48 protein-coding genes (2 of these 48 running past the window's edge) are annotated in these 56,897 nt (G+C 74.1%); 34 read left to right on the top strand and 14 right to left on the bottom strand.

All coding sequences use genetic code 11. The features are described from left to right. Positions 1-3,551, top strand: partial view of a beta-N-acetylglucosaminidase domain-containing protein gene (locus ACIQ9P_RS23095; RefSeq protein WP_402359156.1) — the 3' portion only. Its footprint begins 568 nt before the window's first position; only the last 3,551 of its 4,119 coding nucleotides appear in the window; its start codon lies beyond the left edge, outside the window; it ends in the stop codon at positions 3,549-3,551. A gap of 113 nt (positions 3,552-3,664) precedes the next feature. Here ACIQ9P_RS23095 and ACIQ9P_RS23090 read toward each other — a convergent pair whose 3' ends face one another. Continuing rightward, on the bottom strand, positions 3,665-4,309 hold the full coding sequence (locus tag ACIQ9P_RS23090; protein WP_340634232.1) for an HNH endonuclease: 645 nt from the start codon (positions 4,307-4,309) through the stop codon (positions 3,665-3,667). Between the two features lie 542 nt (positions 4,310-4,851). Between ACIQ9P_RS23090 and ACIQ9P_RS23085 the strand changes: the two genes are divergently transcribed. From ACIQ9P_RS23085 to ACIQ9P_RS23045, 9 genes are all read left to right on the top strand, one after another. After that, on the top strand, positions 4,852-5,970 hold the full coding sequence (locus tag ACIQ9P_RS23085; RefSeq protein ID WP_402359152.1) for a mechanosensitive ion channel family protein: 1,119 nt from the start codon (positions 4,852-4,854) through the stop codon (positions 5,968-5,970). A 394-nt stretch (positions 5,971-6,364) separates the two neighbouring features. Further along, positions 6,365-7,552 (top strand): ROK family transcriptional regulator, encoded by a 1,188-nt coding sequence (locus tag ACIQ9P_RS23080; protein WP_402359150.1) that lies wholly within the window; start codon positions 6,365-6,367, stop codon positions 7,550-7,552. A gap of 124 nt (positions 7,553-7,676) precedes the next feature. After that, on the top strand, positions 7,677-9,038 hold the full coding sequence (locus tag ACIQ9P_RS23075) for an ABC transporter substrate-binding protein (RefSeq protein ID WP_402359147.1): 1,362 nt from the start codon (positions 7,677-7,679) through the stop codon (positions 9,036-9,038). A gap of 37 nt (positions 9,039-9,075) precedes the next feature. Continuing rightward, positions 9,076-10,074, top strand: a complete 999-nt coding sequence (locus tag ACIQ9P_RS23070; RefSeq protein ID WP_402359144.1) for a carbohydrate ABC transporter permease — start codon at positions 9,076-9,078, stop codon at positions 10,072-10,074. A 21-nt stretch (positions 10,075-10,095) separates the two neighbouring features. Further along, the gene (locus tag ACIQ9P_RS23065) at positions 10,096-11,019 is read left to right on the top strand and encodes a carbohydrate ABC transporter permease (RefSeq protein WP_402359142.1); all 924 of its coding nucleotides are present in this window, start codon (positions 10,096-10,098) and stop codon (positions 11,017-11,019) included. Further along, positions 11,019-12,308, top strand: a complete 1,290-nt coding sequence (locus ACIQ9P_RS23060) for a 6-phospho-beta-glucosidase (protein WP_402359139.1) — start codon at positions 11,019-11,021, stop codon at positions 12,306-12,308. Before ACIQ9P_RS23065 ends, ACIQ9P_RS23060 begins: the two co-directional genes overlap by 1 nt. 196 nt (positions 12,309-12,504) lie before the next feature. Beyond that, positions 12,505-13,524: an N-acetylglucosamine kinase gene (locus ACIQ9P_RS23055; RefSeq protein WP_402359136.1), complete on the top strand. Its 1,020-nt coding sequence runs from the start codon at positions 12,505-12,507 to the stop codon at positions 13,522-13,524. Positions 13,525-13,751: 227 nt separating this feature from the next. Continuing rightward, a complete protein-coding gene (locus ACIQ9P_RS23050) occupies positions 13,752-14,336 on the top strand; it encodes a hypothetical protein (protein ID WP_402359133.1) in 585 nt (194 codons plus the stop codon). Between the two features lie 365 nt (positions 14,337-14,701). After that, positions 14,702-15,625 carry a GNAT family N-acetyltransferase gene (locus ACIQ9P_RS23045; RefSeq protein WP_402359130.1) on the top strand — a complete coding sequence of 308 codons (924 nt, stop codon included), beginning with the start codon at positions 14,702-14,704 and terminating at the stop codon, positions 15,623-15,625. 96 nt (positions 15,626-15,721) lie between these two features. Here the strand turns inward: ACIQ9P_RS23045 and ACIQ9P_RS23040 are convergent, their stop codons facing one another. Both ACIQ9P_RS23040 and ACIQ9P_RS23035 read right to left on the bottom strand, forming a co-directional pair. After that, positions 15,722-16,585 carry a hypothetical protein gene (locus ACIQ9P_RS23040; RefSeq protein ID WP_402359127.1) on the bottom strand — a complete coding sequence of 288 codons (864 nt, stop codon included), beginning with the start codon at positions 16,583-16,585 and terminating at the stop codon, positions 15,722-15,724. A gap of 39 nt (positions 16,586-16,624) precedes the next feature. Then, complete coding sequence (locus tag ACIQ9P_RS23035) at positions 16,625-17,197, bottom strand: papain-like cysteine protease family protein (protein WP_402359124.1); 573 nt, start codon at positions 17,195-17,197, stop codon at positions 16,625-16,627. A 213-nt stretch (positions 17,198-17,410) separates the two neighbouring features. On the opposite strand from ACIQ9P_RS23035, the gene ACIQ9P_RS23030 reads away from it, so the two are divergent. Continuing rightward, positions 17,411-18,163 (top strand): hypothetical protein, encoded by a 753-nt coding sequence (locus ACIQ9P_RS23030; protein ID WP_402359121.1) that lies wholly within the window; start codon positions 17,411-17,413, stop codon positions 18,161-18,163. Between the two features lie 58 nt (positions 18,164-18,221). Here the strand turns inward: ACIQ9P_RS23030 and ACIQ9P_RS23025 are convergent, their stop codons facing one another. Beyond that, positions 18,222-20,021, bottom strand: a complete 1,800-nt coding sequence (locus ACIQ9P_RS23025) for a glycoside hydrolase family 3 protein (protein ID WP_402359119.1) — start codon at positions 20,019-20,021, stop codon at positions 18,222-18,224. Continuing rightward, complete coding sequence (locus ACIQ9P_RS23020) at positions 20,018-20,758, bottom strand: tyrosine-protein phosphatase (protein ID WP_402359116.1); 741 nt, start codon at positions 20,756-20,758, stop codon at positions 20,018-20,020. Before ACIQ9P_RS23020 ends, ACIQ9P_RS23025 begins: the two co-directional genes overlap by 4 nt. Positions 20,759-20,972: 214 nt before the next feature. On the opposite strand from ACIQ9P_RS23020, the gene ACIQ9P_RS23015 reads away from it, so the two are divergent. Next, positions 20,973-21,800 carry a GntR family transcriptional regulator gene (locus tag ACIQ9P_RS23015; protein WP_402359113.1) on the top strand — a complete coding sequence of 276 codons (828 nt, stop codon included), beginning with the start codon at positions 20,973-20,975 and terminating at the stop codon, positions 21,798-21,800. Positions 21,801-21,810: 10 nt separating this feature from the next. Here ACIQ9P_RS23015 and ACIQ9P_RS23010 read toward each other — a convergent pair whose 3' ends face one another. After that, positions 21,811-22,557: a TetR family transcriptional regulator gene (locus ACIQ9P_RS23010; RefSeq protein WP_402359110.1), complete on the bottom strand. Its 747-nt coding sequence runs from the start codon at positions 22,555-22,557 to the stop codon at positions 21,811-21,813. 255 nt (positions 22,558-22,812) lie between these two features. Between ACIQ9P_RS23010 and ACIQ9P_RS23005 the strand changes: the two genes are divergently transcribed. The 9 genes from ACIQ9P_RS23005 (at position 22,813) to ACIQ9P_RS22965 (ending at position 30,840) form a co-directional block, all read left to right on the top strand. Next, a complete protein-coding gene (locus ACIQ9P_RS23005) occupies positions 22,813-24,381 on the top strand; it encodes an ABC transporter substrate-binding protein (RefSeq protein ID WP_402359108.1) in 1,569 nt (522 codons plus the stop codon). After that, positions 24,378-25,361, top strand: a complete 984-nt coding sequence (locus ACIQ9P_RS23000; RefSeq protein WP_402359105.1) for an ABC transporter permease — start codon at positions 24,378-24,380, stop codon at positions 25,359-25,361. The genes ACIQ9P_RS23005 and ACIQ9P_RS23000 overlap by 4 nt, the downstream gene beginning before the upstream one ends. Beyond that, positions 25,348-26,211 (top strand): ABC transporter permease, encoded by an 864-nt coding sequence (locus ACIQ9P_RS22995; RefSeq protein ID WP_402359102.1) that lies wholly within the window; start codon positions 25,348-25,350, stop codon positions 26,209-26,211. The genes ACIQ9P_RS23000 and ACIQ9P_RS22995 overlap by 14 nt, the downstream gene beginning before the upstream one ends. Then, positions 26,208-27,251, top strand: coding sequence for an ABC transporter ATP-binding protein (locus tag ACIQ9P_RS22990; protein ID WP_402359099.1), 1,044 nt, complete (start codon positions 26,208-26,210; stop codon positions 27,249-27,251). Before ACIQ9P_RS22995 ends, ACIQ9P_RS22990 begins: the two co-directional genes overlap by 4 nt. Further along, the gene (locus ACIQ9P_RS22985; protein ID WP_402359096.1) at positions 27,248-28,282 is read left to right on the top strand and encodes an ABC transporter ATP-binding protein; all 1,035 of its coding nucleotides are present in this window, start codon (positions 27,248-27,250) and stop codon (positions 28,280-28,282) included. The genes ACIQ9P_RS22990 and ACIQ9P_RS22985 overlap by 4 nt, the downstream gene beginning before the upstream one ends. Before the next feature lie 100 nt (positions 28,283-28,382). Continuing rightward, positions 28,383-29,513: a PucR family transcriptional regulator gene (locus tag ACIQ9P_RS22980; protein WP_402359093.1), complete on the top strand. Its 1,131-nt coding sequence runs from the start codon at positions 28,383-28,385 to the stop codon at positions 29,511-29,513. Positions 29,514-29,765: 252 nt separating this feature from the next. Beyond that, positions 29,766-30,179 (top strand): hypothetical protein, encoded by a 414-nt coding sequence (locus ACIQ9P_RS22975; RefSeq protein ID WP_402359090.1) that lies wholly within the window; start codon positions 29,766-29,768, stop codon positions 30,177-30,179. A 129-nt stretch (positions 30,180-30,308) separates the two neighbouring features. After that, positions 30,309-30,584, top strand: coding sequence for a hypothetical protein (locus ACIQ9P_RS22970; RefSeq protein WP_402359087.1), 276 nt, complete (start codon positions 30,309-30,311; stop codon positions 30,582-30,584). Further along, positions 30,577-30,840: a hypothetical protein gene (locus ACIQ9P_RS22965; protein WP_402359084.1), complete on the top strand. Its 264-nt coding sequence runs from the start codon at positions 30,577-30,579 to the stop codon at positions 30,838-30,840. The genes ACIQ9P_RS22970 and ACIQ9P_RS22965 overlap by 8 nt, the downstream gene beginning before the upstream one ends. Positions 30,841-30,863: 23 nt before the next feature. Here ACIQ9P_RS22965 and ACIQ9P_RS22960 read toward each other — a convergent pair whose 3' ends face one another. Both ACIQ9P_RS22960 and ACIQ9P_RS22955 read right to left on the bottom strand, forming a co-directional pair. Continuing rightward, positions 30,864-32,507 carry a 4Fe-4S binding protein gene (locus ACIQ9P_RS22960; protein WP_402359081.1) on the bottom strand — a complete coding sequence of 548 codons (1,644 nt, stop codon included), beginning with the start codon at positions 32,505-32,507 and terminating at the stop codon, positions 30,864-30,866. A 52-nt stretch (positions 32,508-32,559) separates the two neighbouring features. Then, the gene (locus ACIQ9P_RS22955) at positions 32,560-33,522 is read right to left on the bottom strand and encodes a diiron oxygenase (RefSeq protein WP_402359078.1); all 963 of its coding nucleotides are present in this window, start codon (positions 33,520-33,522) and stop codon (positions 32,560-32,562) included. Between the two features lie 231 nt (positions 33,523-33,753). On the opposite strand from ACIQ9P_RS22955, the gene ACIQ9P_RS22950 reads away from it, so the two are divergent. The 4 genes from ACIQ9P_RS22950 (at position 33,754) to ACIQ9P_RS22935 (ending at position 40,521) form a co-directional block, all read left to right on the top strand. Then, positions 33,754-36,339, top strand: coding sequence for a SpoIIE family protein phosphatase (locus ACIQ9P_RS22950; RefSeq protein ID WP_402359075.1), 2,586 nt, complete (start codon positions 33,754-33,756; stop codon positions 36,337-36,339). 62 nt (positions 36,340-36,401) lie between these two features. Beyond that, complete coding sequence (locus tag ACIQ9P_RS22945) at positions 36,402-37,547, top strand: PucR family transcriptional regulator (RefSeq protein WP_402359072.1); 1,146 nt, start codon at positions 36,402-36,404, stop codon at positions 37,545-37,547. Between the two features lie 230 nt (positions 37,548-37,777). Further along, entirely contained in the window at positions 37,778-38,944 is a 1,167-nt protein-coding gene (locus tag ACIQ9P_RS22940) for an alpha-hydroxy-acid oxidizing protein (protein ID WP_402359069.1), read from the top strand. Positions 38,945-39,180: 236 nt separating this feature from the next. Then, positions 39,181-40,521 (top strand): alpha/beta hydrolase fold domain-containing protein, encoded by a 1,341-nt coding sequence (locus ACIQ9P_RS22935; RefSeq protein WP_402359066.1) that lies wholly within the window; start codon positions 39,181-39,183, stop codon positions 40,519-40,521. Between the two features lie 159 nt (positions 40,522-40,680). On the opposite strand, the gene ACIQ9P_RS22930 is transcribed toward ACIQ9P_RS22935, so the two are convergent. Next, complete coding sequence (locus tag ACIQ9P_RS22930) at positions 40,681-41,490, bottom strand: alpha/beta fold hydrolase (protein WP_402359063.1); 810 nt, start codon at positions 41,488-41,490, stop codon at positions 40,681-40,683. Between the two features lie 199 nt (positions 41,491-41,689). On the opposite strand from ACIQ9P_RS22930, the gene ACIQ9P_RS22925 reads away from it, so the two are divergent. Continuing rightward, positions 41,690-41,926, top strand: a complete 237-nt coding sequence (locus tag ACIQ9P_RS22925; protein WP_402359060.1) for a chaplin — start codon at positions 41,690-41,692, stop codon at positions 41,924-41,926. An 88-nt stretch (positions 41,927-42,014) separates the two neighbouring features. Here the strand turns inward: ACIQ9P_RS22925 and ACIQ9P_RS22920 are convergent, their stop codons facing one another. Then, a complete protein-coding gene (locus tag ACIQ9P_RS22920) occupies positions 42,015-43,364 on the bottom strand; it encodes a glycoside hydrolase family 18 protein (protein ID WP_402359057.1) in 1,350 nt (449 codons plus the stop codon). Between the two features lie 277 nt (positions 43,365-43,641). Here ACIQ9P_RS22920 and ACIQ9P_RS22915 point away from each other — a divergent pair, with 277 nt between their 5' ends. After that, the gene (locus ACIQ9P_RS22915; RefSeq protein ID WP_402359054.1) at positions 43,642-44,115 is read left to right on the top strand and encodes a carboxymuconolactone decarboxylase family protein; all 474 of its coding nucleotides are present in this window, start codon (positions 43,642-43,644) and stop codon (positions 44,113-44,115) included. 109 nt (positions 44,116-44,224) lie between these two features. Then, complete coding sequence (locus ACIQ9P_RS22910; RefSeq protein ID WP_402359053.1) at positions 44,225-45,145, top strand: RNA polymerase sigma-70 factor; 921 nt, start codon at positions 44,225-44,227, stop codon at positions 45,143-45,145. A gap of 37 nt (positions 45,146-45,182) precedes the next feature. Here ACIQ9P_RS22910 and ACIQ9P_RS22905 read toward each other — a convergent pair whose 3' ends face one another. Further along, a complete protein-coding gene (locus ACIQ9P_RS22905) occupies positions 45,183-46,238 on the bottom strand; it encodes a sulfotransferase (RefSeq protein WP_402359051.1) in 1,056 nt (351 codons plus the stop codon). Positions 46,239-46,348: 110 nt separating this feature from the next. Further along, positions 46,349-48,247, bottom strand: coding sequence for an alkyl/aryl-sulfatase (locus ACIQ9P_RS22900; RefSeq protein WP_402359049.1), 1,899 nt, complete (start codon positions 48,245-48,247; stop codon positions 46,349-46,351). A 387-nt stretch (positions 48,248-48,634) separates the two neighbouring features. Here ACIQ9P_RS22900 and ACIQ9P_RS22895 point away from each other — a divergent pair, with 387 nt between their 5' ends. Beyond that, positions 48,635-49,042 carry a hypothetical protein gene (locus ACIQ9P_RS22895; protein ID WP_402359047.1) on the top strand — a complete coding sequence of 136 codons (408 nt, stop codon included), beginning with the start codon at positions 48,635-48,637 and terminating at the stop codon, positions 49,040-49,042. 44 nt (positions 49,043-49,086) lie between these two features. Here the strand turns inward: ACIQ9P_RS22895 and ACIQ9P_RS22890 are convergent, their stop codons facing one another. Then, entirely contained in the window at positions 49,087-50,178 is a 1,092-nt protein-coding gene (locus ACIQ9P_RS22890) for an Lrp/AsnC family transcriptional regulator (RefSeq protein ID WP_402359045.1), read from the bottom strand. Between the two features lie 149 nt (positions 50,179-50,327). Between ACIQ9P_RS22890 and ACIQ9P_RS22885 the strand changes: the two genes are divergently transcribed. Next, positions 50,328-51,512 carry a M20 family metallopeptidase gene (locus ACIQ9P_RS22885; RefSeq protein ID WP_402359043.1) on the top strand — a complete coding sequence of 395 codons (1,185 nt, stop codon included), beginning with the start codon at positions 50,328-50,330 and terminating at the stop codon, positions 51,510-51,512. 33 nt (positions 51,513-51,545) lie between these two features. Then, entirely contained in the window at positions 51,546-51,872 is a 327-nt protein-coding gene (locus ACIQ9P_RS22880; RefSeq protein ID WP_402359040.1) for a nuclear transport factor 2 family protein, read from the top strand. Between the two features lie 571 nt (positions 51,873-52,443). On the opposite strand, the gene ACIQ9P_RS22875 is transcribed toward ACIQ9P_RS22880, so the two are convergent. Then, on the bottom strand, positions 52,444-53,826 hold the full coding sequence (locus tag ACIQ9P_RS22875; RefSeq protein WP_402359037.1) for a sporulation protein: 1,383 nt from the start codon (positions 53,824-53,826) through the stop codon (positions 52,444-52,446). Between the two features lie 193 nt (positions 53,827-54,019). Here ACIQ9P_RS22875 and ACIQ9P_RS22870 point away from each other — a divergent pair, with 193 nt between their 5' ends. The 3 genes in view from ACIQ9P_RS22870 to ACIQ9P_RS22860 are tightly spaced (each overlapping or abutting the next) and all read left to right on the top strand, a layout consistent with a single transcriptional unit that may run on beyond the window. Continuing rightward, entirely contained in the window at positions 54,020-55,045 is a 1,026-nt protein-coding gene (locus ACIQ9P_RS22870; protein ID WP_402359034.1) for a dTDP-glucose 4,6-dehydratase, read from the top strand. Continuing rightward, complete coding sequence (locus ACIQ9P_RS22865; RefSeq protein WP_402359031.1) at positions 55,035-56,264, top strand: ATP-grasp domain-containing protein; 1,230 nt, start codon at positions 55,035-55,037, stop codon at positions 56,262-56,264. Before ACIQ9P_RS22870 ends, ACIQ9P_RS22865 begins: the two co-directional genes overlap by 11 nt. Next, positions 56,261-56,897, top strand: partial view of a DegT/DnrJ/EryC1/StrS family aminotransferase gene (locus ACIQ9P_RS22860; RefSeq protein ID WP_402359028.1) — the 5' portion only. Its footprint extends 497 nt past the window's final position; the window shows 637 of its 1,134 coding nt (coding positions 1-637); the start codon lies at positions 56,261-56,263; the stop codon falls past the right edge of the window. Before ACIQ9P_RS22865 ends, ACIQ9P_RS22860 begins: the two co-directional genes overlap by 4 nt.

Below are 56,897 nucleotides of genomic sequence, written 5' to 3'. Positions count from 1 at the left end.
CCGCGCTGCCGGAGCCGGAGCCGCCGAAGGCCGGTTCGCTGGTGGTGTACGTCGGCGGCCCCGCCGAGGGCGCGGGCGGTGACACGGACCGGATCCTGCGCGAGCTCACCGCGGCGGCCGGCGGCAAGGACACCGCCGCGCCCACCACCGCCGGACTGCCCTCCGGCGGACATGTGCTGGCGGCCGGTCAGCTGCCGGTGGCCGGCGGCGGCAGCTACGGCGCGGTCGTGCTGGCCGGCGCCGACGCGGCCGGCACCTTCTACGCCGCGCAGTCGCTGCGCCAGCTGCTGGCGGCCGTCCCCGCCGACCAGGGCCAGGTGCCCGGCGCGGCCGGCCTCGGCCTGCCCGGGATCGTGCTGCGCGACTGGCCGTCCGGCGCGCCGGTGCGCGGCACCGCCGAGGCGTTCTACGGCACCCCGTGGACGCAGCAGCAGCGGCTCGCCCAGCTGGACTTCCTCGGCCGGTCGAAGCAGAACTTCTACCTCTACGCACCGGGCGACGACCAGTACCGGCTGGCCCGCTGGCGGGACGCCTACCCGCGGGAGCGGGCCGAGGACCTGCGCGCGCTGGCCGCCCGGGCCGCGCTGGACCACGTCACCCTCGGGTACTCGCTCGACCCCGGGCAGTCCTTCTGCTTCAGTTCCGCGAAGGACACGGACGCGCTGGTCGCCAAGCTGGACGGGCTGCGCCGGCTCGGCTTCACCGCGTTCCAGCTGCAGTTCCTGGACGTGTCCTACGAGGAGTGGCACTGCTCCGAGGACCGGTCCAGGTACGGCACCGGCCCGATCGCGGCCGCGAAGGCGCAGGCGGAGCTGGTCACCAGGGTGCAGGACCGGCTGATCGCGCGGAACCCGGGCCTGGCGCCGCTGTCGGTCGTCCCGACCGAGTACCACCAGCAGGGCTCCAGCCCGTACCGGACGGCGCTGGCCACCGCGCTTCCGTCCGGTGTGCAGGTGGCCTGGAGCGGCGTCGGGGTGATCCCGGAGCGGATCACCGGCACCCAGCTCGTGGACACCTCCGGCCTGTACGGGCACCCGTTGGTCACCATGGACAACTACCCCGTCAACGACGCCACCCCGGACCGGCTCTTCCTCGGCGCCTACACCGGCCGGGACAGCGAGGTGGCGACCCGGTCGGCCGTCATGCTGACCGGGGCGATGCAGCAGCCGGTGGCGTCCCGGATCGCGCTCTCCACGGCCGGCGACTTCGCCTGGAACCCGTCCGCGTACAAGCCGGAGGACTCCTGGCGGGCGGCGCTGCGCTCGCTGGCCGGGCCGACCGGCGCGACGGCCACACCGACCGGGGAGACCCTGGCCGCGGTCACCGCGCTGGCCGGGAACAGCGTGTCGTCGCCACTGGCCAAGCAGGAGTCCGGCTATCTGCTGCCGCTGCTGGACCGGTTCTGGGCGACCGCCGAGCCGACCTCGGGGGCGGCCCCGGACCTGACGCGGCTGATCGAGTCGGCCGCTCCGCTGCGGGAGGCGTTCACCGCGATGGCCGTCGCCCAGCAGACCCTGGCCGCCTCCCCGGCCACCGCTCCGCTGGCCGCCGAGGCCGCGCCCTGGCTGGCGCCGCTGCGCGACTTCGGGCTGGCCGGGCAGTCCGCCCTCGACATGCTGGTGGCCCAGCGCGGCGGCGACGGCGGGGCCGCCTGGAAGGCCCGGGTCGAGCTGACCAAGCTGCGCGAGCAGCTCGGTCAGAGCCCGGCGACGGTCGGCGCGGGCGTGCTCGGCCCGTTCCTGGAACGCGCGCTGCAGGCGGCCGACACCTGGGCCGGGGTGCAGGGCGGCGGCATCACCGCGACCACCACCCTGGGCACCGCGCACGACCACCTGCCGGCGCTGATGGCCGACGGCGTCGCCGACACCTTCTACTGGAGCTCGGCGCCGCCGCAGCAGGGCGACTCGGTCGGCCTGGACCTCGGCGGCGGGCGCCCGGTCGGCAGCGTCACCGTGCTGATGGGCTCCTGGGGCAACGGCCCGGACGGGCAGAGCGCGCTGGACGACTACATCCGGGACGGCGTGCTGGAGTACTCCACCGGAGAGGGCGGCTGGAAGAAGCTGGCCGCGGTGAAGAACCAGAAGTCCGTCTCCGCCCAGGTGCCGGCCGGGACGGTGGTCCGGGCGGTACGGCTGCGGGCGACCGCCGCGCAGAAGACCGCGGTCGCGGTGCGCGAGTTCTCGGTGGCCGCGCCGGACGAGTTGCCGGCCAGCGTCTCCGGCGGCCCGGCCGCGCTGCCCGGCTCCTCGGCCGCCGCCGTGCTGGACGGCAACCCGGACACCGCCTACCGGGCGGCCACCGCGCCGACCGCGGAGGACGAGCCGCTGACGGTCGAGCTGGGCGCCGCCCGGCCGCTGGACCGGCTGACCGTGCTCACCGACCCGGGGGTGCGGGCCTCGGCCGCCGTCGCGGTGCGGCACCCGGACGGCACCTGGACCGAGATCGGCACCGTGCAGCCGGGGTGGAACGAGCTCGCGGCCGGCGGTCTGCCCGCCGACGCGTTCCGGCTGGCCTGGAAGCCGGGCGGGGAGCCGCCGGTGGTCAACCAAGTGATCCCCTGGTACGCGGACGCCCCGGCGGCCCGGCTGAGCCTGGCCGACGCCTCGGTGGACGCGGTGACCGGGGACGCCGTGCCGGTACAGGCCCGGGTCACCGTCGAGGCCGGCCGGCCGGAGGGCGTCACCGGCGAGCTGCGCACCGAGGTGCCGGCCGTCGCCAAGGGGCTGACCGTCGCGCCGGTGACCGGGGTGAGCGTGCCGCGTGGCGGCAAGGTCGGCGTGCCGCTGCTGGTCACCGCCGGGCCGGAGACGCCGTCCGGGACCTACCAGGTGCCGGTGGTGTTCGTGGCCGGCCAGACCACGGTCCGCCAGGTGCTCCGGGTGCATGTCGTGCCGCCGACCGGCGGCCCCGATCTGGCGATCACCGCGCAGGCCACCTCCTCGGGCGACGAGACCCCGAACTTCCCGGCCTCGGCGGTGGCCGACCAGGACCCGAAGAGCCGCTGGTCCTCGGCGGCGGCCGACGACGCCTGGGTGCAGCTGGAGCTGCCGAAGGCGACCCACCTGGGCTCGGCGGTGCTGCACTGGCAGGCCGCGTACGCCGCCGCGTACAAGGTCCAGTCCTCGGCGGACGGTCGCTCCTGGACCACGGTGGCGACCGTGGGGGACGGCCGGGGCGGCAACGAGACGGTGCGCTTCGACGCGCCGGACGCGAAGTTCCTGCGGATCCAGGGCGTGGCCAGGGCGACCAAGTACGGCTACTCGCTCTGGGGCGTCGAGCTGTACGCCGCCGCCCCGGTGGACGGCCAGGTGCCGCCGGTGACGCCTCCGGTCACCCCGCCGGTGACACCGCCCGTGACGCCGCCGACCGGGCAGCCGGGCGGCGGCCAGCAGTCGGGCGGCCAGGCCGGGGGCCCCGGCGGCGGGACGGCGACCACGCCGCCGGCCGTGCCCACGCCGTCGACCTCCCCGACCGGCCCGACCCCCGCCCCGACGGCCTCCGGCGGCGGTACCCCGAGCGGCAGCCCGACCGGCTCCCGGCCGAAGCCCTAGGGCGGGGCACACGGGGGGCAGACGGCGGGCCGCCGCGCTCCCCGGTGCGGGGTGCGCGGCGGCCCATGAGGCGTACCGGAATTCTGACGGGCAAGCCCTTGTGGAACGGACGGTCAGGCGGAGAGCGGTTCCGGCTGCTCACCGCGGCGGACGGGGGCGGGGTGACCGGCGTGGGCCCGGCCGAGCGGGACCGGGTGGGCCGGGTCGATATGGTCGTGGTGTTCGTACTCGCCCCACTGCGGGGCGCGCAGCTGGTCGTTCCCGCCGTACGGCTCCAGATAGGGCCGCCAGCGCGGGTCCTTGATCCCGGTGCCGATGATCCGCCAGGCCAGGCCGCTGGGCGGCGCGGGTGGTCGTTTCATCCGCCAGCCGAGCTCGGTGAGGTGGCGGTCGGCCTTGGTGTGGTTGCAGCGGCGACAGGCCGCCACCACGTTGTCCCAGCGGTGCTGGCCTCCCCGGCTGCGCGGGATGACGTGGTCGACGCTGGTGGCGGCGGCCCCGCAGTAGACACAACGACCGTGGTCGCGGGCGAACAGCGCCCGGCGGGTGAGCGGGACCGGCCCGCAGAACGGGACCCGGACGAAGCGGGTCAGACGGACGACGGACGGCGCCGGAAGGGCGCTGGTGGCGCTGTGCAGAGTGACCCCCGAGTCCTCCAGGCTGACCGCCTTGTGATTGAGGACGAGGATGAGTGCGCGGCGCATCGATACGACGCCGAGTGGCTCGTAGGACGCGTTGAGGACCAGGACATGCGGCACGGATGCCTCCTTGGACGCCTGCGGCGCGTGGCTCGCGCCGGGACGAGCGGTTCGATCACGCAACGGGTGCGTGATCCACCCCAGTGTCGCCTTACGCCTTTGTACGGCGCCACCACTCCTGTGTAACGGACCTGATGTGAACTCCGGGTGTGGGTTCTGTCATACCCGGTATGCCCGGGCGAAGCGCGGGTTGCACTCCGGTGCCGCTCCGGGGTGCCGCTGGGCCGAGCGGAGCAGCGCGAATCCCGGCGCGCGGGGGCGTTGACAGGGCGTCCGGGCGGTTGTGCGCGCCCTGTGGCGGACCCGTCCGGCCCGTCCGGCGTGTCAAGCCGTCGGCCGGGCGGCGGCTAGGGTAGGCGGACGGTCCGCAGGCCAGGGGCGTGCCAACCCGTGTGGGGCGCCGCGGCGGCGGACCGGGTCACGACCCCTGCAGGAAGGTCCCGCACGTGTTCCGCTCCGGTGTCGCCGGCCTCCTCGCCGACGCGTCCATCACGACGCCGGCCTTGACGCCCGCGCCGTCCCCGACTCCCACGGCCCCGGAGTTGCCGGACCTCAGAATCCCGACCAGCGCGCAGGAGGTCTCCGACACCACCCGACAGGCCGCCAGCTGGTTCGACTCGCACTGGCAGGACTGGCTGGCGAGCGGCGTCCGGATCGTCTTCATCATCGTGCTGGCCCTGGTGCTGCGGGCGATGGTGCGCAAGGTGATCACCCAGCTGATAACGCGGATGATCCGGCCGGGCGAGAACGAGGACGAGCCCAGCCGGCTGGGCGGGCTGCTGGCCAACACCGGCGTGGTCAACCCCGAGCGGCGCCAGCAGCGCGCCGAGGCGATCGGCTCGGTGATGCGCAGCGTCGCGTCGTTCTCGATCCTGGGCACGGCGGCGCTGATGGTGCTGTCCGCGCTCGGGGTGAACCTGGCGCCGCTGCTGGCGAGCGCCGGTGTGGCCGGTGTGGCGATCGGTTTCGGCGCCCGCAACCTGGTCACCGACTTCCTCTCCGGGGTCTTCATGATCATGGAGGACCAGTACGGCGTCGGCGACGAGATCGACACCGGGGTGGCCACCGGCACCGTGCTGGAGGTCGGCCTGCGGGTCACCAAGCTGCGCGGCGCGGGTGGCGAGATCTGGTACATCCGCAACGGCGAGGTGAAGCGCATCGCCAATATGAGCCAGGGCTGGTCGACCGCCTCGGTGGACGTCCAGGTCGGCTACAAGGAGGACCTGGAGCGGGTCGAGGCGCTGATCAAGGACACCGCGGAGGCGCTGGCCAAGGAGGCGCCGTTCGACGAGCTGGTCTGGGCCCCGTTCTCGGTGCTGGGCGTGGAGTCGGTCGCGGCGGACTCGGTGGTCCTGCGGATCGAGGCGCGGACCGCCCCCGGCAAGTCGCTGAGCGTCGCCCGGGCGCTGCGCCAGCGGCTGAAGGCGGTCTTCGACGAGGCCGGGATCAAGGTCAAGGAGGAGGTCGCGCCGGCCGTCGCCGCGGGCGCGGCCGCGGGCACGGCCGCCGCCATGGTCCTGGGCGCGGCCGCCGCGCCGGCCCCGGGGACCGACCCGGCCCCGCCGTCCGCGCTGGCCGACCCGTCCTCCGCGGGCTACAAGGCGGCGACGCCGATACCGGCTCCCGTCCGCCCGCCCGAGGACGGCACCAAGGCCCCCTGACCGCCGGCCACCACCCGCCCGGGCCCCGTCTCCCCGCCACGCGGAGACGGGGCCTTCGCCATGGGGCCGCCCTTCGGGCCGCCTCCCCGCCTCCCCGCCGTCCGCGCGGGACATCGGTCGGACCGACGTCCCGCGGGGTTCGCCGCGGGTTCGGGCGGGGGCGGGAGGGTGGGGCCGGCGGCTCCGGGTTCCTGGGGTGCGGCGGGCTGTGGAGGTGGGTGGGGCCGGGGTCCGGAGGCCGTCCGGTAACGAGTCGGCATCCTCCGTGCGAAGGGCCATTGACACTCCGCTGACGGGGCCCGTACGGTCCTGTCCCAAGCGACTGGAAAGTTTCCTAACAGTTCGCCCCTGGCCCGACCGGAATCCCGGCCGCCCCGAGGAGGAGGATCTTCGCGTGACCAGAAGCCGCACCAAGACCCCCCTCGCGGGCACCCCCAGCCTGCTGCGGGCCATCAACGACCGCGCCGCGCTCGAACTGCTGCTGGCGAACGGACCGCTGTCCCGCACCCAGATCGGCACCCTGACCGGGCTCTCCAAGCCCACCGCCTCCCAGCTGCTGGCCCGGCTGGAGACGGCCGGGCTGGTGCTGCCGGTGGGCACCACGGCCGGTGGCCCCGGCCCCAACGCGCAGCTGTACCAGGTGAATCCCGCGGCCGGGTACGTCGCCGGACTGGACGTCACCAACAGCCAGGTCCGGGTCGCGGTCGCCGACATCAGCGGCGCCACCCTCGCCGAGCACGTCGTCCCCACCAAGGGCTGGCAGGCCGCCGCGACCGTGCCCCGGGTGGCCGACGCGGTCGCCGGGGCGGTCCGCGCGGCCGGGCTGGCCGAGGACGCCCTGCACACCGTGGTGATCGGCGTCGGCGGCGCGCCCGACCCCGTCACCGGGAAGCTGCGGTACGCCTCGCACCTGCCCGGCTGGCACGCGCCCCGGCTGGTCGAAGGGCTGGCCGAGGCGATCGGCGCGCCGGTGACGATCGAGAACGACGTGAACCTCGCCGCCGTCGCGGAGCAGTCCGCCGGCGCGGCCGAGGGCTTCGAGGACTTCGTCCTGCTGTGGGCGGGCGAGGGCACCGGCGCCGCGATCGTGATCGCCGGCCGGCTGCACCGCGGCTTCACCGGCGGCGCCGGGGAGGTCGGCTACATGCCGGTGCCCGGCTCGCCGGTCCGCGACGTCCGTCGGCGCAACTCGGGCGGGTTCCAGGAACTGGTCGGCGCCCCCGCCGTCCGGGCCCTGGCCAAGGAGCACGGGATCACCGCGCCGACCGCCGAGGAGGCGGTCGCCCGGGCCCTCACCACCCCCGACCCGGGGGACGCCTTCCTCACCGCGCTGGCCGCCCGGCTGGCCGTCGGCCTGGCCGTGATCGTCGCCGTCGTGGACCCCCGGCTGGTGGTGCTCTCCGGCGGGGTCCCGACCGCCGGCGGCGAACGGCTGCGGGCCCTGGTCGAGGAGGAGCTGGCCCGGGTCTCGCCCGCCCGGCCCGAGGTCCGCGGCAGCACGCTGACCGGCTCCCCCGTCCTGATCGGCGCACTCGCCCGCGCGCTCGCCGCCGCCCGCGAGGCGGTCTTCTCGACCCACTGACCCCGACCCCCGACGAACCGACGCACGGCCCGCACCGCTCGACCCTGCACCCACCTCTCCCCATCCCGAACGCGGGACCCGAGGCAATGACGCCTGCCCGCGGCACCCCCAGGAGGACCTCGAAGTGCAATCCACCAGCTCCCCCGCCCGCAGAAGCCGCCGGACGCTCGCCGCCGTCACCGGCAGCGCCGTCCTCACCCTGCTCGCCACCGCCTGCACCGGCAGCAGCGACGGCGGTGGCGGCGACGACTCCGCCAGTGGCAAGGACGTCACGATCACCTTCTGGCACGGCTGGAGCCAGGACTCCGAGGTGAAGGCGATCAACGACAACATCGCCGCCTTCGAGAAGGCCCACCCCAACATCCACGTCAAGGCCGTCGGCAACATCGCCGACGACAAGGTCAACCAGGCGCTGCGGGCCGGCGGCGACGACGCCCCCGACGTGGTGTCCTCCTTCACCACCAACAACGTCGGCATGTTCTGTTCGACCAAGGCATTCGTCGACCTCAAGCCGCTGCTGGCCAAGGACGGCATCGACGCCGCCAAGACCTTCCCGGCCGCGATGCTCAACTACACGCAGTTCCAGGGCAACCAGTGCTCGCTGCCGCTGCTGGGCGACGCCTTCGGCCTGTACTACAACAAGAAGGCATTCGCCGACGCGGGCATCACCAACCCGCCGAAGACCTTCACCGAGTTCGCCGAGGTCGCCAACAAGCTCACCGTCCCCGACGGCGACGGTTACAAGCAGCTCGGCTTCATGCCGCTCTACCACGGCTACGAGTCGACCACCGAGCACTTCCTCGGCCAGTACGGCCCCACGTACTTCGACCCGGCCGGCAAGTCCACCGTCGCCACCGACCCGAAGGTCGCCGCGATGATGAAGTGGCAGAAGAGCATGGTCGACAAGCTCGGCGGCTACGACAAGCTGGAGAAGTACCGCGCCACCTTCGGCGAGGAGTTCAGCGCCAAGAACCCGTTCCACACCGGTCAGGTCGCGATGGCCATCGACGGTGAGTGGCGCACCGCCTCGCTCGCCACCGACAAGCCGGACTTCGACTGGGCGACCGCGCCGTTCCCGGTGCCGGACGACCAGCAGGACACCTACGGCCGCGGCTACCAGACCGGCACCATCGTCGGCATCGCCAGCACCAGCAAGAAGCAGGCCGCCGCCTGGGAGTTCGTGAAGTTCCTGACCACCGACACCGACGCGGTCGTCTCCTTCGCCAACGCGATCCACAACGTGCCGAGCACCTTCGCCGCGCTGGAGTCGCCGAAGCTGGTCGCCGACGAGAACTTCAAGACCTTCGTGAACATCGCCAAGCACGCCAGCTCCGGCACCACGCCGGCCGTGGTCAACGGCGGCGGCTACCTGGTCTCCGTGCAGAACCTCGGCTACGACTACGAGTCCGGCAAGCAGACCGACCTCACGGCCGGCCTCGCCGCCACCGCCAAGGAGATCGACGCCGCCATCGCCCAGGCCAAGTAGCGCACCCCCTCGCGCCCGGCCCGTCCTCGGAGCTCCCATGTCACTCGCGTCCGCCACCCGCAAGGGGGCCGGAGCGACCGCCCCGGCGGCGTCTCCCGTGCAGCAACTGCTGCGCCGGAAGCGCCGCCGGGCAGCGGCCCGCACCCTCGCCTTCCTCTCCCCCTGGCTGATCGGCTTCAGCGTCTTCTTCCTGTACCCGCTGATCTCGACGATCTACTTCTCGTTCACCAAGTACAACGGCTTCGGCTCGCCCACCTTCACCGGCCTGAAGAACTGGGACTACGTCTTCAACGACCTCCCGGCGTTCTGGCAGGGCATGCGCAACACCCTGTGGCTGGTCGTCGTCATGGTGAGCCTGCGAGTGGCGTTCGGTCTCGGCATCGGGCTGCTGATCACCAAGATCAAGTCCGGGGTCGGCTTCTTCCGTACCGTCTTCTACCTGCCGTACCTGGCCCCGCCGGTGGCCGCCACCGTCGCCTTCGCCTTCCTGCTCAACCCCGGCACCGGCCCGGTGAACCACTTCCTCGGCGAGATCGGGCTGCCGCAGCCCGGCTGGTTCGCCGACCCGAACTGGTCGAAGCCCGCGCTCACCCTGCTCGCCATGTGGGGCATCGGGGACCTGATGGTCATCTTCATGGCCTCCCTGCTGGACGTCCCGAAGGAGCAGTACGAGGCCGCCGAGCTCGACGGGGCCGGCCCGTTCCAGCGGTTCCGCTTCGTCACCCTGCCGAACATCTCGCCGATCATCATGTTCGCGGTGGTCACCGGCGTCATCCAGACCATGCAGTACTACACGCAGGCATTCGTCGCCGGGAGGGTCGCCGCGGGCAACGCGGGCAACTCCGGCCAGCAGTTCGAGCCGGGCTACCCGAACGGCTCCACCTGGACCCTGCCGCAGATGGTCTACAACCTCGGCTTCCAGCGCTTCAACTACGGCGCGGCCTGCGTCGTGGCCCTGGTGCTGTTCGTCATCTCGATGGCCGTGACCTCGGTGCTGATGCGTCGCAAGTCCGGCTTCATGGCCAGCGACGACTAGCGGCCCAGTGAGGACACGATCATGACTCTCAGCACGACCCTCCCCTCCGAAGCACCCGGGAAGCCGGCCGGCCGGGGCGCGACCCGCGGCCCCGTCACCGCCGCCGAGCGGACCGCCCGCCGGCGCGCGCTGCTCAACTGGGTGGCCGTCCACTCGCTGGCGATAGCCGCCGGCCTCTTCTTCCTGCTGCCGTTCGTCTTCGTCTTCCTGACCTCGGTGATGACCGACAGCCAGGCGCTCACCACCGACTACTGGCCCACCTCGTGGAACTGGGGCAACTATGGCAAGGTCTGGAACACCCCCGGCTTCCTCACCTGGTGGCGCAACACCCTGCTCTACGCGCTCGGCGGCACCCTGCTGACCATCGTCTCCAGCCTGCCGGTCGCCTACGCCCTCGCGAAGTTCCGCTTCCGCGGCCGCAACCTGGCGCTGATGGCGGTCATCTCGATGATGATGCTGCCGCCGCAGGTCACCATCATCCCGATGTACCTGTTCTGGGCGAAGCAGCTGGGCCTCGGCGGCTCGCTCTGGCCGCTGATCATCCCGATGGCCTTCGGCGACGCCTTCTCGATCTTCCTGCTGCGCCAGTTCCTGCTGACCATCCCGAACGAGTACATCGAGGCGGCCCGGATCGACGGCTGCGGCGAAGTGCGCACCCTGCTGCGGGTGGTGCTGCCGATGGCCAAGCCCGCCATCGCCGCCGTCGCGCTGTTCCAGTTCTTCTACTGCTGGAACGACTACTTCGGCCCGCAGATCTACGCCAGCAGCAACCACGACGCCTGGACCCTCTCCTACGGGCTGGAGTCCTTCAAGGGCGCCCACCACACCAACTGGAACCTCACCATGGCCGCCACGCTGCTGGTGATGGCCCCGGTGATCGTCCTCTTCTTCTTCGCACAGAAAGCCTTCATCGAAGGCGTGACACTGACAGGGGTCAAGGGCTGATGTCCGCACTCAAGCTGGCCATCATCGGCGGCGGTTCGACGTACACCCCGGAGCTGATCGACGGCTTCGCCCGGCTCCGCGACACCCTGCCGATCGGCGAACTCGTCCTCGTCGACCCGGCCGCCGACCGGCTGGAGCTGATCGGCGGACTCGCCCGGCGGATCTTCGCCAAGCAGGGCCACGGCGCGGTCGTCACCACGACCACCGACATCGAGGCCGGCGTCGCCGACGCCGACGCGGTGCTGCTCCAGCTGCGAGTCGGCGGACAGGCCGCCCGCGACAAGGACGAGACCTGGCCGCTGGAGTGCGGCTGCGTCGGCCAGGAGACCACCGGCGCGGGCGGCCTCGCCAAGGCGCTGCGCACCGTCCCGGTGGTGCTCGACATCGCCGAGAAGGTCCGGCGCGCCAACCCGGACGCCTGGATCGTCGACTTCACCAACCCGGTCGGCATCGTCACCCGCGCGCTGCGGGAGGCCGGTCACAAGGCCGTCGGCCTGTGCAACGTGGCGATCGGCTTCCAGCGCCGCTTCGCCAAGCACCTCGGCGTCGACCCGGAGCTGGTCCGGCTCGACCACGTCGGCCTCAACCACCTCAGCTGGGAGCGCGGCGTCACCCTGCTCGACGCGCCCGGCGCGGCCGGCGGCCGGGAGGTGCTGCCGGAGCTGCTGGCCGGCTTCGGCAAGGAGATCGCCGACGACATCCGGCTGCCGCAGCGGGTGGTCGAGCGCCTCGGCGTCGTGCCGTCCTACTACCTGCGCTACTTCTACCAGCACGACCTGGTGGTGGAGGAGCTGAAGGTCAAGGGCTCCCGGGCCGCCGAGGTCGCCGAGATCGAGCGGCAACTGCTGGAGCTGTACGCCGACCCGGCCCTCGACACCAAGCCGGAGCTGCTCGACCGGCGCGGCGGCGCGTTCTACTCGGAGGCGGCGGTGCAGCTCATCGCCGCGCTGCTGGGCACCGGCGGCGGGACCTCGGTGCAGGTGGTGAACACCCGCAACGACGGGGTGCTGCCGTTCCTGCCCGACGACGCCGTGATCGAGGTGCCGGCCGAGGTCGACGCGGCGGGCGTGCGCCCGCTGCCGCAGCGCCCGCTGGAGCCGCTCTACGCCGGCCTGGTCGCCGCCGTCACCTCGTACGAGCACCTGGCGCTGGACGCCGCCCTGCGCGGCGGTCGCGACCGGGTCTTCGACGCACTGCTCGCCCACCCGCTGGTCGGCCAGATCGAACTCGCCGACCGGCTCACGGACCGGCTGCTCGCCCACAACCGCGAGCACCTCGCCTGGGCCTGACCCGCCCGGCCTCCGCCCCGGTCCCGCCCCGGCGCCGGACCGGGCCACCGGCCCCCGGCCCGCACTCCGTGGGGGGAGTGCGGGCCGGGCCACCGGCGGCCCGCACGCCGACGCCCGGCGGACGCCGGAAGGAGAAGCCACCCCCGGCCGGGAAAGACCCCCGGCCGGGCCACGTACGACGAGCCGCGGGGACCCGATGACCCACCAACCCGAACCACACCTGTCCGGCGTCCTCGCCATCGACGCCGGCAACTCCAAGACCGACGTCGCCCTCGTCGGCGCCGACGGCAGTGTCCTCGGCTCCGCCCGGGGCGGCGGCTTCACACCGCAGAAGACCGGTGGCGCCGCCGCCGTGGCCGGCCTCGCCCCGCTGGTCGAGGAGGCCGCCGCGGCCGCCGGGCTGAGCGGCTGGACCGGCCCGCTGACCAGCCACGTCAGCGCCTGCCTGGCCAACGCCGACCTCCCGGTCGAGGAGGAGGCCCTGCGGGTGGCGCTGGAGTCCCACCCCTGGGGCGTCAGCAACACCGTGGTCAACGACACCTTCGGCCTGCTGCGGGCCGGCACCGACGGTCCGCGCGGCGTCGCCGTCGTCTGCGGCGCCGGCATCAACTGCGTCGGACTGCTGCCGGACGGCCGCACCGCCCGCTTCCCCGCCCTCGGCGAGCTCACCGGCGACTGGGGCGGCGGCTCCGGCCTGGCCCTCAGCAGCATGTGGCACGCCGTCCGCGCGGAGGACGGGCGCGGCGGGCCGACCGCGCTCGCGCCCGCGATCGCCGAGCACTTCGGCCTGCCCAGCGCCGGCGCCGTCGCCGAAGCCGTCCACCTCGGGCACCTGCCGTACGCCCGGCTGCACGAGATCGCGCGGGTCCTGTTCGCGGTCGCCGGCGAGGGCGACCGGACGGCGCTGGAGCTGATCGACCGGCAGGCCGACGAGATCACCCGGCTGGCGGTGGTCGCCCTGCGCCGCCTCGACCTGCTGGACGCGCCGACCCCGGTGGTGCTCGGCGGCGGGGTGCTGGCCTCCCGGCAGTCGCTGCTGCTGGACAACATCACGGCCCGCCTGGCCCGGGCCGCGCCGCTGGCCGAGCCGCGGGTCGTCGTCGCGCCGCCGGTGCTGGGCGCGGTCCTGCTCGGCCTGGACCACCTGAAGGCCGGGCCGCAGGCGCAGGAGCGCGCGCGGCGGGCCTACGACCCGGCGCACCCGGTGGCCGCGTAGCCTCCCGGCCGCCTCCGCCCCCTGTCCTCCGCCCCCGCCGGGCCCGCACGCCCGGCGGGGGCGGTCGCACACCCGGGGCCGGGCGGTCGTGCGTCCGGGACCTCGGGCCGGTCGTGCGTCCGGCGCGGGAACGGTGGGTGGCGGGCGCCCCGGAGCGGAACCGGTCGAACGGATTCCACGTGTACGCGGGTGTCTCGTCAGGCCACGTTCCTGGAAGACTCATCCCCATGACCGCGCCCCGTCGTCTCCTCCTCGCCGTGCTGCTCTGTTGCGCCGTCACCACCGGCCTCACCGCCTGCACCCCGATCGACGAGGACCCGACCCTGGCGATGTCCTCGGACGAGGTCGGCGACCCCGGCTACACCGAGGACGCCGACGACATCGAGGACGCCGGGGAGGACGGGTACGCCGACACCGAGGAGTACTGGTCGGCCCCCGGGGCCGACCTCGACCTGGCCGCCCCCGCGTCCTCCCCCGCCGCGTGCGCGACCGCGGCCGGGCACCGGGTGGTCCGGGTCCTGGAGGTCCGGGAGGGCCGGCTGAGCGTCCGCCCGGTGGCGCCCGGCTGCGACTCCGCCGCCGAACCGGCCGAGCTCGCCCTGGCCGCGCACGCCACCGCCACCCTGATCGACCTCCCGCACGACGAGCCGGCCAAGGAGGTGCAGCTGCCCGTCCTCCTCGACCACCTCGACACCTGTCTGTCCGGCGGCGAGCCCGAACTCCCCTACGCCTGCTACGGCGACACCTACGACCTGGTCGTGGACGCGCGCGGCCGGATCACCCGGATCCGGGAGCTGCGGGCGTCCTCCTGAGCCCCCGGAAGACGGGGCTTGACCTCAGGTGCGGTTGAGGTTGTCGGATGGGGGACGTGACCCGGACACCCGGACACCCGGTCTCCCGACCGGCGGGTGACGGATCGCGGCCGGTCGGAACCACGTGGTCGATGCCCAGTCAGCGGCGTGGTCCGGGCCGGCTCCCGGGGGCCGGCTCCGATCCTGCGATCGTGCCAGGAGGCGGCCCCCGGTTCCCCTTGTCCTCCTTGTCGTCCTTGTCGCCTCTGCCGTCCTTGTCGCCTCTGTCTTCCTTCGTCGCCCTGGCCGGTCCGGGCCGGGCCGGCGCGACCGGTGTGCCGGAAGCGGTCGACAGGAGCGGCGCGGGTGGCGCAGAGTCAGGACGCATGACCGATCTCGCCGGACTCCCGCCGCTCCCCGCCCGTTACCGGTCCGGACCGGCGGCCGTCGCCGACGCCCCCGCCCTCGCCCGGCTGGTCGCCGCCTGCGAGCGCGACCTGCTCGGCCGCGCCGAGAGCGCGCCGGGCGAGGTCGCCGCCGACCTCGCGCACCCCGGCCTCGACCCCGCCCGGGACTCCGTGCTGGTGCGGGACGGCCGCGGCGAGGTGGCCGGCTGGGCGTGGGTGCGCGGCGGGCGGCGGAGCCGGGTCGACGTCCACCCGGGGCACCGGGGTGCCGGCCTGGGCGGGTGGCTGCTCGACTGGACCGAGGCGCGGGCCCGGCGGGCGGGCGGGGAGCGGCTCGCCCAGGCGGTGGAGGACGGCGACCGGGGCGCCGTGGGGCTGCTGCGCTCGCGCGGCTACCTGCCGTTCGTCTCCCAGTGGCAGCTGGGGATCGCGCTGCCCGCCGCCCCGGTGGCGGCCGCGCCGCCGGGGGTCTCCGTGCGGCCGTTCCGTCCGGGCGACGAGCGGGCGGCGTACCGGGTGACCGAGGACGCGTTCGACGAGTGGCAGGTACGGCGCAGTCCCTACCAGGAGTGGGCACTGCGGACGGTCGGGCTGGAGTCGTTCGCGCCCGCGCTGTCGCGGGTGGCCTTCGCCGGCGGGGAGATGGTGGGCGCGGCGCTGGCACTCGACGTGCCGGACTGCGGCGAGGGCAACGTCGAACGGCTGGCCGTGCGGCGCGACCACCGGCACCGGGGGATCGCGCGGTTGCTGCTCGGCGAGGTGTTCGGCGCCCTGCACCGGCACGGCCGGGAGCGGTGCACGCTGTGGACGCACTCGGAGACGGGCGCGCTGCCGCTGTACGAGCGGCTGGGGATGACCGTCCGGCGCACCTCGTCGATGTACGGCAAGGCGCTCGGCGGCTGAGGACTGTCCGTGTCCGTCCACGGCCGCCTCCCCGGCCGGGCGGGCCGGGGAGGCGGTGCGGTGCTCAGGCAGTGCGGTGCCCGGGCAGTGCGGTGCTCAGGCGGCGCCGCGGCGGCGGCGCCGGAGCCGGCCGAGCGCGGCGGCCCCGCCCGCGAGCGCGAGGGCCGCGAGCGACCCGCCCGCGAGCAGGGGCGTGCGGGAGGACGGTTCGGCCGCCGGGCCGCCGGTCCCGTAGCCGCTGGACATGCCCCGGGTGTCGTAGTCGGAACCGGGCAGCTTGTCGGCGTAGCGGTCCTTGACCACCTTCTGGTAGTCGGCCAGCGACATCGCCGACCGGCCCCGGAGCCCTTCCCGGGCCTGGTCGTTGAGCGGCTCCACGGTGGTGAGCGTCAACCGGTACCAGCCGCGGATCTGGGGCTCGGTGAAGACCAGGGAGCCCGGGGTCGCGCTGCCCGCGTACCCGGCGTCGCTGTCGCCGTCCCGCACCCCCGCCAGGTGCCAGCCGCCGCCCTCGGTCGGGGCGAGCAGCACGGTGGCGGTGCGGTCGTTGACCGCGGCGCCGAGCGAGGAGACCAGGTTGCTCAGCCTGACCGCCGAGGTCGGCACCGGCAGCGCCGTGCCCGCGGCGAACTCCGGGGTGATCTCGTGCACCGCGAGCGGGTCGTTGAGGGTGAACGCGGGCAGGCCCGCGCACGGGTCCGGCGCGTCGGGGATCGTCACCGCGGAGCCGGCCCCGCCGTCGGGCCCGGCGGCGGGCAGCGGGGTGGCGAGGAAACGGCAGACGGCGTCGTGGACGCCGGCCGACCGCACCAGGTCCAGTGCGGCCTGGAAGTCGGGGATGTCGGCCGCCCGGGCCGGGCCGGCCGCGGACAGCAGCACGGACGCGCCCAGCGCCGCGACCAGGGACAGCCGGGAGAACCGGGTGGTCCTCCGGCCGACGGGCTGGATTCGGTCACTCATGTGTCGTCACTCCTTCTCGGTCTTCTCGGTCTTCTCGGACTAGCGGGAGATGCCGGTACGGGAGTGGGTCCAGCGGAACGAGCTGTTGTTGACGTAGTCGTTGTAGTTCCACCAGGTGTAGGTGGTGGTGTCCGGCCACGGGTCGCCGACGGCGATGGTGTTGTTCGAGGTGTCGAAGCCGTAGACGACGTTCATGTGGCCGCCGCCGGACTTCCAGCCGATCCGGGCGCCGATCGGCCGGGCGGCCTTGACGTCGCTGGTGACCTCGGCGAACGAGGCCGCGCGGACGAGACCGGTGCCGGGGTTGGCCATGCCCAGGTCGTACCAGGCGTTGGCCATGTCCTCCAGCCTGGCGGGCTGGTTGTCGCAGCTCGGGCCGCCGGCGTACGACGAGGCGCGCTTGCAGAAGTCCGCCTGGGTGCTGCCGTATCCCTGGAACTTGGCGATGGTGAGCCCGGAGGCCGACCAGCACCACTGGGTCTTCTCCTGCTTCAGCATGGTGATCTGGTCGTAGCCGGCTTCCGCCCTGGCCGTACCGCCCGCGGCCAGGAGGACCGCCGAGGCCGCGAGGGCCAGCGCCGGTCCGGTGACGGTGTACCTGAATCTCCTCATGTTCCTGCCTTCCCATGGGGCGTGGGATGCCCAGCGCCATGACAGCGCGGACCGCCGCCGTTCACCGGACGGCTCGTCGGAGGCAGGGCCGAAGAGGTGGTTAGCCGTATAAGATCCGGATGGCCGGAAACATTCGTAGCCGGAGGGCCCTTGGGGCGCGTGGACACCACGGCGCCGGGCGACCCGTCGACAACTCCCGGAGCCACCAGGGCCATGCACCGATCCCCCCGCCGGACCCGCGCCGCCACGGCCGCCCGTGCCGCCGGTACTGCCGCTGCCGCGGTGCTGCTGCTCACCGGCTGCACCGCCGGGAACCCGGCCGCCCCGTCCGCCGCGACCACCCCGGCCGCCGCCTCCACCGCGAGGCCCGAGGTCGACCCGGCCGCGGCCGCGGCGAGGGCGAGCAGGGAGCCCTATGCCGTCTCGGTCCGGTCGACGGTCGGGATCGGCGCAGAGGTGCTGATGGAGATCACGGCACGGCAGAACCTCAACTCCGCCTTCAGCGGCCGGCAGGAGCGCCGCACCGGCATCACCGTGTCGGAGATCCTCGTCACCACCGACGCCGAGTACCACCGCACCGGCGGAGCGGCGGGCACCTGGACCAGGAGCTCGCTGCGCTTCAACGGCACCTCGGAGTACGACCTAGCGGGCTACGCCCCGGTGCTGCTCTCCCTGGGGCCGGACGCACGCAAGGGCGTGGAGACCCGTGACGGCGTCCTGGTCCACCACCTCGCCGGCCATCTGGACCTCGACCGGCTGGGCCAGGTCTCCGCCGAGGCGCGCTCCGACGCGGAGTACGACGGCATCACGGGCGTCGACCTCGACCAGTGGATCGACGTCGACGGCCGGACCCGCTACGCCGAGAAGCGCTGGACCCACGACGGCACGGTGATGGTGGTCACGATGGCGTTCAGCGACTACGGCCCGCCGGAGGTCTTCGACTCCCCTATCCCGGCCGGGGTCTGACACGGCGGCACCGCCGGACAGGAGTCCCGTCCGGCGGTGCCGCGTGGCGCCCGTCCGGTCAGCCGGCGCTGCCGCGCGGGGCGGTCGGGTGGCCGAAGCGGAACAGCGGGTCCGCGGTGTCGAACGGGACGTCCTCCCGGGCGGCGTCGACGGCCGCGTCGGAGCGCGGGAGGTCGAAGGGGAGGGTGCCGGTCATCGCCGCGCGGCCGAGCACGGCGTCCAGCACGATGTCGTCGGCGGCGCCGAACTCGCCCACCAGCAGCGCCGCGTGGGGTGCCAGCGGAGTGAGGACGGCGGGGCGCTCCAGCTGCGCGACCAGCGCCGTGGGCAGCGCGCGGGCAAGCTCCGCCAGCCGGGCCGCCTCGGCCGGCTCGAACTCCAGCGAGCCGGAGTGGAACGCCTGCTCCAGCAGCCCTTCGCGCTTCTCGTAGGGCGTGGCGAGGCGGACCACCGCGAGCTCGGCGTCCTCGGGCCGGTCGACGACGGTGCCGTAGCGGGCGGCCACGGCCGGGTCGACGCCCTCGACGTAGAGGCGGGTGCCGGTGAGCGGGCGGCCGGCCAGGTGGACCAGCGAGCGGGCCTGGACCTCGCGGCCCAGCACCCGCCCCTCGGGCGCGCCGACCAGGGCGACGGCGGCCTCGACGTCCACGTACGGGTCGTCGAACAGGCCGAGGCGGAACTTGTCGCGCAGGATGCGGCGGACGGACTCGTCGAGACGGGCCTCGGTGACGGCGCCGGATCGGACCACGCCGAGGATCAGCTCCGGGTCGGTCTCGCCGCCGAGCTGGTCGGCCCCGGCGTGCAGGGTCAGCGCCACCTGCTCCGGCACGGACAGCTCCTCCACGCCCCAGTGGCGCGGCGGCAGGCTGACGATGCCGGGGACGTCCATGCCGGTGATGGCGTTGAAGTCGGTGCAGACCACACCGTCGAAGCCGTACTTCCCGCGCAGCAGGCCGGTGATGACGTCGTGGTTGAAGTTGGCGCCGACCTCGGCCAGTCCGCTGCCGGAGGGGATCGCGTAGGCGGGCATGATCTGCGCGGTGCCGGCCTCGAACGCGGCCTCGAAGGGGCGCAGGTGCCGGTCGAGGGCGCCACCCGGGTAGACCAGCCGCCGGCCGGCCGCGAAGTGCGAGTCCTCGCCCTTGAACTGCGGTCCGCCGCCGGGGAAGTGCTTGGTCATGCAGGCGACGCTGTCCGGGCCGATCCGCCCGCCCTGGAGGCCGCGGATGTAGGCGGCGATGATCCGGGAGGCGCGGTCCGGGTCCTCGCCGAAGGTGCCGCTGATCCGGGCCCAGCGCGGTTCGGTCGCGAGGTCGGCCATCGGGTGGATGGCGACCCGGATGCCGACGGCCCGCAGTTCGCGGCCGATCAGCGCGGCGTACTCCTCGACGAGTCCCGGGTCGTCGGTGGCGGCCAGCCCGATCGGCTCGGGGCCGGTGGAGAAGCCGCCGCCGGTGAAGGCGGTGGCCGGGTTGGCGGTGAAGCCGTGCCGGGGGTCGGAGGCGAGGGTGACCGGGATGCCGAGGCGGGCGGCGGCGGCGAGGTCCTGGACGTGGTTGTTCCACTCGGCCATGGCCCGGGCGTCGGGGACGGCCATCATGCCGAAGGCGGTGAGACCGTGTTCGGTGATGAGGTGCTCGCCGGAGGGGAAGGGGCCCTGGTTGCCGGGGAGCATCCGGCCGTGGAGCATCTGGGCGGCCTTCTCCTCCACCGTCATCCGGGCCAGGAGGTCCTCGACGCGCTCCTCGACGGGCAGCCGCGGGTCCTCGTAGGGCTCCATGGTGCCGTTGTGGTTGAGGTCGCGGAACGGCGTGCCGTCGTCGTGCCGCAGCAGCGGCGGGCGGCTCACGGTGCTCACGCCGTCACCCCGGCGGCGGCCTTGGCGCGGAAGGCCGCGACGGTCCCGGCGTCCACGCCGCAGTGGGCGAGGAAGCCCTCGGTGCCGCCGTAGCGGGTGCCGATCAGCTCCAGGAAGGTGGCCATCGCGCCGGCCGGGGCCTCCAGCAGCGGACGGGGCACGACCAGGTTGCCGGTCGTGTAGTCGTTCAGCGCGGCCCGGTTGCGCTCGGCCAGGCCCTCGAAGATCTGGGTGAGCGCGGCGCCGGTGCGGGCGTAGTCGGCGACGATCTCCTCGGCGGGCACGCCGAGCAGGTCGAGCAGCAGGGCGGTCAGGAAGCCGGTGCGGTCCTTGCCCGCGGCGCAGTGCAGCAGCACGCCGCCGGGGCGGGCGGCGGCCTCGACCGCGAGCCTGACGGCTTCCGGGGCGGACTCGGCCATCAGCAGGTAGAAGGCGCCGAGGTCGGCGTCGGTGACCATCGCCTGCATGGCCGCCTCCAGTTCCGCGGTGGTGGGCTGGATGCGGGCGGCGACCACCTCGACGCCGTCGGCCGCCGAGACCGCCCAGTCCTCGTCCTGCGCCTCGCCGTCGCCGCGCAGGTCGACGATCGTGCGGACGCCGGCGGTGCGCAGCTGGGCGGAGATGTCGGCAGTGTCGCGGGGGAACGGCTGGGCGGAGCGGTACAGGGCACCGGGGCGGATCCAGCGGCCGGCGGGGTCGGCGAGGGTGGCGGGGTCGCGGAAGTTGACCAGGGTCATGGTGGGGGCCTTTCGGTGGGGGCGGGCTGGGGAGCCGGGACGGTCCGGGCGGGACTGTCCCGGAGGCACGGAACGATCGGGGAGAACGGGACATCTAGATGTCTAGATGTCTAGATGTCTACCTGGAGGATCGGGGCCGGGGCAAGCGACGCCGGGGTGAACTTCCGGACAAGCCCGGACGGGAGCCGCCCTGCGGCTCCGTAGGATCGGGCGCGTGGCAACGCACCGAAGCGACACCCCGCTGTACCGCCGGCTGGCCCGGCAGCTCCAGGAGCGCATCGACGCCGGAACGTACCCGGCGGGCTCCCGGCTGCCCAGCGAGCCGGAGCTGAGCGCCGACTTCGGCGTCAACCGGCTGACCGTCCGGCAGGCGGTGGCGGAGCTGGAGCGGGCCGCGGTGCTGGAGATCCGCCGGGGCGTGGGGACCTTCGTCCGCCCGCCGTCGGTCCGGGTCTCGATCGCCGTCGACCCGCGCAGCCAGCGGTTCGACCTCGGCAGCGTGCACCGCGCCCTGCCGCTCGGGACCGAGCCGCCGAACGGGGTGGCGGGAACCGTCGAGGGCGACGGCGAGACCGTGGTGGCGGCGCCGACCGTCGGCGGCTCCGCCGAGGACGACGAGGCGGCCCGGCAGCTGGGCCGCGCCACCGGGGAGCTGTCCCGGGTGGACACGGTGATCCGGATCGGCGGCCGGCCCCGGGTGGCGAACAGCTATTGGGTGCCGACCCGGCCGCTGCCGGCCGAACTGCTGCGGCCCGGGCGGCCGGGGAACATGGTGCCCGCCCTGGCCGGGGCGGCCGGGGTGGAGCTGGAGTACGACTGGCGGGCGTTCGGCGCGATCGGCGCGGACCTCGCGGACGCGGAGCTGCTCGGGGTGCCGCCGGGCACCCCGCTGCTGGTCCGCGAGGGCGTCAGCTGCACGCCGGACGGCACGCCCGCGCTGTACGTGCGGCGGCGGATCGACGGCAGCAGCGCGCGGTTCGTGCTGCACTACCGCGAGCCGGGCGGGACGGACGGCGCGGACGGGTCCGGGCCCGCGCGGTAGCCGGGCGCGCTCACCCGGCGGCCCCGGGCGGGGCGGGGGCGGCTTCCGGCTCCGACACCGGCTCCACTCCGGGCTCCGGCTCCGCACCCGACAGAGGGCCCGGCACCCGTACCGGCACCGACACCGAGGCGGCCTCCGCCCCCTGGTCCGGCTCCGAGAGCGACCCCAGCAGCAGTCGGAACGCCACCGCCCAGTCCCGCAGCGGCCGCCCTTCCTCGCCGTCGACCACGTGCCGCCGGGTCAGCCCCGCCAGCAGCGCCGCCAGGGCCTGCGGCCGCAGATCGGCGACCGGGTCCACGCCCAGCCGCTCGGCCGCGATCGCCGCCGAGCGCTGCGCGAACGTGTCGATCATGATCAGCGCGAAGTCGTGCACGCTGCGGATCCCGATGAACCGGCGCCGCAGCGCCCGCCGCCGCACGGTGTGCTCGGCCGACTCCTCCAACTGCCCGTCGGTGACGGCCCCGGCGTGCTCGAAAGCCTCCCAGATCCCGAGCCCGGGCGGCGCGGCGGCGAAGGCGTCCAGGATCGCGAGCCCGAAGTCCATGCCGAAGAGCAGGGCCTCCTTGCACTCGTAGTACCGGAAGAAGGTGCGGTGGGCGACGTCCGCGCGCCGACAGATCTGGTCCACCGTGGTGCTCTCGAAGCCCTGCTCCTCGAAGAGGTCGAGCCCCGCCGTCCGGATCGCCTGTCTGGTCCGCGCCCGCTTGCGGTCGCGCAGTCCGGGCTCCGCCGCGGTGTCCGTCCCCTGCCCCTGCATCCTGCCCGCTCCTCGTCAACTGGTCTGCCGCACGCGGCCGTAGTCGTACCGAATCACGCCCGGAGCGGCCGCTCAAGCCGAGCGCGAACTCGTCGTCAGCTCGTCATGTGAAGTTTGCACAACTGCCAATTGGCAGTTGTGCCACTTCCAAAAGCTGGGCTTCGACGGCGACCGGTCCGGTCGGGACCGCCCGTTCCTCCCCCGCTCTCCCCGCCTTCCCCCCTCCCCCGCCCCCACCGAACCCCACGAGGAACCATGAAGCGGCACAAGCACGTTCTGGCATCCGCGGTCTGCACGGCGGCCCTCGCCCTCACCGCCGTCGCCTGCTCCGCCTCCGACGACACCCTGGCCGGCGGCGGCGCGACCGGCTCCGCGCCCAAGGACGACGGGCCCGCCGTCGACGGCGGCACCCTGAGAATCGGCCTCGACCGGCCGTTCGCCAAGCTCGACCCGGCCGACGGCGGACTCGCCTCGATGCCGCTGATGATCCTGACCAACGCGCTCTACGACCCGCTGATGGTCAACGGCGACAACGGCGCCGTCCAGCCCCACCTGGCCAAGTCCTTCACCCCGAACGCCGACGCCACCGCCTGGACGCTGGAGCTGCCCGAGGGCGTCACCTTCAGCGACGGCAAGCCGCTGGACGCGCAGGCCGTCGTCGACCACGTCAACCGGCTCGCCAAGCCCGAGGCCAAGTGCGGCTGCGCCGTCGACGCCGCCACCATCGGCGCCATGACGGTGAACTCCCCGACCTCCGTCGGCTTCGCCCTCAAGGCCGCCAACGCCGCCTTCCCCAACCTGTTCACCCGCTCCCTCGGCTACATCTCCGAGGCGCCCGCCGCCGCCGACAGCCCCGCCGTCGGCTCCGGCCCGTACACGGTGGAGAGCGTGCAGCCCGGCGTCTCGGCGACCCTGGTGCGCAACCCCGCCTACCGGGGGCCCAAGGGCCACGCCGAAAAGCTGGTCTACAAGGTGCTGCCGGACACCGACAGCCGCTACCAGTCGCTGCGCTCCGGCGACGCCGACCTCGCCTGGACCGAGACCCCCGCGCAGTACAAGCAGGCCGCCGGCGACGGGCTGCGCGCCGCGACCGGCCCCGGCTCGACCTCCACCGTGCTGTTCAACACCAAGGCCGCCCCCTTCGACGACCCGAAGGTCCGCAAGGCGCTCCAGTACGCCGTGGACCGCGCCGCCGTCGAGCGGGTCGTCCACCTCGACCAGGGCAAGGTCTCGGACGGCCCGATCGGCTCCGCCTCGCCCTACCGGGGCGGCGCCGACCCCGGCTACCCCGCGCACGACGCCGCCAGGGCCAAGGCCCTGCTCGCCGAGGCCGGCCACGCCGACCTCGCCTTCGACTACCTGGTCGACAGCCGGCCCGAGGCCCAGCAGCGGGCCACCGTGCTCCAGCAGATGTTCGCCGAGGCGGGCGTCCGGATGACCATCAAGCCGCTCGACCCGGCGGCCCTCGGCACCGCGATGTACCAGCGCCAGTTCCAGGTGATGGACTTCGTCACCAGCATGTTCGGCGACACCGACACCGCCCTGACCAGCCTCTACCTGCCCGACTCCCCCTACAACTTCACCGGCTGGAACAACCCGGGGGCCGCGAAGGCGATCACCGCCGGGCACGGCACCGTCGACCCGGCCCAGCGGGCCCGGTCCTACCAGGAGGCCGCGCGGGAGATCGTCGCCGACGCCCCGATGCTCTTCCTGACCGAGAACCCGGTCGGCCTCCTCTCCTCCGCCAAGGTCGGCGGACTGCCCGACGTCTCCAAGCGGACCGTCGTCAGCGTCTCCCCCGCCGTGCTGTGGGTGAAGAAGTGACCTCCACGCCACTGGCGCCCGCCCTCCGGACGGCGGGGCGCGCCGCCGGACGGGCCGGGCGGGCCGCCTCGGTGCTGCTGATCGTCACCGTCTCGGCGCTCTCCCTGCCCCACCTGATGCCCGGCTCGCCCGCCCTGGCCGCGCTCGGTCCCACCGCCACACCCGAACAGATCGCCGCGTACGAGGCCAAGCTCGGCCTGGACGACAACGTGCTCGCCGCCGCCTGGCGCTGGCTCGGCGACGCCCTGCACGGCGACCTCGGCCACTCGCTGTCCACCGGCGCCGCCGTCACCGCCGAACTCTCCGACCGGATCCCGGTCACGCTCGAACTCTTCGTCGCCGCCCAGCTGGTGGCGCTCGGCCTGGCCCTGCCGGTGGCCCTGTACTCGGCCTGGCGACCGGGCGGCGCGGTCGACCGGATCGCCACCGCCGGCGCGTTCGTCTGGCTCGCCGTGCCCGGCTTCGTGCTCGGCCTGGTGCTGATCTGGCTCGCCGCCGTCCAGATGCGGATCCTGCCCGCCACCGGCTGGACGCCGTTCACCGAGGACCCGTTCGACAACCTGCGCCACCTGGTACTGCCCGCTCTCACCCTCGGGCTCACCGAGGCGGCGGTGTTCACCCGCACCCTGCGCGGCCAGCTGATCGACACCCTCGACCAGACCTACGTCGCCGCCGCCCGCAGCCGCGGCATGGGCACCGTGCGGCTGCTGCTGCGGCGCACCCTGCGGCCCTCCTCGCTGCCGCTGGTCACCCTGGTCGGGATCGGCATCGGCATGTCGCTCGGCGGCTCGGTGCTGGTCGAGTCGCTGTTCGCGGTGCCGGGCGTCGGCACCCTGGCGGCCACGGCCATCGCCGGCCGCGACTTCCCGGTGGTGCAGGCCGTGGTGGTGGTCAGCGCCGTCGCCGTGGTGGCGGCCACCCTCGCCGTGGACCTGCTGTACCGCACGATCGACCCGAGGATCGCCGATGAGCGTCGCTGAGACCGCCCCGACCTCCCCGGCGGCGACCACGTCCCCCGCCGTCCGGGTCCGCCGCCCGGCCACCGGGGTCCTGGTGGCCGGGGCCTGGCTGGCGCTGGTCGCGCTCGCCGCCCTGCTGCTCCCGCTGCTGCCCGGGTTCGACCCGCTGCACGGCGACTTCGCCCACCCCGCCGCCGCCCCCGGCCCCGGCCACTGGCTGGGCACCGACGCCGCCGGGCGCGACGTCCTGCAGCGGACCGTGGCCGGCGCCCGCGCCTCCTTCGCCGTCGCCGGACTGACCATCGCCGTCGGCCTGCTCGGCGGCGGCGCGCTCGGCCTCGCGGCCGGCTGGTTCCGGGGCCCGGCGGACAAGGTGATCGGCTTCGCCACCGACCTGCTGATGTCGGTGCCCTCGCTGATCCTGGTGATGATCACGGTCGCGCTGCGCGGCCCGAGCCTGACCGTGATCGGCAGCCTGATCGGGCTGTTCACCGTGCCGCACTTCACCCGGGTGGTGCGCGCCGTCGTCCTGTCGCTCAGCGAACGCGGCTTCGTCCAGGCCGCCCGGATGATCGGTACCGCGCCGCTGCGCGTCCTGCGCCGCGAAGTGGTCCCGCACGTCGCGCCCGCCGCGCTCGGCTTCGCCTTCACCGCCACCACGGTCGCGATCGTCGCCGAGGGTTCGCTCAGCTTCCTCGGCTTCGGCCTCCGCCCGCCGGAGCCGTCCTGGGGCGGCATCATCGCCGAGGGCCGGACCACCCTCGGCAGCGCGCCGTGGATCTCGCTCGCCCCCGCCGCGGTGCTCTGCCTGACCGTCCTCGCCCTCAACTACCTGGGTGAGCAGCTCCGTTCGAAGGGAGGCCGGGGATGACCGCCCCAGTCCTGGAAGTCCGCTCGCTGGACACCACCCTGCACACCCCCGACGGCCGGACCCTGCACGTCCTGCACGGCATCGACCTCAGCATCGACGCCGGGGAGTGCCTCGGCGTCGTCGGCGAGTCCGGCTCCGGCAAGTCCGTGCTGGCCCGCACCGTGCTCGGCGTCCACCCCCGCGCCACCCGGGCCGCCGCCACCGGGCGGATCCTGCTCAACGGCGAGGACCTGCTCACCGCCGCCCCGCGCCGGCGCGCCGAACTCCTCGGCACCGGCGTGGCGATGGTCCACCAGGACCCGATGACCTCGCTCAACCCGGTGGTCCGGATCGCCGACCAGGTCACCGAGTCGCTCACCAACCGGCGCCGGATGCGGCGCCGGGACCGGCTGCGCACCGCCGCCGAACTGCTCGCCGCCGTCGACGTGCCCGACCCGGCCCGGCGCGCCCGCGCCTATCCGCACGAGCTGTCCGGCGGGCTGCGGCAGCGGGTCGGCATCGCCGCGGCCCTGGCCGGCTCGCCCGCCCTGCTGCTCGCCGACGAGCCCACCACCGCGCTCGACGTCACCGTCCAGCGCACCGTCCTCGACCTGCTCGACCGGCACCGGGGGACCCGCGGCCTCGCCACCCTGCTGATCACCCACGACATCGGCCTGCTGTACGGCCGGGCCCGGCGGATCGCCGTCATGTACGGCGGGCGGATCGTCGAGACCGGGCCCACCGAGGCCGTCACCGAGGCACCCGCCCACCCGTACACCGCCGCGCTGCTGCGCTCGGTGCCCAGGGTGACCGGGCCGCTGCGCCGCGTCCTGCCCGCCGTGGCCGGCTCGCCGCCGGACCTCTCCCGGCCGACCGCCGGCTGCCCGTTCGCGCCGCGCTGCGAGCGCGCCGAGGCGGTCTGCTCGACGGACGCGCCCCCGGTCCACCGGGCCGGGGACGGCCACACGGCCGCCTGCCACTTCCCGCTCACGCCGTCGGCCCCACCCGCCGTGTCCGCCTCGTCGGCCGCGTCCGTGACGAAGGCCCAGGAGACCGTATGACCCCCGTCGACCCCACCCCCGGCCCCTCCCCCGTCGTGCTGCGGGCCACCGGGCTCTCCGTGGTCCACCGCACCCGCTCCGGCCCGCTGCACGCCGTCAGCGAGGTCGACCTGACCCTGCGCGAACGCCGCACCCTCGCCCTGGTCGGCGAATCCGGCTCCGGCAAGAGCAGCATCGCCAAGGCCCTGCTCCGCCTCCCCCCGCCCACCGCCGGCACCGTCACCGTGGACGGCACCGACCTGGCCGGCCTCACCCCCCGCGCGCTGCGGGCCCTGCGGCCCCGGCTGCAGATGGTGTTCCAGGACCCGGTCTCCTCGCTCAACCCGCGTCGCACCGTCCGCGACCTCGTCGCCGAACCGCTCGACGCCCACCCCGACCCGGCGGTGGACCGCGCCGCCGTGGTCGAACGCCAACTGGAGGCGGTCGGGCTGCCGCCCGCCCTGTTCGGCGACCGCCGGCCCGCCCAGCTCTCCGGCGGCCAGGCCCAACGGGTCGCCATCGCCCGGGCACTGGCGGCCGGACCCCGGGTGCTGATCGCCGACGAGGCCGTCTCGGCGCTCGACGTCTCGGCCCAGGCCACCGTGCTCAACCTGCTGCGCCGGCTCACCGAGGAACGCGGCCTGGCGAGCCTGTTCATCTCGCACGACCTCGGCGTGGTCCGCGCGGTCAGCGACGACGTCGCGGTGCTCCAACTCGGCCGGCTCTGCGAGCAGGGCCCCACCGAGGAGGTGCTCGCCGCACCCGCCCACCCCTACACGGCCGCGCTGCTCGCCGCCGTCCCCGAACCCGGCCGGCCGCTCGGCGACACCGGGCTGCTCCCCGCCGACCCGCCCTCGCCGCTCGATCCGCCCTCCGGCTGCCGGTTCCGCACCCGCTGCCCGTTCGCCGACGAGCGGTGCGCGCGCGAGGTGCCGGAGCTGCGCGAGGTCTCACCGGGGCGCACCGTCGCCTGCCACCGCCCGCTGCTGCCGGTCCCCGGGGCGGACTCCGCCGCGCACGACGACGGGGGCGCCGTCCGGCCGACCCGATAACATGCCCGGGCCGGCTGGCCGGCGGACAGGCCCCTCGGCCGCCCGGTCGGCCCGCCGGACGGCCGCACCGCACCCACGGGCCGGGGGCGGACACCACACCATGACGGCGGCCAACGGAACCGGCACCCCGGGCACCCCCGACATCCCCGGCGACCTGGCCGGCCACTGCCTGGCCCTGTTCACCGAGGTCTCCCGCACCGGCCGCCTGCTCCGCCGCGCCGAACTCGAACGACTGCGCGACCTCGGCGAGCGCGCCGCCGAAGCCGGCCACGGACTGCGCGACCTCGTCGGCGTCTGCCTCGGCGCCACCCGCGCCTCCTGGCAGACCTTCCCCGGCCCCACCGCCACCACCACCGCCGAGGTCCGGCGCACCGGCGACGCCGTACTCGCCGCCACCCAGGCCGCGCTGGGCGCCGTCGCCGAGGGCCACGAGCGCGCCCAGCGGATGGCCGTCCGCCAGGAGGAGGCCAACCGGCGGGAACTCGTCAACGACCTGCTGCACGGCCGTACCGACCTCGGCCGGCTCGCCGAACGCGCCGAACGCTTCGGCCTGCGGCTCGCCGCCGGCTACACCGTCGCCGTCGCCGTCGGTGCCGAGCCCTACCTGGAGGGCTCGCCCACCCCGCACCGGATCCTGCGCGAACTGACCGGCCGCTACGACGACCGCACCCTGCTGCTCGCCGTCCGCGACGGACAACTCGTCTGCATCGCCTCCGACGGCGAGCAGGCCGTCCTCGCCGCGTTCACCGACCTCGCGCTGCGCCCCGGCCCCGGCTACCGGCCGGCCCTGCGGGTGGCCACCGGCCGCCGCCACGGCGGCACCGGAGGCATCGTCCGCAGCTACGAGGAGGCGATCGCCACGCTGGAGTACGCGGAGCGGCTCGGCCTGCCCGCGGCCCGGCTGCGGGCCGAGGAACTGCTGGTCTTCCCGGTCCTGATGCGGGACCGGGAGGCGATGGGCGACCTGGTGCGCACCGTGCTCGGCCCGCTCACCGCCGCCCGCGGCGGTGCCCGCCCGCTGCTGGAGACCATCACCGTCCAGGCCGAGGCCGGGTACGTGAACGCGGAGACCGCCCGTCGGCTCGGGCTGAGCGTGCGCGCCCTCGGCTACCGGCTGGAGCGCATCCGCGACCTCACCGGCTACGACCCGGCCGAGGCCCTGCACCGCTACACCCTGGAGACCGCCGTGATGGGCGCCCGGCTGCTCGACTGGCCCGACCAGCCGCTGTGACCTTCGGTCCGAAGGTTCCGAACACGCCGAACGTTCTGAACGTTTCGGACGGCCCCGCGTTGCCTGCGGTTTCCGGATATTTTCAGGGTGTCAAAACACCATCAAGATTGCCGGATCCTGGCAGTGTGCGGACGCCTCCGCACTGACAGGATCGCTGCGGCGCACGGGGGATCCGGCGCTGCAGGAAGAGTCTGGGGGGCGGGGCGGTTGCGGGGGAATTTCAGGGCCGCGCCGGGCTTCCCGACTCTGGTGGTGACCGCTGAGTACTGGATGCTGGCCCTGCTCAGCGGCCTTGGCGCCGACGTCGTGTCCGGGGGACACGACGTCGGCCACGCCACCGGGACCCGGAACGGGGGGTGCGGCGCCGATCCCCATGTCGACGCCGTGCCCGGGCCTCTTCCCGACGATCTCCCCGGCGACCTGCTCGCTTCCGAACCCTTCCCCCTGGTCGGCCGCTCCTGCTTCGTCCTCCCGGGCGACGCCACCGCCACCGGCGGCTGGGCCGAGGTCACCACGGACGACGGCTCGCCCGCCCTCCTCGCGGTCCGCACCCCACCCGGCGACCCCACCGTCCCGGCCGGCCGCACCGCCCTGATCCACGCCCACGACCCGGCCACCGACACCTACCTGATCACCCTCCTGGACCTGAGCAGCCTCTTCAGCTGACGGACATTCGACGGATGGTCCGACTTGTTCCGTACGAACGCGGCGGATCCCGGACAGGCGGTAGGTTCGGGGCGCGGCGTCCCTGCGGCCGCCGTTTCCCGCCAGCCCACGGCCACAGCGAGGCAGCAGATGAGCGCCCAACCCGTCCAGCCCCGGCTGCCGTCCACAGGTCCGCGGACGATCCGCGAGTTCCGCGGCACCCTGACCGGTTCCGACCTCGCACGCTTCAACACCGAGATCGAGGACGTCCCCCTGCACGAAATCCGGGACTATCTCAAGAGCTGGCAGCACCTGCTGCACCTACGCACCGTCCCCGAGATCGAGCACGCCCTGCGTACCGCATTCGACCGGCCGGGAACGCCGCTCGCCGATGTCCTCCCCGAGTGGTCCGAGTCCGATGTCTGACCTGCTGCCGGTGTTTCTCGACGACGCCGTCCGGCCGGCTGCGGCCGGTCTCACCGACGACCAGCGGCGCCGATTCCTGGACGCCCTGCGCAGCATCCGACGCGACCCGGAGCTGGGACTGCCGTACACCACCGGAGACGACGTCTCCGGTCGTATTGTCGTCGTCCCGGGGGACGAGGCGACCCCCGGCATGACACTGGGCTACCGGGTCGGCGAGGACGAACTCCGGATCGTACTGCTGCTCGTAGGCCCCTGAACGAGCGGTGGGCGACTGCTCTGTCAGCGGCGGGCCGCCGCCAGGAGGGCGGGGACGGTCGGGAGTTTGACGCGGGGGCGGCCGGTGGCTTCGCCCCGGGCGCGTTCGGCGCGGTCGATGGCCCGGAGCTGACGCAGGCCGAGGGCGTCGGGGCGGCGGGTGCGGACCAGTCGGTCGAAGGCCCTGCGGTCGCCGGAGGGGTGGGGCAGGGTGCCCGCGACGGCGTCGTCCAGGAGGGCGTGCACGGTCTCCTCGGCGCAGGCGCGGTTGGCGCCGATGCCACCGGAGGGGCCGCGTTTGGCCCAGCCGACCAGGTAGGTGCCGGGCAGCGGCCGGCCGGTCGCCGGGTCGAGGACGCGGCCGCCCCGGTGCGGGACGCTCGCGGTGACCTCGTCGAAGGGCAGTCCGGGGAGCGGGACGCCGCGGTGGCCGATGGAGCGGACCACCAGGGCGGCACGCAGGGGTTCGTCCTCGCCGGCCAGGCGGACGGCCTCGACCCGTTCGCCGCCCAGGAGTTCGACCGGAGCGGCGTGGAAGCGGAGCACGATCCGCCGGCCCGGCCGGGGCGGAGCGGCGCCGTCGAGGTGTACCGGGGGGAGGCCGGCGAGCAGGGCCGCGACCGAGCCCGCGGGCGCGGCGGCGAGGGCCGCGCGGACCTCCGGCCGGTCGTCCACGACCACCTCGACACCCGGGAGCCGGGTGAGGGCGAGGAATTCGGGGGTGGTCCAGGCGGCCTGCTCGGGCCCGCGCCGGGCGGTCAGGACGACCTCGCGGACCGGGCTGCGGCGCAGGGCGGCGAGGGCGTGGTCGGCGATGTCCGTGGCGGCGAGCCGGTCGGGGTCGGTGAGCAGGATCCGGGCGATGTCGATCGCGACGTTGCCGTTGCCGATGACCACGGCCCGTTCGGCGCCGGGCCCGGTGCCGGCGCCGAGGGCGACCGCGTCGCCGGGCACGGTGGGTTCGGCGTTGTACCAGCGGACGAAGGTGGTGGCGGGCAGGCTGCCGGGGAGGTCCTCGCCGGGTATGCCGAGCCGGCGGTCGGCGGCGGCGCCGACCGCGTACACCACCGCGTGGTGGTGGGCGGCGAGTTCGGCGTGGTCGAGGTCGGTGCCGACCTCGACGTTGAGGTGGACCCGCAGCCGGGGGTCGTGGAAGACCGAGGCGAAGCTCTCGGCGATCCGCTTGGTCGACTGGTGGTCGGGGGCGACGCCGTGCCGCAGCAGTCCGCCGGCGACGGGCAGCCGGTCGAGCATGGTGACCTCGGCGCCGGTGGTGCGCAGCAGGGCCTGCGCGGTGTAGCCCGCGGACGGCCCGGTGCCGACGACGGCGACCCGCAGCGGGCCGGTCCCGAGGTCGAGGCCGGTGGGCAGGCTGCGGGGGAAGGCGGGCGCGCCCCAGGCGTGGTCGGTGGGGTGGTCGCGGTACCAGTCGCGGTTGAGGTCGCCGTAGACGGCGTCGGGGCCGACGAGCCGGTCGACCGGGAAGATCGCGTCGACCGGGCAGGCGTCGGCGCAGGCGCCGCAGTCGATGCAGGCGGCCGGGTCGATGAAGAGCAGGTCGGTGCGGCCGAAGTCGGGCTCGTCGGGGGTGGGGTGGATGCAGTTGACCGGGCAGACGGACACGCAGGAGGCGTCGTTGCAGCAGGACCGGGTGATCGCGTAGGCCATGGCGGGGGCGGGGTTCCTCGCTCGGTGGGAGGGGCGGCGGTGGGGGCGGGCCTCAGAGCATGTGGATGCGGCGGTAGAGCTTGGTCGAGGGCCCGGTGAGCAGACCGTTCTCGGCGAGGAAGGCCATCAGGTGGCGGCTGCTGGTGCGCATCATGGCGCGGCGGTGCTCGCTGGCGCGGGCCTCGGCGACGGCCCGGGCGACGTCCAGACCGGCGGCCTTGTACACGGACGGGTGCACCATGCTGGTGACGATGACGTAGGCGCCGGCGGCGATGCCGAAGGCGGCGTTGCGGCGGCGGAGGGTGCCGGCCCCGCGCAGCCGTTCGCGGATCTCCTGACGGGCGAACTTCATGTGCCGGGACTCCTCGACCACATGGATCCGGGAGGTGCCGCGGACGATGTCGAGGACGTTCTCGCCGCGCATCCAGTCGCGCTGCATGACGTCCAGCACCTCTTCGGCGACCAGGATGCCGCCGTAGGCGAGTTCGCCGCGGGCGAGGGCCTTGTAGGCGCGCCCGGCCTGGGCCACGAGCTGGTGGGGCCGGTACTGGGGGACGCCCATCTTCTCGCAGGCGCGAGCGAACATGATCGAGTGCCGGCACTCGTCGGCGATCTCGGTCAGGGCGAAGCGGAACTCGGCGCTGGCCGGGTCCTTGAGGTACTGATCACGCAGCACCATCTGCTGGAGGATCATCTCGAACCAGATGCCGGTGGTCATGATCGAGCCGACCTCGTGGCGGGTGAGCACGACCCGCTGCTCCTCGGTCATCTCCGACCAGAGCGGGGTGCCGTAGAGGGTGCTCCACTCCGGGTTGAGCCCGTAGTGCCCGGGCTCCAGCGGGGCGTCCCAGTCGATCTCGGTGGCCGGGTCGTAGGAGAGGGTCGCGGCGGATTCGAGCAGCCGCTCGGACACCTCCTCGTCGGCGGCGGTGTGGGTCCGCCCGTGGCCGTCCGGGGTGAGGGTTCGGGTGGGAGTGCGGGTGGGGGTGGGGGTGCGTTGCGCCGGGTGAGCCATGGCTGCCTCCGTCGGGTGCGTGGCCTGCGCGGGGACTCGTTACCGCGGCGTAGGCCCCGCTTATTGACGGAGATTACAATAAGAGCCGACGCCCGAGAACCCCCCGTGCGCCGCCACCTGCGCGACGGTGGCGGCCGATGGGAACCGGCGGGGACTGGCGGGCTCGGCGGGCCGGAGGATGATGGAGAGATCGCGGCCGTGATCCCGCCGACGGAGAGGAGCCGACCGGACATGAGCACGGCGGACCCCCTGCAGCGTGGCCGATCCCCCTTCGTCGACAACGCCGTCGGAGCCCTGCTCGACGCGGACGGCCGCATCGTCCGCTGGACTCCGGAGGCGGCCCGGCTGTTCGGCCTCGGCGCCGGGCAGGTGCACGGCCGGCCGGTGCACGAGCTGCTCGCCGACCCCTCGGGATGGCCGGCGATGTCCGAGCTCACCGAGGGCCAGCGGGCCGCCGGCTGGTCCGGCGAGGCGGTGTTCCGCTCCGGCCGGGGCGAGCTGCTCCCGCTCTCCTTCCAAGTGCTCCCCCTGGACGCCCCGGCGGCCCCCGGCGGCTCCGACACGGCCCGTTACTTCGTGCTCGCCGCCCCCACCACGCAGATCGCCCGGTGGCGCCAGGACCAGGCGTTCACCGCCGAGCTGTTCCTCCAGGACCGGGTCGGCCTGGCCGTGTTCGACGAGCGGCTGCGTCTCGTCCGCACCAACACCCATCTGCTCCCCTACAGCGGCCTCCCACCGGACCTGCGCGGCCACCGCCTCGGCGACTTCCTCCAGCCGCAGGACGCGGCCGCCGTCGAGCGCGGACTGCGCGACGTGCTGCGCACCGGCCGCCCGCTGATCGGCGCGGAGGAGACCGTCCGCACCATCGAGGACCCGGCCGGCGGCGCGGTCATGGCCATCTCGGCGTTCCGGCTCCAGGCTCCGGACGGGCAGGTGATCGGGGTCACCGCCCTGTTCACCGACGTCACCGAACTGCACCGCTCGGGCGAACGGCTCGCCCTGCTGCACCGGGCCACGGCCGCCGTCGGCGGCTCGCTGTCGGTCGGCGGGACGGCGGAGGAGCTGGCCGCCGTCCTCGCCCCGCCCGCCACCGCCAGGACCGCCCCGGGCACGTCCGCCCCGGACGCCGAACCCGTCCCGGGCCTCGCCGACCTCGCGGTGGTGGACGTCGCCGAGGCCGTGTTCACCGGTGGCGAGCCCGCGCCGGGGCGGGACGGGCGGGTGCTGCTGCGCCGCGCCGCCGTCGCGGTGGCGGGCCCGCCCGGCGAGCCGGCCGCGGGACCGGGCGGCCCGGTCGGCCCGCCGCCGCCCCCGCCGGTCGGGGCCGCCGTCCACGCCCACCCGGACGAGCAGAGCGTGCACACCGACTTCCCCGCCTCGATGGCCGTCCCGCTGCGGGCCGGCGGCAGGCTGCTCGGCCGGGTGGCCGTCCACCGCGACCCGCACCGGCCGCCGTACCTGCCGGCCGATCTGGAGCTGCTGCGCGAGATCGCCGACCGGGCGGCGCTGGCCCTGGACAACGCCCGCCGCTACGCGCGCGAGCACCGGGCCGCCGTCGGCCTCCAGCGCAGCCTGCTGCCGCCCTCGCAGACCGAGACCACGGCCGTGTCCACCGCCAGCGTCTACCTGCCCACGGACACGGCGAGCGGGATCGGCGGCGACTGGTTCGACGTGATCCCGCTGTCCTCCGCCCGGGTGGCGCTGGTCGCGGGCGACGTGGTCGGGCACGGCCTCGCCGCCAGCGCCACCATGGGGCGGCTGCGGACGGCGGTGCGGACGCTGGCCGACCTCGACCTGGAGCCGGACGAGTTGCTCGTCCACCTGGACGACCTGGTGGCCCAGCTGATGGTGGAGGCGGAACGGCCGGACGAGGACGACGAGGGGAACGGGACCGGCGTCGGGACCGGGGCCGACGACGTGGACGGCCCCGGCGCCGCCTCACGCCCCCCGGTGGGTCACGGCGTGTGGTCGGACGGGACCGGGGAGGGCGCGGACGAGCAGCAGACCGTGCCGTTCGGCGCCACCTGCGTGTACGCGGTGTACGACCCGGTGTCGCGGCGCTGCGCGATGGCCTCCGCCGGGCATCCGCCGCCCGCCGTCGCGGCCCCGGACGGCCGGGTGACCTATGTGCCGCTGCGACCGGGACCGCCGCTAGGCGTGACGGGGCTGCCGTTCGAGATGACCGAGGTCGAACTGGAGCCCGGCAGCCTGCTCGCGCTCTACACCGACGGGCTGCTGCTGGGGTACGCGGACGACCTGGAGGAGGGCATGGACGCGCTGTCCCACCGGCTCGCCGCCGCGGCCTCCCCGCCGGAGGGCGCCGTCACCCCGGCCGGGGCCTCGCTGCGGCAGCTCGGCCGGGACCTGGTCGCCGACCTCCCGGCCCACCGCCTCACCGACGACGTCACCCTGCTGCTGGCCCGTACCCGCACTGTGCCGGCCGCGGACACCGCCGGCTGGACCCTGGACACGGACCCGTCGGGCGTCGCCCGGGTCCGCGGGGCCGCCACCGCGCAACTGCGGCAATGGGGCCTGGAGGAGCTGGAGTTCACCACCGAGCTGGTGCTCAGCGAGCTGGTCACCAACGCCATCCGGTACGCGGGCGGCCCGGTCGGGGTCCGGCTGATCCGGGCCGAGCGCCTCACCTGCGAGGTGTCCGACCCCAGCTCCACCCAACCCCGGATGCGCCGGGCCCGGCTCACCGACGAGGGCGGCCGGGGGCTGTACCTGGTCGCCCAGCTGACCACCCGGTGGGGCAGCCGCTACACCCGCCGGGGGAAGACCATCTGGGCGGAGCAGGAGATCCCGCCCGCCTGACCGGGCCTGCCCGGCCCGGGGGCGTGGAGCGGCATCCGGCCGCGAGGGCCAGAATTGTGGACGTGGACAAAGGACCGGCCGAGGGTTCCCCCGGCCAGCGGAACCCCGTGCTGACCCGAATGCGCCTGGACGAGGTCGCCGCCGGGGCAGCCGCCGCCGTGGTACGCGACATCCCCGCGTACCGGGACCGGACGGAGGCCGCCGTCCGCACCGAGCTCAACGCCCTGCTCGGCCCCGCCACCGAGGCCCTGCGCGAAGGACGCGAGCCCGCGCCGCGCGAACTGGCCGCCTTCGAGGAGTTCGGCGCGCTGCGGGCCGCGCAGGGCATCGGGCTCGAACCGCTCCAGGAAGCCTTCCGGCTGACCACCCGCCGGGCCTTCGACGCGCTGTACGCGGCCGCCCGCACCGACACGCCCCCGACGGTGGCGCTGGAGCTGACCCGCGACTTCTGGGCGTACTGCGATCTGGTCTCCACCGCCGTGGTGCGCGGCCACCGCGCGCACGAGCTGGAGCGGGCGCAGGCGCAGACGGAGCACCGCACCCTGCTGCTGCGCCAGCTGCTGCTGGGCGAGCTGCCGCCGGAGTGGCTGGCCACGGCGGCGTCCGAGCTCGGACTGGACCGGAACGGCGAGTACCTCGTCCTGTACGCCCGGCCGACGGGACGGCCTGTCGCCGACGTGGAGCGGGTGCTGCGGGGCCACGCGACGGCTCTGCTGGCCGAGCCGGGCGCGGACCGGGTGGTCGGGCTGGCCGCCCGCCGTCCGCCGCCCTCGCTGGAACTGCCGGTCGGACTGGGCCCGGCCCGGCCCCTGGCCCGGCTGCACGAGTCGCTGGTCGCGGCCCGCCGGGCCGCCCGGCTGGCCACCGCCTTCGGCCTGGAACGCTGTGTCGCGGACGGCGAACTCCCGCTGCACGGAGCGGTGCTGGCCCTGCCCGAGACGGGTGCGCAGCTGGTCGAGCGGTGCTTCGGGCACACCTCGGGAGCCCGCCGTTCCACCCTCGCCCGCACCCTGGACGCCTATCTGGCCGCGGACGGCAACGCCGAGCAGGCGGGCGCGGAACTCTTCGTGCACCCGAACACCCTGCGGTACCGGCTGCGGGCCTTCGGTGCGGCGACCGGGCTGGACCCGGCGCGGACGGAGGACGCGCTGACCGTCTGGTGGGCCCTGCGGCACCTGGAGGCCGAGGGCGGGAGCGAGCCGGGCTGACCGGGACCGCCGCCGGCGCCGCACCGCCCGTTCCCGTCCTCGCCCCTTCCCGTCGCGGCGACTCCCCTCGCGGCGATCCTGTCGCGGCCGACAGATTCGGCGGCCCGAGTACTGGCCGCCGCACCATGGCCGCGCCGACCCCCGGTCGGCAGGGTGGAACACACGAGCGGCCCCCGGGCTCTCCCGGGCCCGCACCCCACTTCCACCTCCTCCGGAAGGACGCGGACACCATGACCCAGCAGTTCGGCGACTACCAGAACGAGATCTACTTCCACGGCCTCTCCGGCGTCCTGCCGACGCTGCCGATGACCTTCGCCGAGTTGGAGGCGAAGGCCGAGTCCGCGCTCCCGCCGTCCGTGTGGTCCTACGTCGCCGGCGGCGCCGGGGACGAGCACACCCAGCGGGCCAACGTCGCGGCCTTCCGGAACTGGGGCCTGGTGCCGCGGATGATGGTCGGCGCCACCGACCGCGACCTGTCCGTCGAGATGTTCGGCCTGGCCCTCCCCTCCCCGCTGTTCATGGCACCCGTCGGGGTCATCGGTCTGTGCGCGCAGGACGGTCACGGCGACCTCGCCACCGCCCGCGCCGCCGCCGCGTCCGGGGTGCCGATGGTCGCGTCGACGCTGACCGTCGACCCGCTGGAGGAGGTGGCCGCGGAGTTCGGCGACACCCCCGGCTTCTTCCAGCTCTACACCCCGACCGACCGGGCCCTCGCCGAGAGCCTGGTGCACCGCGCCGAGGCGGCCGGGTTCAAGGGCATCGTGGTCACCCTGGACACCTGGATCACCGGCTGGCGCCCGCGCGACCTGTCCACCAGCAACTTCCCCCAGCTGCGTGGCCACGCGCTCGCCAACTACACCTCCGACCCGGTGTTCCGCTCCCGGCTCGCCGCAGCGCCGGAAGCGGACCCGAGGGCGGCCGTCCGGGAGTGGGTGAACATCTTCGGCAACCCTCTGACCTGGGACGACCTGGCCTGGCTCCGGTCGATCACCGACCTGCCGCTGATCCTCAAGGGCCTCTGCCACCCGGAGGACGTGCGCCGGGCCAGGGACGGCGGCGTGGACGGCGTCTACTGCTCCAATCACGGCGGCCGCCAGGCCAACGGCGGCCTCGCCGCGCTGGACGCCCTGCCCGGCGTGGTCGAGGCCGCGGACGGCCTGCCCGTCCTGTTCGACTCCGGCGTGCGCACCGGCGCCGACGTGATCAAGGCGCTGTCGCTGGGCGCCACCGCCGTCGGTGTGGGCCGCCCGTACGCCTTCGGCCTCGCGCTCGGCGGCACGGACGGCATTGTCCACGTGCTGCGCTCGCTGCTCGCCGAGGCCGATCTGATCATGGCCGTGGACGGTTACCCGACGCTCGCCGACCTGCGGGCCGACGGGGCGCTGCGCCGGGTCTGAGCACCGGCCGGACGGCGGCGGCACGGATTGTCGGGCACGACAGTTTCGGCCGCGTGAGCGCTGTCCCGGCGTCCATGGTGGGGCGGGTGCTCCGAGCGGCATGGTGGAAGCAGTTCAACGGCAGCCCGACTGCGGCTCTTCCGGGACGGCGCGCGGCTTCGACCGCGGCCCGCCCGGTGTCCGGATTCTCCGCGTCCCCTGTGCTGCCCCCGCCGTTCGCAGGACCAGGAGCACCGATGACGACCGACCCCAGCACGAGCCGCGCCCACGACGAGGGCGGCACCGCGGTTGTCGGAACCGACAACACCCTCGCCGCGGAAACGACCACCGCTCCCGCCACGACTGCCGCGGGCACCGCCGCCGCCACGACCAGGGCGGCCGGGGCGGCCGCCACCGGCAAGCGCCGCAGGCGCCCCTGGGTGCTCACCGCCCTGGCCTCGGTCGTCGGGGTGCTCGCGGTCCTGGTGACCGTCCTGATGACGGTGCCCGTCCCGACCACCGCCACCGCCCTGGCCACCCTGGCCGCCGACGCCCTGCACGAGGGCACCCTGATCGCCGTCCTGGTCGCCGTCGTGCTCGCCGTGATCGCCCGCCGCCGCCGGGCCCGGGCGGCGACGCTGATCGCCGGTGCGAGCGCCGTCCTGATGGCGGTCATGACGGCGGTCCCGGCCGTGGCCCTGGTGCGGGAGGCCGACCGGCAGCACGTGGACGTGTCGATCGGGCGCTTCCTCACCCACGGCCTGGTCCAGGGCAACGGCCGGCCGGCGGGCACCGAGACGCTCACCTACGCCACCGCCGGTTCCACCGAACTCAAGCTCGACCACGTCCCCGGTCGGGGCCCGGCCCGCGACCCGGGCGGCACCCGCCCCGCGATGGTCTACGTGCACGGCGGCGGCTGGAAGATCGGCGAGCGCTCCGACGGCTACGCGTGGAGCAAGTGGTTCGCCGAGCGCGGCTACGCCGCCTTCACCATCGACTACCGCCTGCTGCCCCACGCCGACTGGCAGACCGGTCCGGGCGATGTGAAGGCCGCCGTCGGCTACATCCGCGACAACGCCGCCCGCTTCGGCGTCGACCCCTCCGACATCACCCTGTTCGGCGAGTCCGCCGGCGGACACCTCGCGATGATGGCCGGGTACACCGAGGGCGACCCGATGTTCCCGCCGACCGCGCCGCACGCCGACACCTCGGTGCGCCGGGTGATCAGCTTCTACGGCACCACCGACCTCGACGACGTCACCGCCCACTCGACCGCTCCCGGACTGATCCGGTCCGCGAGCCGGGAGTACGTCGGCGGCACCCCGGAGCAGCGCCCGGACGCCTGGACCGCCTCCTCGCCGCTCAACCACGTCCGCCCCGGACTGCCCGCCACGCTCAGCGTGCACGGAGCGGACGACCGGCTGATCTCCCCGTCCCAGTCGCGTCTGCTCGACCGGGCCCTGGCCGACGCGGGCGTCCCGCACCGGAGCGTCGAACTCCCCTGGGCCAGCCACCTGTTCGACCTCACCCGGGGCAATCTCACCACCCAGATCGCCGAGGGCGTGATCCAGCAGTTCGACCAGCAGACCGCGCGCTGACCCGCGCCACGGACCGCCCTTCCGCACCGGGAGGGCCGGCCCGGCGCCATCCCCGACCCGGAGCGCCGGGCCACGGCGGCGGCCCCCGACCCGACGGCTCCGGGTGGGGGCCGCCGCCGATCGTGTGCCGGTCGGCCCACCGGGGGCGGCCGCCTCCGGTCAGCGCAGCGAGGAGGCGAAGCCGAGCAGCAGCCCGTTGACCTCGTCCGGTGCGTCGGTGTGCGCCGGGTGCCCGGCGCCGGGCACCACCGCCGACGAGGCCAGCGGGCTCAACCCGGCTGTCGCGGCCGCGTGTTCGGCGGGCCAGAACTGGCTCTCGGCCCCGGCCAGGATCAGCGCGGGCACGGTGATCCTGGCGACCACGTCCCGCCAGTCCTGGCAGGCGTGGTCGAACATCAGCGGATAGGTGTCCGGGGTGATGTCCGACCCCGCGCCCTTGCCGCCCGCCGCCCGGATCCGCGCGTCCAGCTCCGCCGGGTCGGGCCAGGCACGGCCGTGACCGGTGCCCAGCACGTTCGCCGGGTCGAGGAAGAAGGTGCCGAGGTTCGCCATGGTCAGGCCGTAGAAGCCGTACTCCCAGTCCGGGCGGTTGACCATGCAGGGGCTCTGGTCGACGGTGACGATCCCGGCCAGCCGCTCGCAGCCGAACAGACCGGCGTACGCCCAGATGTGGCCGGCGCCCATCGACTGCCCGACCAGCAGCACGTCCGTCAGGTCGAGGTGGCCCAGCAGTTCCTGGACGTCCTTGCCGCCCCTGGCCATCCGCAGCCCGTAGGGCGGACGGTCCGAACTGCCCGCCCACCGGCGGTCCAGCGACACCACCCGGTACCCGGACGCGCGGAGCGCCCCCCACTGCAGGGCCCAGTCGTCGGCCGAGGCCCCGTAGCCGGGGATCAGCACCACCGGCCTGCCGTCACCCTCGTCGTAGTAGTGCAGACCCACGTCGTCGGTGGTGGTGAACCTCGGCACGGGGACCTCCATCAGCGTGAGCGCGCGGACGCCGGGACTGGCTCCGACCGTACGCCGCGCCCACCGGCCCCGCCCGGCCGTTGGGCCACTCGGGTGAGGACCCGGGACACGCCCGTGTTCCGACCAATCCGGGGGGATCCCGGCCGTCCACCGGTGTGATTGGTGCTCTGATCTGCCGACTCATCCACCAAGGAGAGACATGCGTACTCGCACCGCCCTCGCCGCCGGCGTCCTGGCCGTGGCCGCCCTGCTGGCCGGCGCCGGCACCGCCGCCGCCGACGCCTCCGCCAACGGCCTGGCCTTCGGCTCCCCGGGCGTGCTGTCCGGCAACCAGATCCAGATCCCGGTCCACATCCCGATCAACATCTGCGGCAACTCGATCAACCTGGTCGGCGCCCTGAACCCGGCGTTCGGGAACACCTGCATCAACGCCTGACCCACCCGCCGCGGGCACGCGGCACGGCGCGGGTCCGTCCCTCCGGGGGACGGGCCCGCGTCCGCGTGCCGGGACGCGGCCGGTGCCGTTACCGGCGGCTCAGACCCTTGTCGATCGCCGAGATCAGCTCACCGTTCGGGGTGTCCCCGTCCAGCGACCAGACCATGGCCCCGCCGAGGCCCTCGCGGCGCACGTACTCGGCCTTGGTGCGCAGCACGGTGGCGTCGTCGTACGTCCAGAGCGTGGTGCCGTCGAACAGCCAGGCGTGGCCGTTGCGCTGACCCCGGTACAGCTTGTACGAGCCGGAGTCGGCGAGCTTCTTCAGCGCCTTGTAGTCCTCGGTGCCGGCCGTCCAGGTCGCCGGGGCGGGCCCGGCGGCCGGCTGCCCGAGACCGTTGCCGCCACCGGTGACGCCCGTCCAGCCCTGGCCGTAGAACGGCATGCCGGTGACCAGCTTGCGGGCCGGGGCGCCGCGCCGCAGCCAGGCGTCGACGGTCTGGTCCACGCTGAAGTCGTTGCGCGCGTACAGCGCCGACTGCTGGGCGGTGGTCTTCTCGCCGGAGACGTGGAAGTCGTAGCCCTGGAGGTTGACGAAGTCGAAGTCCTTCATGATCTTCCGGACCTCGAAGCCCGCGTCGATCTTGGCGGGAGCGGTGGGCGCGTACGCGCTCAGCTCGAAGTGCTTGCGCCCCTTGAGCGTCCGGGCGTAGGCGTCCACCTGGGTGCGGAACTCGTGGACCAGCTTGGTGAAGTTCTGCTTGTCCTCCGGGCGGACCCCGTTGCCGGGGTTGCCCTCGGAACCCGGCCACTCCCAGTCGAGGTCGATGCCGTCGAAGATCCCGGCCGCCGCGCCCGCGCCGCCCCGGACGCCGTCCTTGGGCAGGTTGCCCTTGAGGTAGAGGTCGACGCAGGAGGAGACCAGCGCCTTGCGGCCGGCCTCGGTGCGCACGGCGTCCGAGAAGTACGCCGAGCCGCTCCAACCGCCCAGCGAGATCATGACCTTGAGGTCGGGGTGCTTCGCCTTGAGCTCGCGCAGCTGGTTGAAGTTGCCCGCCAGGGCCTGCCCGTCGGTGTCGGCGACACCGTTCACGGCCTCCTCCGCGCCGACCGGCCGGACGTAGTCGGCCCACCCGTCGGAGCCCGGGCCGCCGATCTGGCAGGTGCCGGCCGGACCGACGTTGCCGAAGGCGTAGTTGATGTGGCTGAGCTTGCCGGCCGTGCCGCTGGTCTCCAGGTCCTTGACGTGGAAGTTGCGGGCGTAGATGCCCCACTGGATGAAGTACCCGACCCGCTTGAAGTCGGTGCCGCCGTGGCGCGCGGAGTCGGCGGACCCGTCGAGGTCGGCCGCCGCGGCGGCCGGGGCGAGCGGGACCAGCAGCCCCAGGACGGCCGCGGTGGCGACGGCGAAGGTCTTGCCGGTCGAGAGTCGGTGACGCATGGACGAGATCACCCCTTGTGCGGTGAGCCGCACGATCGTGGGAACGGTGGACGGCGCAGGGAGTCCGCAGGGAGTTCGCAGGGTGTGCCCGTACCGGGCGGCGACGACTCTCCACGGCAAGGTCCATACCTGTCAACGGACTTCGCAAAGGTTTTGCAAAACGCGGGGGAGACCGGCAGGTGACGCGGGTCACAGCGGAGCGTGTCACAGGACGCCGGGCCGTTCCGTCTCAAGGGGTGAAGCACCGACCACCACGAAGGACACCAGGGAGCACCCCATGGACAAGCGACTGAACTTCTTCGCCACCCGGACCGGCACCCAGGTCATCAGGAGCCTGATGGCCCTCGGCAAGGACCTCAAGGGCATGCCGCTGCCCGTCGCCACCCAGGAACTGGTCTCGCTGCGGGTCAGCCAGATCAACGGCTGCGCCGTCTGCCTCGACATGCACACCAAGGAGGCCGCGGCGGCCGGCGAGAGCGCCCTGCGGGTGAACCTGGTCGCGGCCTGGCGGGAGGCCACCGTCTTCACCGAGGCCGAGCGGGCGGCGCTCGCCCTGGCCGAGGAGGGCACCCGGGTCGCGGACGGGGCGGGCGGCGTCAGTGACGAGGTGTGGGCGAAGGCCGCCGAGCACTACGACGACGAGCAGTTGGTCGCCCTGGTCACCCTGATCTCGTTCATGAACATGGCCAACCGGGCGAACATCATCACCCGCCAGCCGGCCGGCGACTACGTGGCCGGCCAGTTCCACTGACCGTCACCACGGGGGTGCCGCCGGACCGGGCACGGCCGGGGTTTGCCCGGCCCGGCCGCCCCCGGGACGATCGACCGGCAACAGTCCGTCCGAGGGAAGGGAAACCGTCGTGAGCAAGGTCGAGGAGTTCGAGGAGCTGCGGTCGCTGCTGTTCTCGATCGCCTACCGGATCCTCGGCAGCGTGGGCGAGGCCGAGGACGCCGTGCAGGAGGCGTGGCTGCGCTTCGACGCCTCGCCGACCAGGCCGGACAACACCAAGGCGTTCCTTTCCACCACGGTCACCCGGATCTCCATCGACGTGCTGCGGCTGGCCCGGGTCCGACGCGAGGCGTACGTCGGCCCGTGGTTCCCCGAACCGCTGCTCACCGACCCGTACCAGGACCCGGCCCGGTCCGCCGAGCTGGCCGACTCGGTGTCGATGGCGGCACTGCTGCTGCTGGAGCGCCTCAGCCCGCTGGAGCGGGCGGTGTTCGTGCTGCGGGAGGTCTTCGGCTTCGGCTACGACGAGGTCGCCCCGGCGGTCGGCCGCTCCGAGGCCGCCTGCCGGCAACTGGCGGTCCGGGCACGGCAGCACATGCGGGACGGCCGGCCGCGCTTCGAGGCCGAGCGCAAGGAGCGGGACGAACTCGCGGCGCGCTTCTTCGACGCCCTCCGGGAGGGCGACATGGCCGGACTCCAGGACCTCCTCGCCGCCGACGTCTCGATGGTCGGCGACGGCGGCGGCAAGACCCCGCAGCTCGCCCGGGCCGTGGCCGGCGCGGTCAACGTCGCCCGGCTGCTCGCCGCGATCGTCCCGCTGATGGAGCGGATCGACGTCACCTTCGAGACCCGTGAGGTCAACGGCCAGCCCGGCGCCGTCTTCCGCGACCACGACGGCCGGGTGCTGACCGTCCTGGTCCTCGACGTCCTCGACGGACGGGTCCAGGGCGTGCGCTCGGTGACCAATCCCGACAAGCTCGCCCACCTCGGCCCGGTCGCCGACGCCTGGGCCGTCCACCAGCAGCTCAGGCAGGCCCGCCGGGCCCACTGAGCCGCCGGCGGACGCCACGCGGTACGGGCGGCCGGGGTCAGCCGGTGCTCGCGGGCACCGGCGCGGGGGTGCCCGCGAGGAGGCTCGCCTGGCGGGCCAGGGCACGGGCCCCGGCGGCACAGGCGTCGAGGGTGTCCGGGTCGGTGACGGGCGGGCGCTCGGTGCGGACGACGGAGGCGGCGGCACCGCGCAGCCAGGCGGGGTGGGGATCGGCACCGGCGAAGGCGGCCAGCCGGGCGAAGTGGTGCTCGGGGTCGTCGAGGATCTCCTCGTAGGAGAGGGCCATCCGTCGGTCGGCCGGCAACTGCGCCAGCTCCGCCACGCCCTGGACCACGAGGTGCGACCAGAACGCTCCGAACGCGGCCAGTGGGATCGGCGCGCGCATCACGAGGTCGCAGTCCACGTCCCCGGCCAGGTGGGCGAGGTGGTCGGGCAGCAGCGGGATGTGCTCGGGCCCGAGTTCGAAGGGTGAGGTCAGACCCAGCAGGGTCATCGCCTCCGTGCGCAGCAGGAGGGTGCGGAAGCCGATGTGCCGGCTCATCGACAGGGCGACGTCCGGCCCGGAGCGGCTCAGGTGCACGAAGCGGGCCTCGGGGAACATGGCGCGCAGCGTGGGGAGGAACGCGAGGGAGGCGCCCGAGCGCTCCACCACCACCTGGGTGTTCCAGCGCCGTTGGAGGTCGGCGAAGAGCGCCCGGTACTGGTCGGGCAGGGTCCGGACCGGCCAGGCGGGCACCGCGTCGGCGAGTTCGTCGTGCAGCGCGTCGGGGGTGTCGGTGAGGGCGGGCAGGGTCATGTGGGAGACGGTGGGCACGCCGGTCCCGGGCCGGAAGCGCCCGCTCGCGTAGGGGTAGAGCAGCTCCGGCATGGGGTGCGCGGAGGCCGCGATGGCGTCGAGCGGGCGGACGGGCCCGCCCAGGATCGACCAGAACTCCCGCCCGTCGACCTCCCGGTCGCCGAAGCCGAGGGTGCCCCGGCAGGCCACGGAGGTGAAGAACTCGTTCATGCTCAGCACGTCGGGATGGGCCTGGAGGGCCCGTGACAGCAAGGTCGACCCGCAGCGGCCGGTTCCCACGACGAAGGTGATGCTCATACGTCCTCCTGCACCCGATGCCCGTACGTGATCGCAGGATGACAGTACGTCAGGGCGAGCGCCGGGGGTGGACGCCGAACGCGGATCCGGCCCCCGTCGGTGGGTGCGCGTCAGGGCGTGACGATGGCGAAGTCCGGGTCCGGGGCGGTGAGGTGGCCCAGCAGTTCGCCGAGGACGGCGAGGTCGCCGTCGACGGTGGCGCCCGCCCGGGCGAGCAGGGCGGCGGGGTCCGGGGCGCCGAGCAGGACGGCGCGCAGGTCCGCCTCGTCGAGGGTGATCGTGACGTCGGGGGCGGCGACGGCCGGGCCGTCGCCGGTGGTGTGGGTGAGGACTCCGTTGTGCAGGCGCTGGGTGACCGGTTCGCCGTCGCGCAGGTTCCAGCGGACGGCGAGGTCGGCGTCCCAGCTGCCCGGGCCGTCGACCCGGATCGCGAGGGCGCCGAAGAGCTGGTCGAGGGTCAGCGCGGCGAGGAAGTCGGGCGAGCTGGTGTCGGTCGGGGTGCCGAGGACGCCGTCGCGCAGTTCGAGCGCGCCCATCAGGTAGAAGTTGCGCCAGGTGCCGTTCTCGCTGCCGTAGCCGAGCTGCTCCAGCGCGTCGGCCTGGAGCGCGCGGGCCTCGGCGTTGTCGGGGTCGGCGAACACGACGTGGTTGACCACCTGGGCGACCCAGCGGTAGTCGCCGTCGGCGAAGGACTGCCGGGCCCGGCGGAGCACCTGCTCCGCGCCGCCCATGAACTCGACGTAGCGGGTCGCGGCCTCGGTCGGCGGATGCTCCCACAGGTGGGCGGGGTTGCCGTCGAACCAGCCGAGGTAGCGCTGGTAGACGGCCTTGGTGTTGTGGCTGACCGAGCCGTAGTAGCCGTGGGTGTGCCAGGCCCGCTCCAGGGCCGGCGGCATCTCCATCCGCTCGGCGATCTCCGCGCCGGTCAGGCCCTGGTTGAGCATCCGCACGGTCTGGTCGTGCAGGTAGCCGTACAGGTCGCGCTGCTCGGTCAGGAACGTGATGACGCGCTCCCGGCCCCAGGCCGGCCAGTGGTGGGAGGCGAACGCCACGTCGGTGGCTCCGCCGAACAGGGTGATCGCCTCGGTGAGGTAGCGCGACCACACGTGCGGGTCGCGGACCTGGGCGCCGCGCAGGGTCAGCAGGTTGTGCAGGTTGTGGGTGGCGTTCTCGGCCATGCACAGCGCGGCGTGACCGGGGAAGAAGATGTTCAGCTCGGCCGGCGCCTCGGTGCCGGGAGTGAGTTGGAAGACCATCCGGATGCCGTCGACGGTCTCGCTCTGCCCGGTGGCGGTGATGTGCAGGGTCGGCGGCACGAGGGCGACGGTGCCGGTCGAGGTGGTCTGGCCGAGACCCGCGCCGACCTGCCCGCGCTCGCCCTTCGGCAGGGCCGCCCCGTACATGTAGGCCGCCCGGCGGGCCATCGCGGTGCCGGCGTAGACGTTCTCGCTGACGGCGTGCTCCAGGAAGCCCTCTGGGGCGATCACCGGCACGCCGGCCGCGATGTCCTCCTCGCCCAGCACGCCGCGGACGCCGCCGAAGTGGTCGATGTGGCTGTGGGTGTACAGCACGGCGGAAACCGGCCGCTCCCCCCGGTGGGCGCGGTAGAGGGCGAGCGCGGCGGCGGCCGTCTCGGAGGAGATCAGCGGATCGATGACCAGGACACCGCGCTCGCCCTCGACGATCGTCATGTTCGACAGGTCGAACCCGCGCACCTGGTAGATGCCCTCGGTCACCTCGAACAGGCCGTGGTCGGCGGCCAGCCGGCTCTGCCGCCACAGGCTGGGGTTGACGGTGTCGGGGCAGTCGGCGGCCAGGAAGCCGTACGCCTCCAGGTCCCACACCACCCGCCGGCCGTCCTTCACCAGCGTCTCGGACGCCGTCGCGACGAACCCCCTGCGGGCGTCCTCCAGGTCCCGGGTGTCCTCGAACGGGAACCGGCCGAGCACCGCCGCGTTGGCGGCGGCGATACCCGGCTGCGCGGGCAGGGGCTCGGTGCGCTGGGTCATCTCGGACTCCTCGGGCAGCGGCGTCGGCCAGGGGTTGCCCCTGTCACCTTCCCGGCCCGCGGCGGCGGCCACGAGCAGACCTGGGCCGACCGGGTGAACGGCCGCGAGGCCCGAGGCCCGGCGCGCCCGGAAGGCGGCCAGGAGCCCGTGCGGGAACGCGCGTGGCCGATCGGCCCCGGGACGGCTTCGGGATCGGCCTCGGGACCGGCCTCGGGACCGGCCTCGGAATCGCGCCATCGGGGGACCGAATCCGGTAGTCCTGGGCGGGAGTTGGAGCCGATCGGGGGCGAGATCCCGAGCTCGTGGCAGCATGTGCCATGTGCAGCGTGACATACCACAAGGGGGCCGTGGCTCCTCCCGTCGTCCTCCTCGAAGGAGAGAACTCCGATGAAGCGTTTCGTCGCGATCCTCGCGGCCGGTGCCGCGCTGTCCGGGCTCGGCATCACGGGGGCCACCCAGGCCGCCGCCCGGCCCACGGGTACGACCACCTGCGGCTACGGCGTCGGGGCCAAGGTCTGCCTGACGATCGAGGGCCGGCTCGCGTCCGCCACCGGCTGGGCCTCGTCGGCCGGAGGGTCCGCGCAGTTCGCCTCGTTCGAGCTGGAACTCCGCACCACCGCCGGCGCGAGCCTGGAGCGCGAGGACCTCGGCGCCGTGGTGCCGCCCGCCGGAATCACGGTCGGGCCGGTGGCGAGCACCGTCCCGTGCGGCACCGGCCTCACCGCCACCTTCACCACCACCCGGGCGGGACGCCCGCCGGTCACCGCCACGGTCACGGTGCCCGCCGTCTGCTGAACCGCTCCGGGCGGTCCACGTGCCCGCCGTCGGGCACCCCGGCGTCAGGGATCCGGGACCGGATCCCGCCAGATGTCCATCGGAACGGCGCGGACGGCGCGTCCGTCCGCGCCGAGGATCCGGCCCATCCGCTTCACCGTGCGCAGCGCCACCCGGCGCTCGGCCACCCGCAGGTCGGGGAACCTGCGGGCGAGCGCCGCCTCCAGCCGCTGGACGTCGGCGAGGGAGCGCTGCCAGACGGAGAGGACGAGGTTGTGCGCGCCCGTGACGGACACGCACAGCCGGACTTCGGGGAGCCTGGCGAGCTGGGGGCCGACCTCGTCGAGCCGGTCCGGAGGCAGGTCGGCCCGGAAGGTCGTCAGGACCGGCCGGCCGGCGTCGCGGGCCGCGATCTCGCAGCGGAAGCGGATCGCGTCGGAGCCGGCCAGCCGGTCGAGGCGGCGGCGCAGCGTGGACGGGCTCAGCCCGGTCGCGGCGGCCAGCCCGGCCTGGTCGAGGCGGCCGTCGACGCCCAGCCTGATGAGCAACTCCCGGTCCTCCTCGCGGATTTCGGCTCGCGCTCCGGACGGCTTCGGGCTCGCCGCCGACTGCTCGTCGTGCAGTTCCACGCGTTGGGCCGGGTCCAGCGAGTCCAGGCGCCAGCGGACCCCCTCGGCGTAGTAGCCGGTCGTCAGGTGGACCCGGACGGCGTCGACCCCGGGGATCCGGCCGAGCCGTTCGGCGGTGTACCGGGAGGCCGCCGCCAGGTCGGTGAAGGCCGCGGTGAGGGCGAGGTCGCAGCCCTGGGAGAAGTGCTCGACGCTCATCACGTGCGCGTCCTCGGCCAGTTCGTCGGCGATCCGCCCGATCCGGTCGGGGGCGCAGTCGAGGTCGAGGTGGGCGACGCACCCGGGGTCCTCGGGGTGCGGCAGACCGTAGGCGGTCACCCAGGCGATCCCGGCCTCCGAGAGCCGTTGCCAGCGGCGGGCCGCGGTGACCGGGCTGATCCCGAGGGTCTGGCCGAGCAGTGCCCAGGGCGCCCGGGGCCGCAACTGCAGGGCGTTCACCAGGGCGAGGTCCAGCTCGTCGACCGTCACCCGCGTGCCGGTCGTCTCCGTGGCGGCTGCCCCAGTGCCGGTCACCTCCACGCCGGTCACCGTCGGCTTCCGGACGATTCGTTCATCGAAGGGCCCCTTCGTGGCGTGATCCTGCGAAATCGCGGGAGACTCCCGCCCCGGGACCCAGAATCCCGGTACGAGACCGCTCCGCACAAATCCCGCCGCACGCGGGTCCGATGGAGGTACCTGTGTCCCTGCACGACGACGCCCTCGCGCTGGCCCCGGACCTGGTCCGGCTCCGCCAGGACCTGCACCGCTTCCCCGAGGTGGGCCTCGACCTCCCGCGCACCCAGGAGCGGGTGCTGCGGGCCCTGGACGGGCTGCCGCTGGAGGTGAGCCTGGGCACCGGCCTGAGCTCGGTCACCGCGGTCCTGCGCGGAGGTCGGCCGGGCCCCGCCGTGCTGCTGCGCGGCGACATGGACGGCCTGCCGGTCGTGGAGAAGACCCCGGTGCCGTTCGCGGCCGAGAACGGCGCGATGCACGCCTGCGGCCACGATCTGCACACCACCATGCTCGCGGGCGCCGCGCAGTTGCTGGCCGCACGGCGGGAGGAGCTCCACGGCGACGTGGTCTTCATGTTCCAGCCCGGCGAGGAGGGTTGGGACGGTGCCGGCGCCATGCTCGCCGAGGGCGTGCTCGACGCGGCGGGCCGGCACCCGGTCGCCGCGTACGCCCTGCACGTGTCGTCGACCATGCCGCACAAGGAGTTCAGCTCCCGGCGCGGGCCGATCCTCGCCGCGTCCGCCGCTCTGCACGTCACCCTGCACGGTGCGGGCGGCCACGGCGCGGTGCCGCACCGGGCCAAGGACCCCGTACCGGCGGCCTGCGAGATCGTCACCGCCCTGCAGACCATGGTGACCCGCCGCTTCGACATCTTCGATCCGGTGGTGATCACCGTCGGGATCCTCCAGGCCGGTACCCGGCGCAACATCATCCCCGACACCGCCCGCTTCGAGGCCACCGTACGCACCTTTTCCGCCGAGGCGCAGGCCAAGGTAGCCGACGCCTCGGTGGAGCTGGTCAGGGCCATCGCGGCCGCCCACGGCCTGCGGGCGGAGATCGAGTACCTCCCCGAGTACCCGGTGACCGTGACCGACGACTCCGAGACCGACTTCCTGGCGGACACCGTCCGGGAGGTCTTCGGCGAGGAGCGCTTCCGGACGCTGCCGAACCCGATCCCCGGGTCGGAGGACTTCTCCCGGGTGCTCCAAGCGGTGCCGGGCTCGTTCGCCTGGCTCGGCGCCGCCCCGAAGGGCAGCGACCCCGACGTCCTGCCGTCCAACCACTCGCCCCACGCGGAGTTCGACGACGCGGTGCTCCCCGACGGAGCCGCGCTCTACGCCGAACTCGCCGCCCGCCGCCTCGCGGCCTGAACCCTGTACGCCGAAGAAGGAACGATCAAGCACATGACCGCACCGCGCGAGGTGGTCGAGCGGCAGCTCGCCGCCTACAACAGCCACGACATCGACGCCTTCATCGCCACCTACGCCGAGGACGTCACGGTCCGCCGGGCCGACGGCAGCCTGCTGCAAGGCAGGCCCGCCTTGCGGGACCGGTACGCCGGGCAGTTCGCCGAGGGCCGGTGCCGGGCGGAGATCACGGGGCGGCTCGCGGAGGGCGACTGGGTGGTCGACCACGAGATCGCCCACGGCCTGGCCGCCGACCCGGTCCGCGTCCTGGTGGCCTACCGCGTGCGCAACGGCCTGATCGACCGGGTCGACTTCCTGGGCTGACCGGCACCGCATCGGGTCGCCCCTCACCGTGCCGTGAGGGGCGACCCGCAGGTCCGGAAACCGGACGAGCCGCCAGGATGGCAACAGGTGTGAGCCGGATGCACCAGCTCGGCCGGCCTTTTCGCAGCCCGGGACGGTTGGTCCTCCTGTACGCATTCGGCTCCGTCCGCACCGCCGGCGCCCGGTCGCCGCGTACGCCCAGGAGTCGGGCGCAAGGGGGCCGACCGGGTCAGGCCCGGGCCGCCGACCCGTCGTACCGTCCTCCGTCGTTCCTCTTGGCCCGGAGCCTGCCCTCGGCATCGAGGGGATTGTCGTGGCTGGTCCTCTCGACGCCGGTGAGGAGGCTGCCCGCAAGGGGATCTCCTTGGCCTCCCCGGTCTTGAGCCTCACGGAGTGGGTGAGATCGGCATCCTCGATCTTCTTGTACAGCGATTCCTGGAGGTTGAAATTTCCGTGACGGACGAAGTCGGGGATCAGGCACACGACTTGGGCCATCGCTCGCGACAGCTGCTGGAGTCCGGCCAACGACACCATCTGGACCGGCTGACCTCAGGTCGGCGTAGCTGGCCGCTCAGCTGGCCATGGCCAGCTCCGTGCGTGCCCGCTGCAGCAGGCTCCGAACCGTCGACTCCTTCGGCCAGCGCCGCAACTCCGTCGTGTAGTCCCGCACGTAGTCCCGCGCCCGCGTCGACTGCACCCGCGCGAGGATGTCGACCGCCCGGTGCCCCATCGCGACGCCTTCCTCAAGGCTGCCGCCCTGCAGGTGCACCGTCCCGAGCACCGTGAGGCGCAGCCCGACCGAGCGGGCGAACGAGCCCTCGGGCATCGCATCGGCGTGCCGGTTCCACGTGAACGCCGCCTTGGGGTTGCCGAGGTCCCGCCACACCTCGACCGCATCCGATGCGAGCCGGGTGTGGCTCATGTGACTGATCCACTCCGGATCGTTGCCGGGCCGTGCGCGGCCGAGGAGCGTCTCCGCCTCCGACAGGGCCCGCGACGCCGCCCGCGGGTCCCGTGACCGGCCGTGTGCCCGGGCCTCGACCATCTTCGCGAACGCCAGCACCCGCGGGCTCGCCGACCCCTTCGCGCGCTCGTAGCCGCCCTGGACCATGTCGATGGCCTCGCTCGGGTAGCCGCGCAGCATGGCCTGCAGCGCCATCGTGGACATCACGTGGCTGCCGACCTCGGTGTCGCCGGCCGCGCGGGCGAGCGCGAGGGCCTGGATGAAGTGCCGCTGCGCGGCATCGTGCTGGCCCATGTCCAGCGCGGCCCAGCCGACGACCCGGGCGAGCTCGGCGGTCACGCAGTACAGCTCGGCGCCGATCTTCTCCGGGTAGGTGCCCACCAGCAAGGGGCTCGCGCGGTGCTGGAGGCAGTCCGCGACGCTGCTGGAGCGCCAGCTGCCGCCGCCGTACTTCGAGTCCCAGGAACGCGCCTCGCTCGCGGCCTGCCACAGCTCCTCCAGGTCCGCGCGGCCGACCTGGAGGCTGCCGCGGTGCCCAGGGAGCGGCGCGGAGGGCTGGACCAGCCAGCGGGTGACCGGGGTGGTGTAGGCAGCGACGGCGAACGCGCCGCCGATGAAGTCGCGTCGGTGCACGGTGCTCCAGAAGTTCGCGGCGTTGCGCACGGCGTCGCCGGGGTCTCTGGGGAAATCCAACCCCACCGCGGCCGGGTCGGCGGGGAGGCCGGCCATGCCTATCTCCCTGAGGGTGACAGGCCGTCCGAGCCGTTCTCCCAACGCAACGGCGATGAGCTCGGGCGCCGGGGCATCGGGGATCATGCCCTTGGCCACCCAGTTGCCGACACTCGTATGGGTGTATGCGCGCGGCTGACCGCGCTGCGCGGAGAGCTCGTTCACCCGCTGCGCGAGGCCCTTGCGGCTGCGGCCGCTCGCGGCCAGGAGCGCGCCGAGGCGGTGGTTCGGTTCGCGGGTCCTGCGTGGTGCCGGCGCCATGAGGGCTCTCCTGCCTGCCGGTGGCCGGGCTTCGAGGGTAGAGCCGCAGGCAGCAACACCGTTAACGCTTCTGTGATGTGTGGGCCCCCTCTGTGTGCCTGCCGGGCACCACCCTTCCAGGAGTGTTCTGGAAGCCGGTCGGACCGCGCCTCGCGACGGGGCAGGGCGGCCGTCCCCCGGATTGGAGGCGCACATGCGCCAGTTGCTCGTCACCGGCGGCGCCGGTTTCATCGGATCCCACTTCGTCAAGCGGATGCTTGCCGCCGACGATGTCGAGCGGATCACCGTCCTCGACGCCCTCACGTACGCGGGCAACCTGGACAACCTGGGCGCGGCGCTCGACTCGCCGAAGCTCACGTTCGTCCACGGCAACATCCTCGACACCGCGCTCGTCACCAACCTGATGGCCCGGCACACCGCGGTCGTGCACTTCGCCGCCGAGTCCCACGTCGACCACAGTTTCGCCGACGCCGGGGCGTTCGCGGCGACGAACGTGCTGGGCACCCAGCGGCTCCTGGAGGCCGCGGCCAAGGCCGAGGTGTCCAAGTTCGTCCACGTGTCCACCGACGAGGTCTACGGGCCGCTCCTGGACGGTGCCGCGACCGAGGACGCGCCGCTGCGCCCGACGGTCCCCTATGCCGCGAGCAAAGCCGCGTCGGACCTGCTCGCCCTGTCGTACGCGGTCACGTTCGGGCTGCCGGTGTGCCTCACCCGCTCCTCGAACAACTACGGGCCCGGCCAGCACCCGGAGAAGGTCGTCCCCCGGTTCGTCTCCGCCCTGATGCGGAACGACAAGGTCACCGTTCACGGACAGGGACAGCACGTGCGGAACTGGCTGCACGTCGAGGACAACTGCGCCGGCGTCGAGCTCGTTCTGCGCGACGGCATACCCGGCGAGGCATACAACCTGGGCCTCGGGACGGACCTGACGAACCGAGAGCTCACGGGGCTACTGCTGCGCGCCTGCGAAGCGGACTGGAGCCGCGTGGTCTACGTCCCGGATCGGACCGCGAACGACCTTCGGTACGCGATGGACTGCTCCAAGGCCGAGAAGCTCGGCTACCGGCCGCGCCGCTCTCTCGATGACGGTATCGCCGAGACCGTCGCCTGGTACCAGCACCACCCGGACCGCTGGGCCCCGCAGGCCCGCTACCCACACCCCCCGGTACCCACCGTCCACATCACGGCCCCGAGCCCGGAGCGCGACCGTGTCCGCTGACCAGTTGCCACAGAACGCGCTGCTCGTGCTCGGCGCGTCGGAGGAGCACATCCCTCTCTACCGGGAGGCAGGACGCCGAGGAATCCCGACCATCGCTGTCGACATGCGGTCGGACGCCCCCGCGTTCCCCTTCGCCGATGCGGCCATGAAGGTCTCCACCCGGGACGCGGATGCCATCGCCGAAGCACTGGGCGACACTCGGCCCGTCGGGATCGTGGCCGGTGCGAGCGACGCCGCGCTGCTCACCTGGCGTGTCCTGGGCCTGCGCTACGGCATGACCTACGTGTACCCGGAGGCGGCCTTGGCGGGTCTCGACAAGGCCGCCTTTCACAGGGTCGTCGCGTCCTGCGGTGTCGCCGGCTACGGATGGGCCGCGTCGGACGACCCGGGCGAGGTCACTGCGAAGGCGACAGAGTTGCGTTTCCCGCTCATGGTCAAGCCGGTGGACGGATCGGGCAGCAAGGGTGTCACCCGTATCACTCACCCGGACAGCCTCTCCGCCGCCATCGCCCGTGCGCGCGCCTGCTCCGCCTCCGGCACCGTCCTCGTCGAGGAGTACGTCCACGGCCGCCAGCTGACCATCGACCTCTTCCTCCGCGACAGCACGCCGGTCATGACCTTCATCAAGGACCAGCACCTTGTGGCCGGCAGGAGCGTCGTCCGGCGCATCGGCACGGCGCGACTCTCCCACCAGGAGCACCGTCACCTTGAGGACATCGCCGTCGGGCTGTGCAGCGCGCTGGGCATCGTCGACGGGCCCGCGAACTTCGACCTCGTCCTTGGTGAGGACGGCAAGGGCCGCATCGTCGAAGCCAACCCGCGCCTGAGCGGGGACAGCATCCCGCGCCTGCACGAGGCCGCCTACGGCGTCAACGTCGTGGGCGCACTCATCGCACTCGCGCTCGGTGAACCGTTCGACGCCTACCTGAAGCCGACACGAAACGCGCACGCCGGGGTGGAACTGCTCGGCTCCCCCCTCAACGTGGAAGGCGAGCTCGCCACCTGGGAGGGTGTCGACCAAGCCCGCAACGTCCCCGGTGTCACAGACATCGAGCTTTACGCCCGGCCCGGAGACCCCGTGCACCCGCACGACCGGTCCGGCCACAAGATCGGCATGATCACCGCCGCCGGACCGACGCCCGCAGATGTGTCCGAGGCCCTGGACAAGGCCACCTCACTGCTCCGACCGATCGTCCGACCGACCCGGGAGGCATCGTGACCACCCCACCGCGGCCCGACGCCGCGCACAACGCCAGCCCGTACCTGTACGGGACGGAACTGGAGGCCGTGGGACGCGTCCTGGCTGACGGCCAGTACGGGCACACCACCGTCACCGAGCAGTTCGAGCAGGAGGTCGCCCGCTTCCTCGGTGCCCCGGACGCCGTCGCCACCGCCTCCGGCACGGCCGCCCTGCACTGCGCTCTGCTGGCCGCCGGCGTCCGCGCGGGCAACGAGGTGATCGTTCCGTCCATGACGTTCTGCGCCACCATCCAGGCCATCCGCGCCGTGGACGCGGTCCCCCGCTTCGTCGAGGTCGACCCCGACACCCTGTGCGTGGAGGCCGCCACGGTCATGACCGCCGTGACCGACCGCACTCAAGCGGTCCTGCCGGTGCTGTACGGCGGCCGGGCCGTGGACCTGGGCACGGCCTACGACACCCTCCACGAGCGCGGCATCGCCGTCATCGAGGACGCGGCGCACGCCTTCGGCTCGCACCTGAACCACCGACGCGTCGGCGCGACCGGAGCCCTGACGTGCTTCTCGTTCGGCCCCATCAAGAACCTCACCTGCGGTCAGGGCGGCATGATCATCCCGCGCAACCCCGGCGAGGCCGACTTCCTACGCGGCGTGC

It is taken from the genome of Kitasatospora sp. NPDC094019 (genome assembly GCF_044764505.1).
Classification (GTDB): domain Bacteria; phylum Actinomycetota; class Actinomycetes; order Streptomycetales; family Streptomycetaceae; genus Kitasatospora.
This window is presented reverse-complemented; position numbering and strand designations above follow the sequence as displayed.

Excerpts from the sequence above, each read along its gene's own strand:
- ACIQ9P_RS22915 (WP_402359054.1), top strand. The coding sequence starts at position 43,642 with ATGGACAAGCGACTGAACTTCTTCGCCACCCGGACCGGCACCCAGGTC.
- ACIQ9P_RS22970 (WP_402359087.1), top strand. The coding sequence starts at position 30,309 with ATGAGCGCCCAACCCGTCCAGCCCCGGCTGCCGTCCACAGGTCCGCGG.
- ACIQ9P_RS22965 (WP_402359084.1), top strand. The coding sequence starts at position 30,577 with ATGTCTGACCTGCTGCCGGTGTTTCTCGACGACGCCGTCCGGCCGGCT.
- ACIQ9P_RS23010 (WP_402359110.1), bottom strand. The coding sequence starts at position 22,557 with ATGCAGGGGCAGGGGACGGACACCGCGGCGGAGCCCGGACTGCGCGAC.
- ACIQ9P_RS23040 (WP_402359127.1), bottom strand. The coding sequence starts at position 16,585 with ATGAGTGACCGAATCCAGCCCGTCGGCCGGAGGACCACCCGGTTCTCC.
- ACIQ9P_RS22920 (WP_402359057.1), bottom strand. The coding sequence starts at position 43,364 with ATGCGTCACCGACTCTCGACCGGCAAGACCTTCGCCGTCGCCACCGCG.
- ACIQ9P_RS22925 (WP_402359060.1), top strand. The coding sequence starts at position 41,690 with ATGCGTACTCGCACCGCCCTCGCCGCCGGCGTCCTGGCCGTGGCCGCC.
- ACIQ9P_RS22985 (WP_402359096.1), top strand. The coding sequence starts at position 27,248 with ATGACCCCCGTCGACCCCACCCCCGGCCCCTCCCCCGTCGTGCTGCGG.
- ACIQ9P_RS23060 (WP_402359139.1), top strand. The coding sequence starts at position 11,019 with ATGTCCGCACTCAAGCTGGCCATCATCGGCGGCGGTTCGACGTACACC.
- ACIQ9P_RS23065 (WP_402359142.1), top strand. The coding sequence starts at position 10,096 with ATGACTCTCAGCACGACCCTCCCCTCCGAAGCACCCGGGAAGCCGGCC.
- ACIQ9P_RS22905 (WP_402359051.1), bottom strand. The coding sequence starts at position 46,238 with ATGAGCATCACCTTCGTCGTGGGAACCGGCCGCTGCGGGTCGACCTTG.
- ACIQ9P_RS22940 (WP_402359069.1), top strand. The coding sequence starts at position 37,778 with ATGACCCAGCAGTTCGGCGACTACCAGAACGAGATCTACTTCCACGGC.
- ACIQ9P_RS23055 (WP_402359136.1), top strand. The coding sequence starts at position 12,505 with ATGACCCACCAACCCGAACCACACCTGTCCGGCGTCCTCGCCATCGAC.
- ACIQ9P_RS22875 (WP_402359037.1), bottom strand. The coding sequence starts at position 53,826 with ATGGCGCCGGCACCACGCAGGACCCGCGAACCGAACCACCGCCTCGGC.
- ACIQ9P_RS23070 (WP_402359144.1), top strand. The coding sequence starts at position 9,076 with ATGTCACTCGCGTCCGCCACCCGCAAGGGGGCCGGAGCGACCGCCCCG.
- ACIQ9P_RS22995 (WP_402359102.1), top strand. The coding sequence starts at position 25,348 with ATGAGCGTCGCTGAGACCGCCCCGACCTCCCCGGCGGCGACCACGTCC.
- ACIQ9P_RS23045 (WP_402359130.1), top strand. The coding sequence starts at position 14,702 with ATGACCGATCTCGCCGGACTCCCGCCGCTCCCCGCCCGTTACCGGTCC.
- ACIQ9P_RS22960 (WP_402359081.1), bottom strand. The coding sequence starts at position 32,507 with ATGGCCTACGCGATCACCCGGTCCTGCTGCAACGACGCCTCCTGCGTG.
- ACIQ9P_RS22895 (WP_402359047.1), top strand. The coding sequence starts at position 48,635 with ATGAAGCGTTTCGTCGCGATCCTCGCGGCCGGTGCCGCGCTGTCCGGG.
- ACIQ9P_RS22870 (WP_402359034.1), top strand. The coding sequence starts at position 54,020 with ATGCGCCAGTTGCTCGTCACCGGCGGCGCCGGTTTCATCGGATCCCAC.
- ACIQ9P_RS23005 (WP_402359108.1), top strand. The coding sequence starts at position 22,813 with ATGAAGCGGCACAAGCACGTTCTGGCATCCGCGGTCTGCACGGCGGCC.
- ACIQ9P_RS23020 (WP_402359116.1), bottom strand. The coding sequence starts at position 20,758 with ATGACCCTGGTCAACTTCCGCGACCCCGCCACCCTCGCCGACCCCGCC.
- ACIQ9P_RS23035 (WP_402359124.1), bottom strand. The coding sequence starts at position 17,197 with ATGAGGAGATTCAGGTACACCGTCACCGGACCGGCGCTGGCCCTCGCG.
- ACIQ9P_RS22950 (WP_402359075.1), top strand. The coding sequence starts at position 33,754 with ATGAGCACGGCGGACCCCCTGCAGCGTGGCCGATCCCCCTTCGTCGAC.
- ACIQ9P_RS22935 (WP_402359066.1), top strand. The coding sequence starts at position 39,181 with ATGACGACCGACCCCAGCACGAGCCGCGCCCACGACGAGGGCGGCACC.
- ACIQ9P_RS22880 (WP_402359040.1), top strand. The coding sequence starts at position 51,546 with ATGACCGCACCGCGCGAGGTGGTCGAGCGGCAGCTCGCCGCCTACAAC.
- ACIQ9P_RS22980 (WP_402359093.1), top strand. The coding sequence starts at position 28,383 with ATGACGGCGGCCAACGGAACCGGCACCCCGGGCACCCCCGACATCCCC.
- ACIQ9P_RS23030 (WP_402359121.1), top strand. The coding sequence starts at position 17,411 with ATGCACCGATCCCCCCGCCGGACCCGCGCCGCCACGGCCGCCCGTGCC.
- ACIQ9P_RS22955 (WP_402359078.1), bottom strand. The coding sequence starts at position 33,522 with ATGGCTCACCCGGCGCAACGCACCCCCACCCCCACCCGCACTCCCACC.
- ACIQ9P_RS23050 (WP_402359133.1), top strand. The coding sequence starts at position 13,752 with ATGACCGCGCCCCGTCGTCTCCTCCTCGCCGTGCTGCTCTGTTGCGCC.
- ACIQ9P_RS22990 (WP_402359099.1), top strand. The coding sequence starts at position 26,208 with ATGACCGCCCCAGTCCTGGAAGTCCGCTCGCTGGACACCACCCTGCAC.
- ACIQ9P_RS22900 (WP_402359049.1), bottom strand. The coding sequence starts at position 48,247 with ATGACCCAGCGCACCGAGCCCCTGCCCGCGCAGCCGGGTATCGCCGCC.